Below are 57671 nucleotides of genomic sequence, written 5' to 3' on the forward strand. Positions count from 1 at the left end.
TCAACCTTCAACCCTAAAAAAATGAAAATCACTCATACCGAAATATACCGATTTAGCATACCGATGGAACCTTTTGTTATTGCAACAGGAACCATGCATTTTGCACAAAATGTGTTGATCAGGATTTATACGGATACAGGTATCCATGGCATTGGAGAATGCTCTGCTTTCCCGATGATTGTTGGTGAAACACAGGAAACCTGTATTGCCATGGCTAAAGATTTTGCCGCGATTTTAAAAGGTAAAGACCCTTTAGAGATTCCCGAACGGATGAACGATTTATTGGGTTATGCAGATCATAACAATACCATTAAAAGTGCTTTCGATATGGCTTTGTTTGATATTGCAGCAAAAAATGCAAACTTACCCCTGTATAAATTTCTAGGTGGAACCAAACGCACCATTGAAACTGATATGACCATTGGTATCGACACACCGGAGGGAATGGCCACTACAGCTTTGAAATATAAAAGCCAGGGTTGCCGTATCTTAAAAATTAAGCTAGGTAAAAAAGTGCATGATGATATAGAAAGGGTAAAACACATCCGCGAAGCGGTAGGTGAAGATTTAACCTTACGCCTGGATGCCAATCAGGGTTGGAGTTTCGACGATGCTTTATTTGCATTGGGCGAATTGGAAAAATACAATATTGAGTTCTGCGAACAACCCATGCGCACCTGGTATGATGATAAATTACCGGAGCTGAATGTAAATTCGCCAATTAAATTAATGGCCGATGAAAGCTGCTATAACCACCATGATGGCCGAAAACTGATCAACAGTCAATCTACAACCTATTTAAACATTAAATTTTCAAAATCCGGGGGGATTTTAGAAGCGCAAAAAATACATGAAGAAGCCTTAAAACATGGTGTAAAATGTATGATTGGCAGCATGCTCGAAACCCGGATTGCTTTAAGCGCCAACCTGCATTTTGCCTTGGCCAGCCCTAATATTGAGTTTTTTGACTTAGATACAGCGCTATTGGGGCATTTAGTTGATCCAGTGGTTGGTGGCTTAACTTATAACGGTTATTTTCTTGATGTTCCCGAAGAAATCGGTATAGGCGCCGAAGCAGATGAGTTTTTCTTAGAGAAATGTGAAAGCTGGACGGTTTAGCATAATAGTTTGGAGTTTGGCGTTTGGAGTCGATTAACCGATTAAAAAAATTAAACTCCAAATCAATATCTATTCATTATTTATTAACGACGTACTGAACCTCTTAAACAGATCGCTTATCCTAAAGCTCCCAGCGTATGTACATATCTCCGGCATTTGTTTTTAGGCATTATGCTAGCTTGCTCTAAAAATACGCAGGTTTTACCGAAGTACGCCTGTCAATCCCAAGGGCCAGCGAAATCAAAAAAACAGTTGCAAACCAGTGCAATTAGCACTACCAAACCTCAAACGCAGTGAGTTTTGTGTCACGAGGTACCTGCTAACCCTCACTTACCACAGCCCGACACAAAACAAAGTGCCGCTGTTTTTTTGATGTGCGTCGGCTATGTGCAAAAGGCCCATTGCTGGATTGACGAAGCATTTTTGCATACTTTTGATGCGTCAAAAGTTTGATGCCACGCGGCATAGAGCGAAAAAAATTAGGCTTATCGTTAATAAATAATGACCAGTGAACCAATAACTAATGAACTAACAACCTATCCAACGCCAAACTATCACCATTAAAAGCATTAAAATCGACTACATGGCCGATACCATTAATTTTAGCTTTATCAGAATGCTGCCAAAATTTCCAGCGGCTTTTATCCATCCTTAACTTTGGTTGATAATAATGGGCAATCCACAAAGGATAATCATCAAAATGATCGGCTAAATAATCTTCGTAAAATTTAAGCCCGGTATAAACAATTGGTCTTACTTTGGTTTTCATTTCTACATAATTGAGAAAATCAGAAAGTTCTGCCCTCATTTTTAACGGTGAAACCCCATCTAAAGATTCAATATCCACAACTGGTGGTAAATCACCCTTCTCAATATTTACCACTTGCAAGAAAAATTTGGCCTGCGTTTTACCATCCTTTTTAGGTCTGAAAAAGTGATAGGCACCACAAATAATCCCTGCTTTTGGGGCTTCACGCCAATTGCGTTGAAAATAGGGATCAACCAGCATTAATCCCTCTGTGGCTTTGATAAAGGCAAAACGGATACTCACCTCATCTTCCTTCATTTCCTTTACTTTTTGCCAGTTTATTTTACCCTGATAATAGGAAACATCAATTCCGTGAACCGTATATTTTTTAGGGATCTTAATGTTAAAACTCTCGTAAGTTCTGTAATTAGGGTCTTGCCCCCAGTCTTTAACCCAACGCCAGGTAGCCACAAAACTTCTTAATACATAGCCGTAATAAAATGGAGAGAGCAAAATCAACAATAAACCTGCAATAACCAGTTTAAGCTGAACGGAAAGCACAGCTTTCTTTTTTTTGCCTGTCGTGGGTTTTCTGGTTGCAGGTTTCCTAACGGCAGGTTTTCTGGCAACCGGACTTTTATTTATTGGGGTTCTTTTATCTGCAGGCATGGGTTATTAATGCCGCTAAGTTGAGGAAAATGTATGAAAATAAAAAAGGCGAGTTGCCCCGAATTAGTAAGAACCCTTCGGCGGCGATGGACCTGTACCGATTTTTCATCGGTAGCCGAGGCAAGACTGCACGAAGAGCAAAACCTGCAAAGGCAATGCAATACGAGCGCATTAAGATTGCTTCGTGCCTCGCAATGACGACCGTATTGTAGCGAGCGCCTTAAACCCCTATCCGCCTATCGGCACCTTTCCCCTGAAAGGGAAAGGACTAAAAGAAAATCTCCTTATAACCACCCCCACCCCTCCTAGATTAGGAGGGGAGTTCCCCTCATAGTTTCAAAGGGATCAATATATGGATGCTTTTCTCTACTCCATGCTATCTGCATCATGCTATCCGGCCTAGGAAATGATGGAAGGAGAAAACGTTAAAGCTTTTGCACCTCCTTTCAAATTACCACTATCCAGAGGCAGCACGCCCTCCCCGATTTTTCATCGGGGGCTTGTGCTGGCGACCAATAAAGCTTTGACGAATTTATCCGACATCAGATCCAAGCCTTGATCTTTTGTTTCTTTTCTATCAAGAGAAAAGAAAGAGCCCCTCGGCGGCGGTGAGCCGAGGCAAGACTGGACAAAACCTGCAAAAGCAATGTATTACGCATTAAGATTGCTTCGTGCCTCGCAATGACGACCGTATTATAGCGAGCGCCTTAAACCCCTATCCGCCTATCGGCACCTTTCCCCTGAAAGGGAAAGGACTGAAAACAAATTACTGCACCCTGCAATATGCCCCATGCTATATGCTCCCTGCTATCCGGCCTGGCAGATTTTCGCCGAACATTGTTTCTTTACGCGCTTTGCCAACTCCCTCTCACCACCCAACAACCTTAACCCAAGCACGACTGTCAATCCCAAGGCCGGCTGAATCAAAAAAACAGGTGCAGACCAGCACAACCAGCACTACCAAACCTCAAACGCAGTGAGTTTTGTGTCACTGGGAACCTACTAACTTTCACTAACCACAACCCGACACAAAACAAAGTGCCGCTGTTTTTTTGATGTGCTAGAGCTATGTGCAAAAGGCCCATTGCTGGATTGACGAAGCGCTTTGGCTACTTTGGCGCGACAAAGTACCATGCCCCCGCGGCATAGAGCGGTAAGATAATATTATCCCCTCTTCACTTCATACCACCGCTCCACCCCCTCAACAAACCCCTCAAAAAACTCCTTATAATACCCTTTCGGTACCTGCACCCTAAAATTCACCCTACTAAAAAACCAAACCAGTTTATAATCCATTTCTGCCTCAAGCAAATACCACAAATACGGTTTAACCCTATCGCAAACTAAAAATAGCCCAGGCTTATCGGTATTAAAATGCAGACTTTTCCCTTTCACTTTAAGCTTCAGCTGCAGTTCGTAATAATCACCCTCATCTTTTAACACAAAGCTTAAAACCGGCACCTCCATCGAAAATTCAACCAATTTCATGTCCCGCATTACAGGCTTGCCAGCAACATTGCGCAGGCCATAACTATAGCAATAATGTGTAAACCGCTGCTGCATGAATAATGGCAAAGCCTTGTTCCATAACTTAAAAAGGGCTAACTGGTTAGCCTCATTAATTCTGGTTGTGGTTTCGGCCTGGCTGCCATTTGCGCTAAAGCGTATGGCAGCTAGCTGTTTCATTGCAAAGCAAATGCTATTCAGCTCCTCCTGTTGTGGCGAAAGGCTTATGCCATCCACATCGTGCGGATTTAACACGAAACGTTTAAAAGATTTAACCGTTTTTAGGTAAGCCGTGGCTGCAAAAACATAAGGAATTAAAAAAGGATAATGGTTACTGTGGAAATTCTGCAGATCGGTATTGGCAAAACAATAACCAATGCTAACCGGTGCCAACCGTGCCATGCCGTGTTTATCCAATAGCCTTTCACGCGGTACCACCACACGTTCCGTAACATCCGGCAAATCATCACCAGGTCTAAACAAACCACTAAACTTTTTCTTCAAATTGATCTTAAAACCGCCAGGTTTTTTAACCACATCTACATATTTCGACCGCTTGTTACCCAAAGCAAAACATGCAGGCCAGTAATATTCCTTAAAATCGCAGTAACCACTCCGCATCATGGCGCGCAAAGTAAGGTAAGCGTAACGCCCAAGGTAGGTTTCATCAGTATCAACACTACAGCTCACCAGCAGATGATCGTATTCTATCCCAATATAAACCCTTGCTTCTTCCCCTTCCAATTTAATGTTAACGATTAACAAACCCTTGTCAAAAGAAAGCGATTGTGTAACTGGCAGATCAGGCTTTTTACCTACGCCAAAGTTGTCGTGCAATCCGCCAGCTATCTCATCCAGCACCGCTAACCTTAACATCCTGCTTCCTTTTTCAAAAGGCAACTGATAAAACCGCGAAAGGGGTTTACCAGCAATGGTAATGGATTTGGTTTTCATACTCGTATGTTTTTACGAGTCTTGTTGAGCAGCAAAGTCCCTAAATAATAAATGTGGAACTGCCGACCATGGTTACAATAAAGCTCTGACCCCTTACGCTAACATGGATTTACAGCAGCCCCACATCTATTTCGATGTACAAATATATACATCTACGCATAGATATGGGCATTAATCTGCTGTCTTGCGTTAGCGGGGTCAGAGATGCAACCACAAGACTTTTATTAATACCTAATTACAATACCCTAAATATAAGAACTTATTTCTTTTGTTACAAGATCTTATAACAAAAAATGCATTTTATTTTAGTGTATTTATTGAATGAATGAAGAAAGGGATAGAAAACGTTTACAAAAGTTTGGACAAAACTTAAGGACAATTAGAGAGAAACTAAATTTAAGCCAGGATCAGGTAGTAGCGAATTGTGACTTGACGAAAGGAAACCTAAGTAATATAGAAAATGGAAATAAAGATTTTACGTTTACAACGCTTTTAGAAATAGCAAAAGGATTAGGAATACCCCCAAAAGAATTATTGGATTTTTAGCAATTTTTATATATTTAATAAAATGATTGAGACAAAAGATTTATTTTATATCATAGGAATCTCGTCGACAATTCTTATTGGTTTGATGAACTATTTTATCTCAATTAAAAACCGTAGAAATAGCTTAAGGGAGCATCTATATAAGGAGCAATTCATTTTTTTCAAAGAAATAATGACTGCTATCAATAATCTTAATATAGAAATACAGTCCTTAATAAATGATTCGTCTAAACGTAGTGAAAACGATTTTGATAAACTACTGAAGGATGTTGTAGATATTTATACAATTTTGGAATTTCTCCCTCCTGAAGATGTAAGGGGTAACTGCCATGATCTAATTTTTAAAGCTAACCAATATTATATGTCCTTTTTAACGTCTAAGTTTGAATTGTATAGCAAATCTTACAACACTTACTATGAGGCGTACTCTAGACTGGTAGATAGTATTCAAGAATATGTCGGTACTAAAAACCTGTCAAGAGAAAATATGCTTCTTCACCGCACGGACGACAGGTTACAAAAACTTAGTTCTGAAATTGCGAATAGAATATTCAAGAAATAACTATAAAAGTAAAAGCCCGATCAGTGATGATTGGGCTTTTTATTTAAATTACTTGCTAACAAAGGTATCAATAAATTTCTTTGGTAGTTCTCGATAGCTTCGAATCCTTGCCACATTGAAATGCCTTATGCTTCCATTTCTAAGTAAGCAGTTAGCTTTCAATAATCGTGTTTCTTTCATTGGGTCAATAGTTGTTTTTTCTACAATTAATTCGTTTATGTAAATGATACGTTTAGTGTACTTTTCATTTTTATCGGAATATTGAATTTCAAACCATTTTTTTTCGAAATCAGCTTTTCTTATGTTTTTAAAGAAATCTAAAATCCCTTTGTACTTAAACTCCTTGTGATCTAAACTTTCCTGTATGTCTTTAGCGGCTTCTGAACTTGCTTCACTTATTTTTAGCATTTCCTTTTCAGATGAGAATGTTTTGATTTGCCCTGAAAACTGATCTGTAAATCGATAGATATAAAAATAATGCTTCCAAAGGATATCTTTTATTTTAAGTGGAGTTTTAACAATCTTTTTATCCGTTATTTCTTCCAAATAAATTTTAACTGCGTGAAAATAGTATTTATCAGAGCTAAAATTGAGTAAACTAATATCTACAACTTTTAAAGCATCGAATGAAATATATTCTTCACTATATTTAGAGGTGATATTATTAAGCCACCTTAGTTTGATTAAAATCTTTGATTTTCTGTGGATAGGCTTACCATCCTTTTCATTATATTTTTGAGGTTCGTCGTTATATTTAACGTCAATAACTGAACCTAATGGTGGAAGATAATCCAGCAAGTTATTAGTTTTCATTTTTTGCGTTTCATCATCATCTGACCAAATTTTCTTTTTGCCAAGTTCAAGGTCAACGCTTTTCAAGATCATCATTCTACCTAAAAATTGCTTTTTCAAATCTTCCAAGGTAGTATTTTTATGCTCTTTTGATGAAGGGGCAAGATTGTCATCGATCAATTTAAGCTCTCTCCTTTTAAACCAGTTTGACTCAAAACTTCCATTAATCGTGGAATAATACAGGCACTTGTAAGAATCATTATCCTCATGTTCTCCACTAAGGCTATTATATTTTACTCCATAGTTCTTTTCAATTACAACCATTAGAGGCGGTGTAAAATGGGCATACGTCGTAATAAGGATATTAGAATTAGTTCCGTGGAATGGATGTGCAAGATTTGCAACTATTGAACCAATTGGAATTTTTTCTTCCACTACTTTTTCAGGCGTAGCTATCTCTGGCTCACCTTGATTATTAAACTCCATAAGATTGTTAATTTAGATTATTGGTTATCGAAACAAATATATACATTTGGCCAGCTTATGCAATGGGCTAAAACAGTAGTTTACAATTAGGTAGGATTAAAGAGCTTTTTAGCTTTACTATTAGATTCTAATAGGTCAAGGTTTACAAACATCTGTGTCTTCTTTATGTAAGATTCCAGAGGTGTCAACCAAACAGTTGAGTAATATTTCAGTCAGAGGCTCCAAGCCAATGAACATTGTTATAAAGGTATATAATATATATATCATGCAATATAGAGATTTATTTAATAATTTATCGAAATTACAATGACTCAGTTATTGGGTCCTGATCCGCACTTCGGTGGTATGTAAACATTTAATACTTTATTGATAACCCAAAGCATAAGCTTTTTTAAATTATGAATCGCAAACCAGATTGGCTACAAGGCAAAGGATACCTCCACATTACGCCTTCATTAAGCATTGATGCTAACTGGAAAAAATACTATAACCGAATAACATCGCCACAGTATATTTCTACTTACGCATTTTATCCTCTAATGCATAGAATATTATCCGATAGAAAGTATAAAAAACCTAACCCTAAAAAACATGAAGGAATTAAACGCTCTCATTGCCACAAAATTATAGGGGAAAATAAAGTTGAAAAAAGTGCAAAAAACAGGCCTTTGCACTATGCTAGCCACTTTGATGTTTTGATTTACTCATATTATGCAGATACGCTTGGTAAACTTTACGAGGAAAAGTTGCAAAGTAATGAAGAATTAAATAAGGCTGTATTAGCTTATAGAAGAATTCCAATATCAAAAACTAACCAAAAAGGAAAAAGTAATATTCATTTCGCAAATGAGGTTTTTAGCGAAATAAATAGAAGAGTAGAATCTGAAGGAAGTACATCTGTATTAGCAATTGACTTAAAAAATTTCTTTTCATCACTATCTCACGAAATATTATATGATGCTTGGGCTAAACTACTGAATGTAGAAGAATTACCAACAGATCATCGTAATGTTTTTAAGGCATGTACGAACTTCAGTTATATTCTACATAAAGATTTAAAGCAAAAAAATGGTTTTAGATTTGATGAATCAAAGCTAGCCAAAATCAGAAGAGAAAATGGTTTTAAATCTTTCTTTGAATCTAATGAAGCCTTTAGAAATGAAATCAAAAATGGCAGACTTCCAATTTATAAAAATCCTTTCAGAAAATTCAATGAACAAACAGGTAAAAAAGAAATGATTGGAATCCCTCAAGGGCTTCCCATTAGTGCATTACTTGCAAACCTTTACTTATTAAATTTTGACTCTCATATAATTAAAGAAATTGCGTCAAAATATGGTGCACATTACAGAAGATACTCTGATGATATTTTAATCTTATGCAAACCTTCAGTTGTTGATGAAATAAATTCATATATTAACAATCTTATATCAAGATATAGAATTGAAATAAGCACAGATAAAACTGAACGATTCTTGTTTAAAAAAATGCCTTATAATAAAACAGGCGACGAAAGAATTACTTCTATTAAAATTTTATCAGAAACCGAAAATATAATTGACTGCCCTGTAAATTATTTAGGTTTTGAATTCAGAGGTTACAATACATTAATTAAATCAACCAATCTTGCAAAATATTACCGTAGATTAATCACAATCATAAAAAGAAGAGCTAGAAGAGCATTAAAACTTTCATTTCATAATCCTAACATCCCCAAGGCCGTATATATTAATCAAATAAAAAAACTATACAATTCGCCAATAAAATATGCTGATAAGTTAGAAAACAAACAAGTTTTTAGAAAGAGACATTCATTGATCATTAATGATAGAGGAGATTTTACCTTTGATCACTTTGATGTAGAAGTTAAAAATGCGTCAAATTATATTTCATACCTAAGGAGATGTAAAAAAGAATTTAATTCAAATTCCTTCTCTTTGCAACTCAAAAAGAAAAAGCAAATAATTGGCCAGGCAATAAATAAGCACTTACAAGAAAGATATTAGTTATATCATGACACTGGTAATATATTTAAAAAATCATCAATCAATTTTTAATTCATGCCTTACCCTTAGTTGCTTCAGGCATCCTGAGCATTTACCACAAGCTAAATTTGAAATATGGCAGGAGTGAGCAATAGTGAGCATATCAATAGGAACATTATATTTTGATACCAACTCATGGCTATAATAACTCAATGTAGGGCAATGTACTTTTAAGCCCCCTTCTTGATAAGAAACTGTATCATTGATTAATTTGTAAAACTCTCCTGTTCCGTCTTTGTGAAATTTATCTGATTTTACTGATGCCAAATACAAATCAGTAACGCCATCTTTAATTCCCATCATTGCTGCAAATGTGATTAGCAGCTGATTTCTATATGGCCACCATTCTTCAGATGGCGCAAAGCTTAAATTATCAGCATCAGCTAAAGTTCCACTCCCTAAACTTCTGCAATTAATTTGTATAATCTTGTGTTCAATATTTAATAATTCGCAAATATACTTCGACACATATATTTCTCTTTCAGCAACAGTTTGTCCATAATCAATTGTATAAGCGATGTCTGGCATTAAACCATAAGTCAAACATATTGAGTCAACTCCGCCAGATAATAGGGTTGCTTTTTTTACAAATTCCATATTGTGTGATAAATTGCTGTTGTTAAATTGTTATAAATTGTGACATCACCTGCATTTAGCATTGTTAGTTGAGGTTTATAACAAGTTCTATGATAACCAATTATTTTTTTCCCATTAGCAATTGAATAACCAATTTCTATTAAGGTTCCGGAGTCCAAATTATCTAGGACACAGAATATAATAGCTGACTTATCAATCCCTTCAATATCTTTTTTCGCAATAGTTGCATCATCTCCTAAACCAATATCGTGAAACGGAGAGAAAATTTTGACACCAAATCCAAGAAAAGCATTTCTTATTTTATCAATTAGAATTAACTCTGCTATTGAAAAAAAAGGAGCTGCCAGGTATATACATATATCGGCTAGTTTATTATTAGCGAATTTTTTATAGCTAAATGCCGGGGCAGAAGATGTGTTTATATAAATCTTTTTATCACAATAAAGGGCGGTTGACATAGATGCATAAAGGGCACACTCTTCGAGCTTAAGACCCATTTCCATCCAATAATACCCAAAACTAGATGTGAAGATATCCCCCGAACCAATTTTATTTACATTATCCGTTATAAATGAAGGAATTTGCACTTCATCATTTTCATGATATAGTGTTGCACCATATGGTCCATTCTTAATAATTACCGCTTTAACATTTTCTTCATCAAAAAAGTACCTTTTAATTTCATTTATATCCTCAGAGGAAGCAATTGATCTTGCTTCATTTAAATTTACGATATATATTAATTCATCAGCGGTACCAATATCTTTAAATTTTATTGGCTTTATAGAAGTTTGAGGATCGTAAACAACTTTATTACCCTTTACACTAAAATCTGTTTCCAACATTCCGTAACAAATAATATTCGTACCAGTTAGGTATATTTTATTTGACTTTTTAATATTAAGAATACTTGGAAATATAGTGGGATCATCTAGTGCAAAACTGTATTTAAAGGTTATAAATTCATCATAATCAATACAATCGAAATTAAAATTTTCATAGACCTTTTTATTTTCTGCCAAAAATTTCGAAACTTCCGAACTACCTGTAGTATTAAATTCAACCGCACACTTATTCTCCAATAGAAATTTTACGCATCGAAATCCAGATCCGAAAATTTCCATAGCAACATCGTCATAATCAATTTCTCTATATGTTCCGCCAACAACCGATATCATAACTATCTCCTCCTTATTAATACTCTACAGGCTGGCGATTTGATATCTGATATTTCCGCTTCATATTCGGCTCCACCCTTTATACATTCTATAATATCAGAAGTATTAAGATGCAATATGGCACCAAGGATTTCGCCATCACCATCTTCTAAAACCAATGCATTACTACTTCCTATTTCTACATTAAGAACATTTCCTATCTTATGTTTATCTAATACAGTAATATTGATTGATGAAACGCTTGAAGTGATAACACTGGTTTGACAATCGAAGAATACTCTTTGTGGTGGCATATATCCACCTCCTCCTGATCCGCTCATAATTTGTTGTAGATTAAATTTAACATCTTTATTAATTGGTAAATATTGAATCAGCAAAAAGCACTTATCAATTTAAATGAAACTAGATTAATAGAATGGTGGCCTTTAAGAAAATACAGACCTTTTAAGAATATTGAAAGTCTCGAGCTTGAATTATTAGATATTGTAATATAGACGAATAAGCAGAAGTTTCCAAATTTCTAATATATTAACACTTACACGCGCTTTTCTCAACATATGTTTTATTACCATTACTATTGTAATAAAAACAACCGCCTTTAGAGCCTTGATATAATTTTTGCCCGGATTTGTACGTACCGCATGGCGTGTAAGTCTCGGTATCTGTACCCGCCTCAACTTCATTTTGTTTGCTACATGCAAGTATGCCAATACTTAAAAACAGGATATAATAAAATTTTTTCATGGTGCCAAGATACCTGGCTATAGGAAGTATATTTTACGGTTTCCCTTACCGCCTCAAAAAAAATCAACCTATTCTTTTAGTTGTAAAGAAAAGCCGAAGAAGACTACGCAGAAGCCAAAACCTAAGACCACGCATTGGCTCTATTTATAAGATTGCTCCGTCTCACTCTACCTAGCTTCGCGTCCAATAGCTATCTGATGGCGAATTGACCGCAATTATGGTAATTTAAGATCCTTCGCTGTGCTCAGGATGACAAGTATATTCTTAAAAAATGTCCAAAACATTATGCTAATACCAGATGGGCATTGCTAATTAAGAGTAAGCGTTGGTAATTATTCAAAAATCAGACTACATAAAAGGAAACTCATTCTTCCTCTACCGCCCAGCTTAACTTATTCGCCTGCTCCACTACCTCCTTTTCCACTTTAGGTTGCGCCACAAAATCGACGATCACACCATCCTTTACATGCAGGGCGTGAATAATTTTACATGCATAATAACGCCGGTCGGCAAAGCGGGCAGCACCGGTAAAAAATGAAATGCCCATGGCGAAGATCAACGCTTTATCGCCCTGGTGATTCAGGCCTAAGGTTAAGGTTGTTTTCGGAAAAGGCATGTTATTTAAAGGTATCACCAGGTCATTTACTTCGATAATTTCGTAGCCGCCCTGATCATCCAGTTCGAAATGAAAGCCCATCACCTGCAATCGTGCTTCTGTAGCTTTGGGATGCGGTTTCATGAGGGTTTTGAGTTCGCACTTAGGCAGAATAAGTTTTACTAATCCATCGGGTTCTATGCGCAAATCGGTTTCGCGAAGCCACAACTGTTCCAGGGCTTTGCTGCTGTTAAATTCGAAACCCTTAAGCAAAGTGATGTTACCGTCAATCAATTTTTTATTTCCTGCTTGTTCGGCTGGCATGGTTTTAAAGATTTCGATAAAACGTTTGTTCAGGCGATTGAGGAGATCGCCATAAGCATAAAGTTTAACCAGCGGTGCAAAGGCTTTCCGGATGTAGGCGGCATTTCTGCTGGCTGTGCCAAAATCTCGACTGCTTTTTTTGCTCGCTTCGGTTTGCTGTTTGTGGGCAGCTTTTTGTCTGACAACATCTGTATTTCCGCGTTTGTAAAAAACAAGATCGCCCAGTTGTCCATTAATTTTGATAATTCCATTCTGGCTAGCCATAATTTTAGTATATTAGGTTAAACAAAAGGGATGATCACTCAATTTAATCAATCTGATTTAAAAATCCCAAAAAAAAATATTCCAAACCCCACCTTTACGCCACATTTACCCCACGTTTAAGCCACCTTCCGGCCAGGCTTGCTTATGCCCAACTGTACACCAACTTAACTATAACTTCGGCTTTGCTTCGGTTGAAATGGAGCTACGGTGAAGGTCGGCGTTATCAAAGATCTGCATCGCTTTCGGTTGGCGGGTTAACAATAGCTAAATAAAAGGTGAAGAGAAACATAGCTAAGGGTTACTTTGGTATATAGCTGACTCGGTATTAGGGTATGGAGATTAACTTACAAAACACTGGAATATTAGCCAATCATGGTTTAAGTTTCCCGCCTGCGCGGGATCCGATAACTATCGGATGGCGAACGGCGTATATTTCATAACCACCCCCAGCCCCTCCTTGAAAATAAGGAGGGGAGCTCCCCTCAAAGTTAAAAAACATATCTCTTCAGATCGCTGTCTCTGCGCCATACTATATACTCCCTGCTATCCGGCTTTAGGATATGATGGAATGATCCTTCGGACTCCGCTACCATAGACAGAATCCATTAGCCGGCCGTCATTCCCGCGCAGGCGGGAATCTTAAAGCGCTTGCATTACGATTCCCAATCAAGTTGGGAATGACGATCTCGCTCAGCCTACCAATTTGCAAAAAAGATCTGTTTTTATATTGATTTTATGAAATAATTATCCTTCAGGATGACAAAAAAACCTGGAGGAAAATAAAAGGAGGATGAACTAATCGCGATTGAAAGAACGTGATAAATCCGCTATAATATGCTATCTGCCCCCTGCTATCCGGCCTGGGAAATGATGGAAGGAGATCCTTCGACTCCGCTCAGGATGACAAAAACCCGAAGGAAAATACAAGGAGGATGAATTGATCGCGATTGAAAGAACGCGATAAATCCGTTACCCCCTGCTATCTGCTCCATGCTATCCGGCCTGGCAGATTTCCGCCGGAAAAAGCACGGAAATCTTTGCAGTTCCCCCTCATAACCCCACAACCCAAGGCAGAATCAAAGCGGGAGCGGTGGAATAAGCAAGGGTAAGAGCCTCGATGCTGCCGCAATCAAGATTTTCGTAGCTTTTTACAAGGAAGGATGCAAGCCTTGATTTTTGGTTACCTTTTTATCAAGAAAAAGGTAAGAGCCCCCTCGGCGGCGGTGAGCCGAGGCAAGCCCGAGCTAGGGGGAAAACCTTTAATTGTCATTCTGAACGAAGTGAAGAATCTTTAAATCAAAAGATCCTTCGTACCTCAGGATGACAGAAAATAACAAGGCAAGCCTGAATATTATTTCCTAACCACCCCTGCCCCTCCTAAATCAGGAGGGGAGTTCCGCTCATAGTTTCAGAGGAATAAATCTACGGATGCCTGTCTCTGCACCCTGCTATCCGGCCTGGCAGATTTTCGTAGAAATAAGCATTGAAATTCTTGCACAACCCCACAATACACCGCTGCCCAAGGCAATATAAAGTTCCGATTCTTCATCGGGGCCTCCATATTGCCGCAGTAAGAATTTCGATAGCTTAGTTCAAGAAAGGATGCAAGCCTTGATCTTTTGTTTCTTTTCTATCAAGAGAAAAGAAAGAGCCCTCGGCGGCGGTGAGCCGAGGCAAGACTGAGTGATGGGAAAAACCTTTAATTGTCATTCTGAACGAAGTGAAGAATCTTTAAAAAAAAAGATCCTTCGTACCTCAGGATGACAGAAAACAATAAGGCAAGCCTGGAAAAAGGGCAAAGAATAAATATTATTTTCTAACCACCCCCTGCCCCTCCTAAATTAGGAGGAGAGTGTCCCTCATAGTTTCAGAGGAATAAATCTACGGATGCCTGTCTCTGCTCCTTGCTATCCGGCCTTAGGATATGATGGAAGTAGATCCTTCGACTATCCGGCCTGGCAGATTTTCGTTGTTATAAATATCGATCCATAAAAGAATCGGGTTTACGAGCTCATCAATGCCAATAAAATCTAAAATGCAGATATTGAATTAAAATGATTAAATAATACCTCGCTTTTGATATTTTTACGGCATCTAAATAGACCATGTTCAAACTTATTTTCAACACTTATAAAACATCATTCAGCGGATTAAGCAAGGAAACCTGGCTGTTGAGCATTGTAATGATGTTTAACAGATGTGGAAGCATGGCTGTTCCATTTATGGGCTTGTACATTACCCAAAGTTTACATCGCTCTGAAATGGACGCCGGTTTAATCATTACCTTATTTGGCGTAGGTTCAATTCTGGGTTCTGCAACAGGAGGAAAACTGACCGATATGATTGGTTTTCGGCCGGTACAAATTTTATCATCGATTATCGGCGGACTGTTTTTCATCTTTTTCTCAACCATTACACATTTCTCCACACTTTGCGTTTTGGCAGTTGTCATCAGCTTTTTTTCAGAAGCCTTTAGGCCGGCAAATTTCACGGCGGTGGCCCATTATGCTAAGGAAGGAACCATTACCCGCTCCTATTCGCTCAACAGGCTGGCTGTAAATATCGGTTGGTCGGTCGGGATTAGCTTAGCAGGAATTATTGCTTCAATTAATTATAAGCTTTTGTTTATTGTTGAAGGTGGTGTAAGTATTATTGTTGGCATTTTAATTTTATTGTTTTTGCCACAGGTGAAGGGTTTTATCCAGAAGGCAAAAGAAAATGCCATCAACATGGTTATTATGAAACCCTGGAAAGATGTTTTTTACGTGAAATTTATTTTGCTTACCACTGTTTTTATCACCTGCGCATTCCTGATGTTCAGGGTTGTACCGGTATTTTTTAAAGAGCAATGGCACATCAATGAATTTGCTATTGGCATCATTATCGGCATTAACGGGTCGGTTATCGCCTTGTTTGAGATGATTATGATTAATAAAATAGAAGCCAAAAGATCGCCGATGTTTTTCATTATCATTGGTGCCGTATTATTTTCGATATCATATATCCTGCTGAGTGCTCCGGTTAGCTACCATCTGGTTGCAGCCGTTGTTGTCATTATCATATTCACCGGTGGAGAAATGTTTTCACTACCATTCATTAATACAATTGTAATTAGCAGAAGTAATGAACATAACAGAGGGCTATATGCGGCCGGCTACACTTTAAGTTGGTCGTGTGCCCAGGTTATCGGACCTTTGTTTGGCTTTTTTGTTGCCAAAAATTTTGGTTACAACTGGCTCTGGTTCGGACTGGCTTGTATGCTTTTATTATGTGCCTGGGGGTTTAATACACTTGATAAAAGGCAGGCAAAAACTGTTTTACAAAAAACTGAAGCTCAGCTGGAAATTGAATAAAATCTCCAGCCGAACAGTATTTATCTAACTTTCTGTGCTTTTACACCTTCGTTGGTAATTTTTACGGGTAAAATCATACCTTCTGCATCAAATTTCATTTCATCAATACAGGTAACACGATGATTGCCATCGGTTTCGGTTAAAGGCCTGCGGTGATATATAATATAATAGGCTCCTTTTTTCTCGTTTATAATTACGGAATGATGGCCTGCACCGGTTGCAATTGCAGCATCTTGCTTTAATATTTTACCTACCCTTTTAAACGGACCAAAAGGTGAATCACCAACGGCATAAGCTACTGAATAGTCAGGACCAGTCCAGCCGCCCTCGCTCCACATGAAATAATATTTACCATTTCTGATGAACATATATGGGCCTTCTACATAATTATCGGGAGTTATTTCTTTAAAGATTGTACCATCTTCAAAAGGTAAAAAGCCAGTAAAATCTTTATTTAATTTAGCAATATTACAGTGTTTCCAGCCCCCATAAATTAAATAATACTGACCATCTTTATCTTTAAACACAAACTGATCAATAGGTTGCGCACCGTTATGAAATTTATCTACCAAAGGTTTCCCTAAGTAATCTTTATACGGCCCTTCTGGTTTATCGGCAACGGCTACGCCGATCCCACCCACTTCATTATCGCTCTGGATATCGTTAGCGCCGAAAAACAAATAGTATTTTTTGTCTTTTTGAACAATGGCTGGCGCCCACATGGCTTTGTTTGCCCATTTTACAGCAGCAGTATCTAAAATATGCGGGTGTTTTTTCCATTTCACCAAATCATCAGATGAAAAAGCATCTAAAAATACCTGTTCCTTATATTTTGCCGAATAGGTTGGGTAAACCCAATATTTATTATTGAAAATAGCAGCGTCAGGATCTGCATACCAACCTTGAAAAATTGGATTTCCAGACTGGTTAATCGTTTTAGTATCCTGAGCAAAAGAAGCGAGCCCGCATAAAAGTAAAAGAGATGAGAATAGATATTTCATGGTACCAATTTAGAAAAAAATCTGTGGTAAAAAAATTTAGCGCTAGGTTTAACCGCAAAGTGCACAAAGAAAAGGCGCAAAGTAAGCAGAGCTGAAAGCATATTTATGATATAACAATCCCTAAAATAGTTAACCACCGAGGAAACAGAGACAAGGCACCGAGCACACTAAGTCTGGCCATTATTTTACTGAATTTATAAAGTTCGGTAGCATTTAACCGCTAATTGCGCGAAGAAAAGGCGCAAAGTACGCTGAGTTTCCATATTAAGAATGCTTTTTGGAAAGCAATCGATCCCTCAGGTTTAGCTGGCCAGCATTCTCTTTCGATGAAAGCTTGCCCAGCCATACAAATCCGACAAAGCTAAATTAGCCCGGAATGGAGCGTAGCGAAATGAGGAATATAAGCGATGGCGGAACTACAGCACCTATGAAAAACCTAAACGACATTTCAAAAAAAACCCTGCTTAATAAATTAGGCAGGTCTTCGACTCCACTTCAGACTGACCGTAAAAATTAAATTTATTGAGTTGTTTTAGAAAGCAAAACCTGTAGCAATTCAGTTAAAGCAGCCCTGCCCTTCGTTTCAAATCCTCGGCCTCATGCTTCGACCTGCGGGTTTTTCACTACGGTCAGGTTTAGGTGGTAAGGCTGGTAATATTATTTAAAGTTTATAGCGGATGCAGGAACAGGCTCTAGTTAGAAGAACAGACCGCTGTTAAATAAACCCGACAAAGCTAAATAGCCCGGAATGGAGCGCAGCGAAATGAGGACTATAAGCGATGGCGGGACGAAAGCACCTATGAAAAACAGAACGTTCATTTTCAAAAAATGGCAAAAAAAATCCCTGCTTATAAAAATAGGCAGGGATTGGTCTTCGACTCCGCTCAGACTGACAAATAAGATTACCTATTTACTCAATTCAGCAAAATATTTATGAAATAACGGCAAAGTTTCTATTCCTTTATAATAATTGTAAATATCATATTTCTCATTTGGAGAGTGCAGCGCATCGCTATCTAAACCGAAGCCAAAAAGCACCGATTTGATGCCCAATACATCTTCAAACAAGGCCACGATAGGAATACTGCCACCACCGCGTGTTGGAATAGCTTTTTTACCAAAACTATCTTCAATTGCTTTTTCGGCAGCCTGGTAGGCAATACTATCAGTTGGGGTAACCACTGGTTCGCCACCATGGTGAGGCGTAACTTTTACTTTTACATTTTTAGGTGCAATGCTTTCGAAATGTTTGGTAAAAATCTCGGCAATTTCTTCTGAGCTTTGATGCGGAACCAAACGCATAGAAATTTTTGCATTGGCTTTACTAGGTAAAACAGTTTTTGCACCCTCGCCAATATAACCACTCCAAATTCCGTTTACTTCTAAAGTTGGGCGGGTACCTGTACGCTCCAGGGTCGAATAACCTTTCTCCCCCCAAACTTCTTCGATATCTAAATCCTTTTTGTATTCTGCTTCGTCGTAAGGTGCAGAATTTAAGGCTTTTTTCTCCTCATCTGTTAATTCGAGTACTTTATCGTAAAAAGCAGGGATAGTAATGTGGTTATTTTCGTCGTGTAATGAAGCAATCATTTTACAAAGAATAGTTGCCGGATTGGCCACTGCTCCACCATAAACTCCAGAGTGTAAATCGCGGTTCGGACCAACTACTTCAACTTCCATATAAGCCAAACCACGTAAACCAGTTTCAATTGATGGATGTTCCATACTGATCATCGAAGTATCAGAAATTAAAACTACGTCGGCTTTTAAACGCTCGGTATTTGCATTTACAAAAATACCAAGATTGGCAGACCCTACTTCCTCTTCACCTTCGATCATGAATTTAACGTTACAAGCCAAAGTATTGGTTTGCATCATCAACTCGAAAGCTTTTACGTGCATATAAAATTGTCCTTTATCATCACAGGCACCACGGGCGTAAATTTTGCCGTCGCGTACCGTAGGCTCGAAAGGTGGTGTATGCCAAAGTTCTAAGGGATCAGCAGGCTGAACATCATAATGACCGTATATTAAAACGGTTGGTAAAGAAGCATCTATAATTTTTTCGCCGTACACAATCGGATAACCAGCTGTTGGACAGATCTCAACTTCGTCTGCACCTGCATCCTTTAATTTCTGCGCAACATAATCGGCAGTTTTTAAAACATCGCCTTTGTATTTCGGATCAGCACTAACCGATGGAAAACGCAATAACTCAAACAACTCATCTAAAAAACGTTGTTTGTGCGTTTCTACATAATTTTTAATCTCTTGCATAACAAAATGAATTTGGACAAATATAGGTTTTACCGGATAAAAGGCGCAGTAAACGATTAAATTATCACCTCGTTAAGCATAAAACTTTGCTTATACATGATTTCTGCATTTAATTATTTAAATGCAAAAATCATGGTGTTATCTTAAAACGCAAAAACCGTCTTTTAATAGCTACAAAAAACAGTATAATGTTTGTAAAAAAGAATGGTACGGTATTTTTTATGTTTACTTTTTTGTAAATTGCGCCATTAAACGATGTCCTTAAATCCTGTACGAAAGAATTTTAACAATGAAGTTTAGCGCAAAAGTATTTCTATCTCTGCTGCTGCTTTTCGTTGTCCGCATTTCTTCTTTCGCTCAGGGAACACCTCCCCCAAATCGCGTTAGTTGCCCGGAAGCAGCCCAATATTATTCGAAAGACAGTATAAATATTGTAACTTTTGGAGCCAGCACAGTAGAAGGTGTTAATGGTGTTGGTTTTCAAACCATGCTCCAGAGCAATTTTACAAACTGTTATACAAATAAGACAGTGGATATTACCAATCATGGTATTGGTGGTCAGACTACTTTTCAAGGGTTACTTCGGATTGACAAAGCAATAGCCAATAGAACAGGTTTTATCGTGATTGATATGGGGATTAATGATGCTCTTGCCATAGCTGCTGGCAAGGGAAATGTGGCCGAAACCGTTGCCAATATGCGGGTTTTAATTACGGCGAGTCTTAAACAGAAATTAATCCCGATTTTGTGTACGCTTCAGTTTGTTGATGACAGAAACAATAAAAGTTATATTGCTGTAAATACCAACATCAGGAACCTGAATGCAGCATACAGAAAATTAGCAACAGAGTATAAAATATACATGGCTGATGTTAACGCGGCCATGAGACGCGATTTTTCACTTTACCAGGATGCATTCCATCCAAATGCACGCGGTTACAGGTTAGTGAGCTATGTTATTTTTGACGCTATCAATAAAGCAATTTTCGAAAAACTCCTGAAGTTTACCGTTACTCAAAATTACCCGAATCCTGCTGCCATGCAAACATTTATTGATGTTGTTTTGCCAGAAACAGATAAGATTAATGTGCAGATTTACGATTTAATGGGCCGGTTGGTTAAAACAGTAGTGAACGAATACCTTAATGTAGGAAAACACACTTTAGAAATAAACACCTCTACTTTTGTTCCTGGCATTTATTTCTTCAAAATTTCTTCCGATTCCGGTCAATATAATTCTGCAAAAAAGTTTATTGTAGCGAGGTAACAAAAGCATTAAATATTAGTCAGATATTTGATTAATACGTGTTAACATTTTAATTATGTCCTCCGATACATCTTTCACAAACGAAACGGTTGATCTTGATCATCTTCCGAAGTATGAAGAAATTTCACTAAAACAACCTCATTCCAGTTATTGGAAAATTATCTGTATCAACCTGGTGATTTTTTTTGTGCTACTGGGAATTGGTGCTGGTTCGCTCTTATTGTTTGTTGATGAAATAAGACCAAATGCAGTTTGGATTGTTCCTCTTTATTTCATCCTCGCCGTTATTTTTTTTCTGCTTTTCCGTTTAAGTTTTAAAAAACGTGGTTACGCAGTGCGTACGCACGATGTAATTTATAAGAGTGGAATTATTGCAGAATCTACCACGATTGTTCCTTTAAACAGGATTCAGCATATTGAATTAAACGAAGGTATTTTTTCGCGGATATTTAAATTAGGATCCCTGCAGTTATTTACTGCAGGCGGCCAAAGCGGACATATCAACATTTCGGGTATAGCAATTGAGGAGGCAAAAAACATCAGAGACTTACTTTTGAAAAAATTAGACCTGCTCGAAAACCCAACGACTGAAACAGAAGCATAATGGACAACGATTTTAGCAAACCACAACGCGAATCGGCCTTTGGTATTATTATAATGGGAGCGCATACCATGCTCAAGATTGGCAAGGCGAGTTTTTTCTTATTCGTTATTGCTTTCGTAAAGATGCCGGGCACTTCTTTTGCCTATCTGATATCAGGCATTTCTGCGATAATTGTATTCAGTTTTATATTTGCTTATTTATGGTATTTAAAATTCACGTTCTTCCTGGATAAAGAAAAGCAGGAATTTGTGGTGAATAAAGGCATCTTCAATCGCGATCAGGTCATTATTCAGCTTGATAAAATACAGCAGGTTAACATTAACCAGAATATTCTACAGAAAATTATTGGTGTTTATGGTTTAAAAATCGACACTGCGGGTGCGCATGGAGAAGAAGTAAGTATAAAAGCCATAGATGAAACTGCTGCTTACAACCTTCAGGCGCATCTACTGAACAGAAAGGCTGTGGATGGACTGCAACCGGAAGCGATACATAAAAATGATCTGACTGAAGAAACACCATTTTTAAGGATTAGTGGCTTTACCCTATTTAAAGTTGGTTTAACTTCTAATTACGGACAAAGTTTAGCTTTACTTGCCGCTTTTTTTTACACGGTTATTTATGAAGGCCGGCAATTGCTGGATGCCTTTAAGATCAACAGAGATGAAATTCAGAATACAGTAACTGGAATGCTGACCATTGTTACGGTTTTCATCTTAATTGCATGCCTTTTAATTGTATTGCTGATTATCAATCTGGTTAGAACCTTCTACAAATATTTCGAACTCCAGATCAGTCAGCATAAAGATGCCCTGCTGCTCTCTTCGGGATTAATTGCGAAGAAAAATACTTTGATCAGTCCAAATAAAGTACAGATTACCAAATACAGCCAGAATTACTTCCAGAAAAAGATGAATATGCTGAATATGAGTTTAAGGCAGGCTCATTTTGGTCAAAGTAAAAAAGGACATGAAATGCAGGGAAATACCTTGGAAATACCAGGCTGTAACCCTATTGAGCGTGATGAACTGTTAAAAATGATATTGGCTAAGGCACCACTAAAGGGAAAAACCTTTGTTCCAGACTGGCGTTTTTTAAACCTGCCAATTTTCTTCAAACTGATTTTACCCGTTGCAATCTTTTTGATCCTGGCTTTTAATATCCCGGAGGTGAAACCTTTTATTGGTATCGCAATTGCATACTTCGTTGCAGGTGCGCTCATGATCTATATCAGCTACCGCCGGCACCGGATTTCAGTAAGTGAGGATTTCATCATTAAAACCAGCGGAATTTGGGATATTTCAAATGAAATTGTAGTGCCAAATAAGATTCAGGCGATTACTACTTTTCAATACCCCTGGCACAAAGGAGTGGATGTTGGCCACCTCACTTTACATACCGCTGCAGGTCAGATTCACTTCAAATATGGCAATTATACCGAAATTAAGCAGCTTGTAAATTATTGGTTATACCAGGTAGAGCATAAAAATGAGAATTGGATGTAGCCAAACAGTTGTCCGGCCGCTAAACCGAACAACTGTTATCCTTTAATTAGCTATGATATGCTGCAGCAAAATCTCTGGCAAAATCTTCAAGTTTAATGTTACCTAAAACAGGCCTGTTTTTATAATAATCTACAAAAAGTTTCTTGCTTCTAATCGCATCGCCCATTTCTACATAGTTTTTGGCTATTTCTTCAGGCAAACCTGCGCCTACCATTCCGTTAAATGCGTCTTCATCGCTAAATTCAATCCATGGCAATTCTGGCTTACCCACGGCAGTGCCCAACGCTTTTGCAACATCAGCCGGCGTACTTTCATCATCACTGGCTACGTATTGTATGGTTTTGCCTGTAAAATTGCTTTCCAATACTTCAGCAGCTACTTCAGCAATGTTGCGGGGATGCACCAAAACAAGTTTGGCATCAGCACCGAAATTAGATCCCAGTATGTTGGCATGTTTAACCATATCGACGTTGGCTAAAAAATTGATATAGAAATAACCGGCACGCAAATGTTTTACATCTACCCCATTTAATTCGGAAAAAATATTTTCTACATCATGCAATCCGGCAATAGGGCCAGTTCCATCCGGCAGATCTGCACCTACGCTACTTAAATTCACTACTTTTTTAATTCCCGATTCTTTTATGGCAGCAGCATAATTTTCGCCGATACCTTTAATGTATTCCCTAAATTTTGGTGCTGCAAAATCTGGTGGAACCATCGTATAAATGGCGTCAGCCCCGGTAAATGCATTTGTTAAAAATTTAGTATCGCTCACATTACCAATTAAGGGTATAGCGCCAAGCGATTTAATTTCTTCTGCCCTGTCAGCGTTACTGCTAATCACTTTCACTTCGTGGCCTTTGGCTACCAATATTTCGGCTAGCGGCTTTGTAATATTTCCTGTTGATCCTGTTAATGTTATTTTCATGATTTTTTGTTTTTAAATATTGTATACAAAGCTATATTTGTACTTACTTTTATACAAGTACTTACCCCAAAGTATGTAACTATGACAGCTGTTAAAGAAAGTTCGACCCGTAATTTTAATAAAGGCGTAGCGCTAACCAGCTGCCCTGTTACTTTTGTAATGGAAAAAATTGGTGGTTATTGGAAACCCATCATTATTTTTCATTTAATGAGTGGACCAAAACGTTACAGCGAGTTAAAACGTGCTATACCAGAGATTACAGAGAAAATGCTGATACAACACTTAAAGCAGTTGCAAAATGATGACCTTGTTCATCGGGATGCACAAGCCGTTATTCCGCCCGTAGTTACCTATAGCCTTACAAAATCAGGACAGGATCTGTTTCAGGTATTAGATTCGATGGTAGATTGGGCCGTTAAAAATGGCTCTGTTTAACCTTTATTACAGACAGAATAAGGGTTTGAGTAAAACTTTGGCTCATTTTACCATTTAAGACACATAAGGTACATATAAGCCAATACAGGGTAGATCATGAAGCAAGTTTAGCACGATGGCTTTACGTGTAGTTGATCACTAGGCGATATAATATCTTTTATTGATTGGAAATGAAAGGATGGTTTTTCATTGGAGATTGCGGTCCTGCTGTTCGCTGTAGCCCTCATGCTTCGGGGCTGCCGCTACCATCAGGTTTACGAACAGCGTAAGTGCACAATGCAACCTCAAAAATGAAATACGGATCTAGCTTTTCTAAAAACCAAAAGAAATCATTTTAAATGTGCGGGATAGCCTACAGTATCATAATCCCCTTGATGTTTGCGGCTTGCTTATAAACAGCAATTACCTCATCAGCATTCTGCATGGTCTTTTTTACCGTAATCGAAACATATTTACCGGTTTTTGAGGGTTGCTCAATAAACTCATCATTGGGTAAAATGGCACGTAAATCCTGTATTTTATCTAAACCGCCAGTAATGATAAATTTAAAATTGTAAACACCCGGAAACTTTTCAACGCTTTCCAGTTTCTCTTTTAAATTGGCATAAATATCTGTATTTGTTCCATCTGGGATATCAGTAAGCTCAATATTTTTATTTATTTTTTTCTCTTCCATAAACAAGGCTTATCAAATTCTATACCCAAATAAACAGGGTGCAATTCTGACAGATTAACGTTTATTTTAATTAAAATAGCTTCGTACCCAAATTTAATGGCATGATGGATTCTGACCACGATTAGCTATTAGACCTAAAAAACAACAAGAACAGCTAATAAAACAAGTTCAGAATGACGACCGATGAAATAAGACTATGGGTTTTAAACCTTTAATAGCAGCACAAACTCAATTTAAATAAACCTTGGCGAAGCGGATACCGGCCCGGCGCATAAGGCCTGCAGGCGTATGAGCAAAGCAAAGGGCTACACAACCCAATGAAATAAAGGTTTGGCTTTTCTAAAAAACCAAAGGAGCAGATCTACCATAGCCATATTAGCCCCAATAAAAACAAGGTTCATTTTACCACATAAGATAGATAAGGACATATAAGCCAATACTGCCAGATCCTGGCCACGATTAGCTATTATACCTAAAAAACAATAAGAACAGCTAATAAAACGGGTTCAGAATGAGGGGCGTAAAATAAAGCTGTTGGTTTTAAAACCTCAATAGCAGCACAAACTCAATTTAAATAAACCTTGGCGAAGCGGATACCGGCCTGGTGCTTAAGGCCTGCAGGCGTATAAGCAAAGCAAAGGGCTACACAACCCAGTGAAATAAAGGTTTGGCTTTTCTAAAAAACCAAAGGAGCAGATCTACCATAGCCATATTAGCCCCAATAAAAACAAGGTTCATTTTACCATAAGATAGATAAGGACATATAAGCCAATACTGCCAGATCCTGGCCACGATTAGCTATTAGACCTAAAAAATAACAAGAACAGCTAATAAAACGGGTTCAGAATGACGAACCATAAAATATGACTTTAGGTTTTAAACTAATTACTAACAACTTTGGCAAAAAGCGACAGGAATTGTTATTTTTGAACCTCAAAAAAACAGGAGCCGATTTGGATTATTTAGCAGGATTAAACCCACAACAAAGAGCAGCAGTAGAGAACACTAAAGGACCGGTAATGATTGTTGCAGGTGCAGGTTCGGGCAAAACCAGGGTAATTACCTTTCGTGTAGCCCACCTTATTCAAACCGGTACTGATCCATTTAACATTCTGGTTTTAACCTTTACCAACAAGGCGAGTAAAGATATGCGCGAGCGTATTAGTAAAGTGGTTGGTGCAGAGGCAAAGAACATCTGGATGGGTACTTTTCACTCTGTTTTTGCGAAAATTCTACGGGTAGAGGCCGAGAAAATCGGTTATCCGAGCAACTTTACCATTTACGATACGGATGATAGTAAAAGTGTAATCCGCGCTATTTTGAAAGAAATGCAGCTGGATGATAAATTATATGCAGCGAATTTCGTTTTTAATAGAATTTCATCAGCTAAAAATAATTTAATTTCATGGGGCGAATACCAGGCTAACGATCAGATACAGGCCGAAGATATTCAGAATAAACGCCCATTAATTGGCCAGATTTACGAAACTTATGCTAAACGTTGTTTCAGAGCAGGCGCAATGGATTTTGATGATTTGTTGTTCAAAACCAATATTTTATTAAAAGAACACCCGGATGTTTTAAATAAATACCAGCAGAAATTCAGATACCTGATGGTGGATGAGTACCAGGATACAAACTTTTCGCAGTATACCATTGTGAAAAAATTGGCCGCTGCTTATCAAAACATTTGTGTAGTGGGTGATGATGCACAGAGTATTTATGCGTTCCGTGGAGCAAACATCCAGAATATTTTAAATTTTGAACGCGATTACCCTGATTTAAAGGTTTATAAATTAGAACAGAATTACCGTTCTACCCAAAATATTGTTGATGCTGCAAGCAGTATTATTGCCAACAACAAAAACCAGCTCGAAAAGAATGTATTTTCTGAAAATGCAGAAGGAGATAGAATTAAAGTTTCGCGTGCGTTTACCGATAACGAAGAAGGTAAATTAGTTGCCGAAGCCATTATCCAGGAACGCAGTACAAAAGGATACCAGCACAACGATTTTGCTATCCTATACCGTACAAATGCGCAAAGCAGGGCGATGGAGGAAGGTTTACGTAAACTGAATATTCCTTACCGGATCTATGGCGGTCAGTCTTTTTACCAACGCAAAGAGATTAAAGATTTAATTGCTTATTTCCGTTTAACTTTTAATCCGAAGGATGAAGAGGCTATAAAACGTGTAATCAATTACCCTAAACGTGGTATTGGCGACACTTCTATTGATAAAATTATTGTTGCGGCAGATCAGCATGGAAAAACCATGTGGGATGTAATTTCTAATGCACACGAATATGTAGACGGGCGTTTAGCCAATCAACTGAACGATTTTTCCATGATGGTGCAAAGCTTCCAGGCAGAAGCGAAAAAGCTGGATGCTTATGATACCGCTTTGTTTATTGCTCAACATGCAGGTATTTTAAAAGAATTATACACTGATGATAGTGTGGAAGGACGTGCGAGATACGAAAACATTCAGGAATTATTAAATGGTATTAAGGAATTTGCAGAACGAGAAGACATTGAAGAAAAAGGCCTTGATATTTTTATGCAGGATGTTGCCCTTTTAACCAATGATGATAAAGATGGTGATAAAAATAAGGATACCGTTTCTTTAATGACGATCCACTCAGCCAAAGGATTGGAGTTTAAAAACGTGTTTATTGTTGGATTGGAAGAAAATCTGTTTCCATCACAAATGTCGTTAACCAACCGCACTGATTTAGAGGAAGAGCGCCGTTTATTTTATGTAGCCATTACCCGTGCCGAGATAAAACTAACCATAACCTATGCTACGTCACGTTACCGTTGGGGTACATTAACCAACTGCGAACCAAGTCGTTTCATTAACGAAATTAGTCCGAAGTTTTTAGAGTTGGATGTTAAACCAGCCAAATCAACCAGTTTTGATGGCAATTTTGATGATGACCGCAAATCATGGACTTCACAACCCCGCGATTTCATTAGCAAACCTAAACCAGCGGCTGGTGCAACTACTTCTGCACCACCTGTCCGCCCGAAAACAACATCGCTATTGGCAAAGGCACACGTGCCAACACCTGGTTTTACACCTTCACAACCACACGAGTTTCAAGGCGGTATGGAAGTGGAGCACGAAAAATTCGGTTTCGGAAAAATTATCAGCTTAGAAGGAACCTTACCAGATGTTAAGGCAACAGTGTTTTTCCAGGGCTTAGGCAATAAACAGTTGCTGCTTAAATTTGCAAAACTGATGATTGTGAAGTAAACGCAGAGGCACGAAAATCAAAGGAGATTCGTCATCCTGAACTTATTTCAGGATCTTTAATAGATGCTGAATCAAGTTCAGCATGACGAGTGCTAATGAAAATTATGTCTAACTCAGGGCTCTCTGCACTTTTATTTCTGCGCTCTTTGCGGTTAAAAACACCATGGATAAAAAGTTGAAAAACCACGAAATTATCCTTAATATTGGATTGGGTTCTCCCGATTACAAACCATGCAACTTACCAGGTTAGAAATTAAAGGTTTTAAGAGCTTTGGCGATAAAGTGACCATCAATTTTAATGAGGGTGTTACCGCTATCGTTGGCCCGAATGGTTGCGGAAAATCTAATGTAATTGATGCCATGCGCTGGGTTTTGGGCGAACAGAGCACTAAAGCCTTGCGATCGGAAAAGATGGAGAACATCATTTTCAACGGAACAAAAAACCGTAAACAGGCACAGCTCGCTGAGGTTTCCTTAAGTTTTGATAATACAAAAAATATCCTTCCTACCGCTTATTCACAGGTTACCGTAACCCGTAAACTCTACAGAAATGGCGACAGTGAATACCGCCTGAACGATGTTCAATGCAGGTTAAAAGATATTACCGACCTTTTTCTGGATACCGGAATCGGCTCTGATAGTTATTCCATTATCGAGCTGAAAATGGTTGATGAAATTATCACCAATAAAGAGCATAGTCGTCGTTCCTTATTTGAAGAAGCATCAGGAATCTCGAAATACAAATTACGCAAAAAGCAGACTTTCAGCAAATTAAAAGACACAGAAGCCGATTTAGAGCGCGTTGAAGATTTACTTTTCGAGATCGAAAAAAACCTTAAAACCTTAGAAAATCAGGCGCGCAAAGCTGAGCGTTATTATAAGTTAAAAGAGCAATACCGCGAACTGAGTATTCAGTTGGCTACACATCGTATTGCCTTCTTCCGTACCGACTTGAATGCTTTAGAAACACAGGAGCAAAGTCAGCAGGTGAACCGTGCAGAACTCAGTACCAAAATAGACACCGGTGAAGCCGAACTGCAAAAACTTAAACTAGGCAGTATTAATCAGGAAAAGAACCTTTCTGTACAACAAAAGGCTACAAACGAGTTTGTTTCTAAAATCCGCGCTTACGAAAGTGAGAAAAAAGTAAAGAACGAGCAGATGCGCTTTTTACAGGAAAAAGAAACACGCTTATCTGGCGAGCTGGAAAAAGATAAAAACCAGGTTAACCACATTAAATACAACATTAAACGTTTAAATGAAGAAGTTTTAACAGAAACCGAGGTTTTTAACCGACTGGAATCTGATTTAAAGCAGCTAAAATCTACGCTTGATACTTTACGCGAGCAACAACAGACCGAGAAAAACAGGACTGACAACCTGATCAAATCTGTTAACGACCTGCAAAACCAGGTATACCAGTCGCAAAAAGAAATTGATATCCTGAATATTCAGAAAGATGCCCTGGTACAGGAAACCAACCGGAATGTTGATGATACCGAAACCAAAACCTTAGAATTAAAGGCTTTCGATCATGCATTAGCCGAACTTGATATCCAGGTAAGGGAAAAGCAGGCCAATATTAAAAACCTGACAGAAGCCGAAGAACTTTTAAAAGAAAAACTGGCTGCTTCCGAAATCAACCTGAGTTCGAACAAGGAAAAACTTACGGCCGAAAACCGTAAAAAAGATGCCAAACAGAACGAATATAACCTGACCAAATCGCTGGTTGACAGTTTAGAGGGTTTCCCGGAATCGATCCGTTTCTTAAAGAAAAACAATGCTTTTGCCAAAAGTGCCCTGCTCCTTTCTGATATTTTATTCTGTAATGAAGATTACCGTATCGCGATAGAAAATTACCTCGAACCGGTAATGAACCACTATGTTGTTGATCAGTATGCAGATGCCGTGCAGGCCATTAATCTTTTAACCGATGCCAGCCGTGGAAGGGCGAATTTCTTTATTTTAGAAAATGTTCCCGATAAAAACCCGGTTATTAGCGCTCATGAAGGCCTCATTTCCGCTTTATCGGTAATCGAAGTCGACAAAAAATACCAGGCACTCTGCAACCTGCTTTTACAAAATGTATATATCGCAATAGCCGAGCAGGAAAATTTATTTAAAGCCACACCAACCGAGAGTTTAACCATTTTGGCCAAAAATGGAAAATATGCTCAAACGAGATTCACTTTGGCAGGTGGATCTGTAGGACTGTTTGAAGGTAAAAGGATTGGTCGTGCGAAGAATTTAGAAAATCTAGCCAAAGAAATTAAAGCTTCAGAATCACTGATTAATCAGTATAATGCAGGTATAAAAGCCGAAACAGACAATATATTTAACCTGAAAGAGGCTTCAAAAATTAATCAGATTAACGCTTTACAACAGGAAATGAACCGTTTAAACAACGAACACATTTCTGTGCAGACCCGCCGCGATCAATATCAGGAGTTTATCACCACCAGCGAAAACCGCAAAACGGATATCGCGCAAAAGATCGTATCTATAGAAAAAGCCTTGTCGGAGAAGTTACCCGCATTGGTTCAACTGCAAAAAGACCAGCAAGAAGCACATCGTAATTTACAAGAACAACAACTTAATTATCAAGAAATTGCCGATCAGGTAAATGAAAGTGCGGGTAAGTACAACCAGGATAATATCCGTTTCCACCAACAACAAAATAAGTTATCGGGTTTAGAAAAAGATTTAGATTACCGTTTTGTACAGGAAGAAGCTTTAAATAAGCGCATTGCCCAAAACGACAAAGAATTACAGGAAACCCTAATCCAAATTACGGCAACGTTACAGCATACCGATCTGAACGATGATACGCTTCTGGAGATGTATCAACAACGGGAAGAGATGGAAAAAGGCCTTGCTGAAGCCGAGCAGGCATATTTTTCAAGCAAAGGAAGCATTAACGAGGTAGAAAACGACCTGACGAACATCCGCAAAAACCGCGAAGAAACTGATTTCTTATTAACTGAAATCAAGGATAAGAAGAATGCGTTAAAAATAGATCTGAATGCATTAAAAGAACGTTTAGCTGTCGAATTCAATATCGACATTAACGACCTTTTAGAAACCGAGACTGAAATTGAAGTGCTGGAAAGCGAATTCGAACTGCGCCAGAAAGTAGAAAAAATGAAGCGTCAGTTGGATGAGTTTGGGGCCATCAACTCCATGGCCATGGAAGCTTTTAAAGAAATGGAAGAGCGTTACACCTTTATCCAGAATCAGAAAAAAGACCTCAACGCCGCCAAAGCCGATCTTTTACAAACCATAAAAGAAATCGATGATACGGCTAAAGATAAATTTATGCAGGCTTTTACTCAGGCGCGCGAACATTTTATCGTAGTTTTCCGCTCTTTATTTAACGAAGAAGATAGCTGCGACCTGATTTTATCAGATATCAACAATCCTTTAGAGGCCGATATTGATATTATTGCCCGTCCGAAAGGAAAAAGACCTTTATCGATCAATCAACTATCAGGTGGAGAAAAAACATTAACGGCTACTGCCCTATTATTTTCACTTTACCTGTTAAAACCTGCGCCTTTCTGTATTTTCGACGAGGTTGATGCGCCATTGGATGATACCAACATCGATAAATTCAATAATATTATCCGCAAATTCTCCGATCAATCTCAGTTTATCATCGTATCACATAACAAACGCACCATTGCCAGCACTGATATCATTTATGGGGTAACTATGGTAGAGCAGGGCGTTTCGAGGGTGGTTGCCGTAGATTTAAGAGAAGTGGCGGCCTAGTTCAACTTTTCCGTCATTGCGAGGAGATACGACGAAGCAATCTTCTATTTACATTTTTTCCCGATTCGAAAATGAAAGCAACAGCCTTTGGCAGCCTTCAGCCCTGCTGTACACTGTAGCCTCGCGAAAAGCTCGGGCTGCCGTTCCCATCAGGTTTAAAAACGCAATACAGTAAAGCAAACAGCGTTTGAATAGCGTAACGAAAAATGTATATTTGTTAATAACAATAAAAGATATGTTAGCTACAGTTAAAGGATATTATGAAAAAGGAAAAATAACGCTGAAAGAAAAAGCGCCTGTACAGACCAAAACGGAAGTTATAGTTACTTTTTTAACAGAAGATAAGCCATTTCTTGCTAAAAGGATTCCTGGTGCGTTTAAAGGTAAAATATCAATCCCTGAAGATTTTAACGAACCTTTAGATGATTTTAAGGAATACATGTAATGGCATCTAATCATTATCTTTTAGATACCCATTGCCTAATATGGTTTCAGGAAAATAATCCAAAGATCCCTAAAAAGATATTAGATATTCTTCAAAATACAGAAAACGTTGTTTATTTCAGTCAAATTAGTTTGTTTGAAATCTCAATAAAACAGTCCCTCGGCAAACTTCCTAACTTCAGTGTATCTGTAGAAGATATTCATAATCAAGCGCTATTAGATGGCTTCACTTTTTTAGTCATAGAAAATTCTGCAATTTTCAATTATTATAGCATTCCATTGTTGAATGAACACAGAGATCCATTCGATCGGCTATTAATTTCTTCAGCTATACAACAAGATGCTACTTTATTATCTGCTGATGAAAAATTCAAGCTTTATCCAAATATTTTAAAATTGCTTTGGCAGTAATTCATTATAATCATGAAAACCCTATATATCCTTCCTTTAGCGATGATGCTAAGCTGCTGTTCATCAGTAAAAAACAAAAACAATACTGCTTCAGGTAAGTTGGATACTCAATTGTTAAAAGACGTTGAAGTATTATCTTCCGATGCTTATCAAGGTAGAAAAACCGGAACAAGAGGGGCCGAAATGGCCAGGGCATACATTATAGAAAGGTTTCAGAAACTGGGTTTAAAATCTTACCCACAGCATGTAAACTACGCACAGGAATTTACCTTTAATGGAAGATCTGGCGCAAAAGTGAATGGAACAAATCTAATCGGCTACATTCCGGGCAAAGGAACTAATGTAATTGTAGTTTCGGCACATTACGACCATTTAGGGGTAATTAAAGATGAAGTTTATAATGGTGCTGATGACAATGCATCAGGAACTGCAGGCTTATTAAAAATTGCAGCATATTTCGCTAAGAACAAGCCGAATAATACGATCATTTTCGCAGCTTTCGATGCGGAAGAAATGGGTTTACAGGGTGCAAAAGCATTTGTAGGTAATCCACCAGTGCCTGTTAATACTATCGCTGTTGATTTAAACATGGATATGATCAGTCATAGTGATAAAGGTGAGCTCTATGTATGTGGAACTTTCAAATATCCTGATTTAAAGAAATATGTAGATACGACTAAAACCAATATCAGATTACTTTTCGGCCACGACGATCCTAAACAAGGTCATGACGACTGGACCAATCAGAGCGACCAGGGTGCATTTAATGCTAAAAATATTCCGTTCTTATATTTTGGCGTGGAAGATCACAAAGATTACCATAAAGCTACAGATGAATATTCTACCATCACCAAACCATTTTTCAGTAATGCAGCAAGTGCTGTGCTGGATGTGGTAAAAAGTATCGACACACAAACTGGCTTACAACAATTGTTAAAGGATAAAATGATCATGATGGACAACCCAAGAAAGTTGGAAAAATTTTAATGAATTGATTGATATAGATCTAAACCTGCCCTATCCGGCAGGTTTTTTTATGCCTTTACATTTCAACAATAAATTATTCATCTGAATATCAGTAAATTAAACAAAAAACTATAAAAATAGTTTGCAAACTATTTTTATAGTAGTAACTTCAATTAACCAAACTACAAAAATAGTTGCTATGATAAAAGAACTCACAAAAGCAGAAGAACAGGTAATGCTCATTCTTTGGGAAATGGGCGAAGCCCTGGTAAAAGATGTTATCGATAAAATGAACGAACCCAAGCCCGCTTACAACACGGTATCTACAGTAATAAGGGTTTTGGAAGGGAAAAGTTTTGTTGATCATAAGGCCATCGGCAATACGCACATCTACTTCCCTATTATTAAAGAAACTGATTATAAAAAGTTTGCAATAGATAAAGTGATGAACAATTACTTTGAAAACTCTTATGAGAGTCTGGTTTCTTTTCTGGTGAAAGAAAAAAGTATGAGTAACGAAGAACTCAATGAAATTATTCAATTGGCAGAGAAACTTAAAAAAGACAAATGATGAGCTGGTTATATTATTTACTCGAAGCAAATCTATACCTTATCCTATTTTATGGATTTTATAGATTATTCCTCCACAAGGAAACCTTTTACGGATTAAACAGGTATTATCTGATTTTCAGCTCGATACTCGCTTTTATACTTCCATTTTTTCAGCTGGGATTGTTAAAAAAGGAAATGGTTTTCAACTCTACAGGATATCCCCAGATCGAAGAACCTAAATCATTTTTAAATCTGGAAAATATTCTTTTATTGTTATATCTGGCGATTTCAACAGTTTTAATCCTAAAAGTTTTTTGGGGACTAAGGCACATTGCAAAATTAATGCGAAATGCCCATAAGAATAAAGAAAATGGTATCACACTTATTGAAATCCAAAATTCAAAAATAGCATTTTCATTCTTTAATCTACTCTTTATTGATCCAGAGATGAATCAAAAGGCTACCGTGTTAAAGCACGAAATGGTTCATATTAAGCAGAAGCATAGTTTTGATATTCTATTATTCGAATTGGTACAGATCTCCAGCTGGTTCAATCCAATCATATATTTTATCAGGAATGACATCAGGCTCATTCACGAATATCTTGCTGATGACGCTACCACCAGGACAGATATTGCCAAATACGAATACGCATTATTTCTGATCCAAAATTCTTATGGAAACCAGGAAGTTACGCTTAGCAACCATTTTTTCACTTCATCATTACTAAAAAACAGAATAAGTATGTTAAACCAAAAAAAATCTGCAAAATGGGCCAGGCTCAAATTGTTATTTATCTTTCCGTTAACCGGATTTATGTTATGCCTCTCTACAATGGCATTTACAAAAGATTATGCTACCATCCAATTTGGACAAAAAAAGGAAAGCTTAACCATCGTTTTTCAGGATACGACCAAGAAAAAAGCTGACAAGAAGAGGTTACCACCTCTGCCGCCTAAAGAACCAAATCAATCAAAATCCAAAAAAGTTAAAGAAATAACGATTAATGAAGTTCCTATTGCTGCAGATCATAAAAAAGAAGCAAGAAGATTACCACCACCACCGCCAGTTGAACCAGGTGCTTTAAAATCAAAAAAGTCTGGTGCTCCAAAAGTTGATCAGATTCGTTTCGCTCCACCTATTGTAAAAAAAGATAAAAAGAACTTACCAGTACCACCGCCGCCACCGCCAGTTGAACCAAAAACTAAAAAAAGTGGTGGTAAATAGTAACAGGTAATATTTTAAGTACAGGATAACTACTGTGGCACATAAACCACGAATTTAGTCTCAAAAAAATCTTCCTCAAAATAAGCTGAAAGTGGATATAACTCTGCTTTCAGTTTTGATTCTTTGATCTCTTCAGCTAAATCGCCACCTTTTAAATACAAAATCCCATTTGGAATGGCATTTAAGGAGTCTTTTTTAAATTTGCCCTGTATCCATGGATAAAATTCGCCTAAGCGGGTAACCGCTCTCGATACGACAAAGTTAAATTTCTCTTTAATCTGCTCGGCTCTTAAATGATCAGCTCTTAAATTCTCCAAGCCTAATGCCGATGCTACTTCTTTAACCACTTTAATCTTTTTTCCGATAGAATCTACAAGATAGAATTGCGTTTCGGGAAACAAAATCGCCAATGGGATGCCCGGAAAACCACCACCTGTACCTACATCTAAAACTGATTCTCCAGTTTTAAAATTGCATACTTTAGCTATCCCCAACGAGTGCAATACGTGGCGCTCATATAATTCTTCAATATCTTTTCTCGAAATTACATTGATTTGCGAATTCCAAAAGCTATATAATTCGAACAGTTGCGAAAATTGGGCAATCTGTTTTTCGCTTAAATCAGGGAAATATTTTAAAACGATATCGGGCTTTACATCAAGCATATTGTAATTACTAAAGGATTATTGAATTATTTCCAGTTTACTTTTTTCTTGCCAAATAAGGCTAAAAATCCGTTCAGGGTTAAAAACAGAAACAAAAGTATATCTAAAATCGGGAACCACCAACGCAAATCGCTATAGTTTAAGCGTTTCAGCAATTTTGGATAAATAAAACACCTGATGATGATGCTTAATCCGAGGATTCCTAAAGCGATGTATTGCGCCTCGCGACTAAAAAACATACATGCGACAAAGAAAGCATAGAATAAAAACTGGAAAACAATCTGCAGGCTTAAAATAAACTTATGTTTTGATTTATAGAACTTTCCCGCACCAAAATGACGTTTTTTTTGTCTCAGATAGCCTTGCCAGGTATTATTAGGTTCACTCCAAACATGACTATCGCGGTGTAAACGGATTTCTGTATTGTATTTATTGGCATGTGCATTTACAAACAAATCATCATCTCCAGATGGGATATGCATGTGTGCTGCAAAGCCTTTATTTTTGAAAAAAAGCGATTTTTTATACGCCATATTGCGTCCAACGCCCATATAAGGCATACCTTTTAAGGCGAAAGACAAGTAATTTACTGCAGTAAAAAAGGTTTCAAACCTGATCAGTGCATTTAAAAGACTTCTTTTTTTCATGTAAGGAGAATAGCCCAAAACGATTTCTGTATTTTCGTCAGCAGGCTGCTGCATATCCATTAACCAATTTTCGGAAGCTGGAGTGCAATCTGCATCAGTAAAAACTAACCAATCATGTTTAGCGGCCTTTATTCCCATGGTTACCGCAAATTTTTTGCCTGCTATAAATTTATCGTTATCTAAAATCTTAACTACTTTCAGGTTACGGTGTTTCTTCTCTAATTCTTCTAAAAACTCTTCTGTGCCGTCCCAGGAGCGATCATTAACCACCACAATTTCGAACTCCGGATAGTTTTGACTTAATAATACAGGCAGATACCGCTCTAAATTCACAATTTCATTTCTGGCACAAACAATTACACTTAGCGGTTTTTGAGCCGACGAGGGAACCTCTTCGATACTTACATTAGCCAATTTTAAATGAACAAAAAGTACATAGTAAAGCTGCACCAAAAGGCAAAAAGCCAATATCGAGAGCAGAATAATTTCAATCAGGGTTAATATCACAATGTTAAAATAAACAGGCGCAAATTTCTCATTTTTAATCTGTAAATCACTTTTATGTGGATAAAAAATTAAACAAAAATATGCCCTCAATTTTTGCTATTTTTGGCAGATTTTCGACGAGAAAAAACACATATAAACCGCCTGCCATCAAAATAGCAATTCGTTTAATAAAACGGAATTTGATGGCGGTAAACTCCACTTAATAATTGGAGAAAAATAAATAGAAACAGATGAAATTTAGTTTACAGGCTAACGATCCACTATCTAAAGCCAGAGCCGGAACAGTAACAACTGCTCATGGCGAAATACAAACCCCTATTTTTATGCCTGTGGGCACTGCCGGAACGGTAAAAGCCGTTCATCAGCGCGAACTTAAAGATGATATCGACGCAAAAATCATTCTGGGTAATACTTACCACCTTTATTTAAGACCAGGTTTAGAAATCCTGGAACAAGCTGGTGGATTACACAAATTTATTGGCTGGGACCGTCCGATTTTAACAGATAGTGGAGGCTACCAGGTATATTCTTTAAGTAAAGTTCGTAAAATTAAGGAGGAAGGCGTTACTTTCCACTCCCATATTGATGGATCGAAACACCTTTTTACTCCTGAATATGCGATGGATATTCAGCGAACCATAGGTGCCGATATTATTATGGCCTTTGATGAGTGTACGCCATACCCTTGCGACTATACTTATGCAGCGCAATCAATTAAAATGACACACCGTTGGTTAAAACGCTGTTGCGAACGTTTTGATACAACAGAACCTAAATATGGTTTTGACCAAACGTTATTCCCCATTGTACAGGGTTCGGTATATAAAGATTTACGTATTAAATCGGCAGAATTTATTGCCAGCATGAACCGTGAAGGCAATGCCATTGGTGGTTTATCTGTTGGTGAACCTGCTGAAGAGATGTATGCCATGACAGAAGTGGTATGCGATATATTACCGGTAGAAAAACCGCGTTATTTAATGGGCGTAGGTACACCGATCAATATCTTGGAGAATATTGCCTTAGGTGTGGATATGTTTGATTGCGTGATGCCAACCAGAAATGCCAGAAACGGTATGCTTTTTACCAGAAACGGAATCATTAACATCAGGAACAAAAAATGGGAGAATGATTTCTCTCCACTGGATGCCGAAAGCGATCTTCATGCTGATTTAGTAACCAGTAAAGCATATTTAAGACATTTAGTACATAGTAAGGAAATGCTTGGCGCTCAAATTGCTACCTTGCATAATCTGCATTTCTATCTTTGGCTGGTAAAACAGGCCAGGGAAAAGATCATTGCTGGTGAATTTTACGAGTGGAAAAACAAAATGGTTAAAGTATTAGGCAATAAGCTATAAAATGAGTCTGTTAAAAGGAAGGATAAAAATCATCGATCAGTATATTATCGGGAAATACCTGGGTACATTTATTTATACCCTGGCCATTTTTGTGATCATTATTGTCGTGTTCGACCTGTCGGAAAAGATGGATGATTTTATGAAAAGCGGCTTGAGTTTTTGGGGAATCCTTTCCAAATATTACGCAGGATCTATTCCTTTTTATGTGAATATGCTTTCACCCCTGATCAATTTTATTGCAGTGATTTTCTTTACCGCAAAAATGGCCGATCAGACTGAAATTGTACCAATTTTGAGTGGTGGGGTGAGTTTTAACCGCTTTTTATTTCCTTACCTGGTTTCGGCTACGATTATTTTCTCGGCCAACTTACTTTCAAATCTATACATCCTTCCTTATACCAATACTTTAAAAAATAGTTTCGAGAATACGTACGTAAAACGTAATGATCCTTCTACAAAATCAAACATCCATATGAAACTGGATGACAAAACCTATATCTATATTGATAATTTCGACAACAAAACCAATTCAGGATACCGGTTTTCTCTGGATAATTTTAGTGGAGATGTGCTGACCAAAAAGATTGTTGCAGAAAATATAAAATGGGATTCGCTTAAACGCAAATGGCAGTTAAGTAACTACTCCATCCGGAAGATTGACGGCCTGAAAGAAACCATGATTTATGGCAACGGAAAACTTAAGGATACCATCCTGGATATGCGTCCTGATGATTTTTCAGCATATGACAATGTGGTACAAAATTTAACCACGAAGGAACTTTCTGATAAGATCAGGAAAGAAAAGATCCGCGGAACAGGCGTAATGAACGACCTTCAGTTTGAAAAATACAAACGTTACTTACACCCGCTTTCTGCTTTCGTACTAACGCTGATTGGCGTGGCACTATCGTCGCGCAAAGTACGCGGAGGGGTCGGTGTATCATTAGGTATCGGAATCTTCATTAGCTTCGCTTATATCGTATTTAATCAGTTCACACAGATGTTTTCGACTAAAGGTGGATTACCTCCATTTGCTGCTGTTATTATGCCTACATTATTCTTTGGCTTATTAGGTTTTTACCTGTTAAGAAAAGCACCAAAATAGCAATGGAAGCCACTAAAAAGAATTTACTCATTCTTCATCTTACTGTATTTGTTTGGGGCTTTACAGGCGTGCTCGGCAAGTTAATTTCTATTGATGCAGTACCCATGGTTTGGTACCGGGTATTGATTGCAGCAGCTACACTTTTTGCCTGGTTTTTAATCACCAAAAAGAATATTAAAATAACCAAAAAGCAGTTTATTCAATTCTTTCTAACCGGCGGAATTGTAGCTATCCACTGGATATTTTTCTTTCATGCCATTAAGGTTTCTACGGTTTCGGTAACCTTGGTATGCCTCTCTTCCTTTACTTTATTTACAGCAATTTTAGAGCCGCTGATCAAAAAACAACCAATACAAATAGGCGATATTCTGATCGGTTTATTAATCATTCTGGGCATATATATGATCTTTAAATTCGAAGGCCAGTATACCTTAGGAATTATTTTTGGTTTATTAGCAGCAGTGGCATCCAGTCTTTTTTCAACTATAAATTCTACTTTGGTACAAAAAAGCGAACCTTCTATTATCAGTTTTTACGAACTTGTAGGCGCGCTTTTCTGGATCACCTTGTACCGTTTATATGATGGAACACTGCTGCACACAGCATTCAATTTAAGCACTAAAAACTGGTTCTATCTTATTCTTCTTGGTACGCTCTGCACATCTGTTGCTTATGTTGCGGGTGTTGCTGTTATGCGTACATTATCGGCTTTTAGGGTAGCCTTAATTACAAACCTCGAACCTGTTTACGGCATTGTTTTGGCCTTCATTTTCTTTCAGAATAAAGAACAGATGACTGGTGGTTTTTATATCGGAGCAACGATTATTCTAGGCTCGATATTCTTATATCCGATCTACAAAAAGAGAAAGAACAAGCTGTAGAAAGCAAGTTCATATACCGCAATATTTTCGCATAATGAAATAGCTGTCCTATCGATCAAATCGCTATAGCATGAAGCGTAGCGAAATAGAAATCCTCTGACTAGATAGTTGTACATCTCGACTGTAGCGCAGCGAAATGGAGAGATCTATCCAGCCGAATTTGCTTCATTAAGGCATTCAGAAACTCAACTAATCTATACTCCATTACCATAACAGAATCCAATAGAATCGTCGTCATCTCGACTGTAGCGCAGCGAAATGGAGAGATCTATTTAGACAGATTTCTCGACTTCGTTGCACTCCGCTCGAAATGACGATAACCCTAAGGAATTTTTATTTATAGACTCGTTGCTGCATATAAATTACCTGGAAATAGATTCATTTTAATCGCTTTATCAACTTCGTTACATGCCATTCGAAATGACGATATCATGCAATATCTAGTACCACCTTACTTTATCCCCTATATACTCAAGTCTTCACATCACAATTACATAAGCGAAGCTAAAAACATTAAATGCAAGCTAAAATAAATTGGATCTTTTTTACTAATCCACCAATGTAGGTTTGAATTTTTTGCTAATAAACTAGAGGCAACTAACAGAAAATAGAGCAACTCCTAAGACTAAATAAGCACCCTCATACAAACGATTATGCAGCATTTTACTTGTATATAAAAAATCGAAATAAAACCATATGCTAACGCGTGTAAGACAGCAGAATTTAAAATCCAAAAACAATATCAAAATCAACAGATAAGCATAATAAAACCTCAACAATACCGACCAATAATAGACTAGTAAAAACAACAAATATTCAAACAAAAAGCACATCGAAAAAATACCTGTTTAAGATTAAAAACAGCACAGAACAAGAGTTGCAAAATAGCTTAGAAATACCTAAAAAAAGTAGAATAAAATACAACACAAAAAGTATTTAAAAAGCATAATTAATTAAGATTGAAATCCCATAAAAACTTCTTCAAAAATCATTAGCTATACTAATATAAAATCGGACTAAAAAATAGCAAAAATCCAATTTACATTTTCTAATAAAAAGGGATCAAAATCATAGAATCCCGCAAACTAAATACACCTAGTTAAAGCAAATACCCGAATGCTAAGGTCTTTAATCAGCATCATAGAAAACTGCCCATTTTCGACTGAAAAATTGAGGTTTTAAAAACATAATAATTAGAAAACATATCGAAAAATAGACCTCATCATGTACTCAAGTTTAGCATAAATAGCTTAAAAATCCCTAAAATTGACCAATTCCCAGTCCTAAAAAAATAACACAAAAACCAATCAAAAAGCGCCATTAAACAACAAATAAAGCAGTTTTAGCTTAAAAATAATTTTTTCAAAAAAAGAGATCCAAAAGCCATTCACCTGAGAATATCGCAAGGAAATCGAATTATCCAGTGAAAAAACCGGAGTTTTAAGGCTTAAAAACATTAAAAAGATATACAAATCGGGGTGCCTCAAGTAAAATTCAGACAAAAATTTCAGTGTTAAAACCTTGGTTCAAGCCATAATAAACTGAGTTTTTAAATGCTAAACTACAACATCCGGAACCACCTGGATTTGGAAATAGCAATTTATGAGAGTTAAATCCAGCCCTAATGATAAAAAAATCAGTCTGAATTACGCGACAAAAATTAAAGACATTTTGTCATAAAAATATTATTACCCCTATAAAACCGAATTTTAAATCGACATCAATTTATACATTAGAAAGTATAAATTCTTAGAGTTTACGGCTCTAAAAATCTAATTTTAGACTGCGAATAAATCAATTTTACGATAGGGATTATTCTCCACTTAAGCAAATAAACCGGGCAATTCTTAACTCCTATAAATCATCAGGAAGGATGCTAAAATCCACAAGACTCAGGCTCAATTTTCGGGACAGAAACCTCATTCTAAAATTCATACTAAAATTTAGAAAGCCGCAAAAATTTTCAAGGAAAATCGATTAATAAGTGTAAATTAAATCAATAAATTACTATTGATAAAAAATGTGATGAAGTGGTTAAATCTGAAGTAAAATCAGGTTAAAAAACACAATAAAATCAACATTTAATGATTTTATATAAATTTCATTAAAGTTTATAAATCAGTATTTTATGATAATTAATATAAATTAATAATTTATATTTAAGAATACCTTTAAAATTTATAAAACTAAATATTTTAGCAAAGATTTTAGATGAATTTAAAAAAAGCAAACAAAAAACTAATTATCAAGTATTTAAGTGCAATTACTTTAAGTTTTATTTCATCATCAGTTTTTGGGCAAATTTTCAGCACAGCACAAAACCCACTTAGTGTAAAATGGAACTACATTTCATCAGGAGGCTTTAAAATCATCTATCCTGAAGAACTGGAGAAAGAAGCCCAAAGAATGGCCAACACCCTACCCTATATCTACACCAAGATTGGTTTGGGTTTGAGGCAACAAAAAACCACTATCCCACTCCTATTACAGAACCGCGGAACGGTTGCAAACGGCTTTGTTCAGCTGGGCCCGAAGAAGTCTGAATTTTATGCTACACCGCCTCAATTTTTCGACAGTCAGGATTGGCTAAACAACCTCGCTGTACATGAGCTTAGACACATTGCACAGTTTGACAAATTGACAGAAACACAGACTCACCCCTTTCCGGAGCTGGTTTACTTTGCCTACTTTGGTGCAGGAATACCCACCTGGTTTTTCGAAGGCGATGCGGTGGTTAACGAAACGGCGCTGACCTTTTCAGGCAGGGGCCGCCAGCCAAACTGGATCATGCCTTACCGGGCTTCAATTTTGGAAGGCAAAAAACTCAGCTACAGCAAAGCCTATTTTGGTTCGAACAAAGACGTAACACCAGGCTACTACCAAACCGGATATTTGATGGTAGCAGACATGAAAGAAAAATACGGTCAGTTCATTTCCGACAGTTTACTTGGCGACATTAGAAAAAGACCAGTGAGGCCTTACCCCTTTTCAAAAAGCTTAAAAAAATACACGGGTGAAAATACGCGACAATATTTTATAGCTACCCAAAATAAGCTTGCCGAAAAATGGAAAATACAGGAAGAAAAATCAGCTTCAGAAAACTATGAAAGTTTAAATAAAAAAACATTGTTGGCTACGAATTATTTCTTACCCGTTAGGATCAACAAAAACCAGATTTTAGCACTTAAAGAAAGTAAGACGGATGCCCGTTATTTTGTGATTGTTAACGAAGATAAAACGGAGCAAAAATTATTCGGAATTGGTTATCAGGAACAGCCCTGGTTCAGCTTAAAAAACGACCTGCTGGTTTGGGATGAAATCCGTTACGATCCGCGATACAAACAGCGCAGTTATAGCGTAATCTGTTCATATAATTTAAAGACAAAAAAATTCAATAAGTTAAGCAGCAAAAGCAGGCTCTTCTCCCCTAGCCTTTCTGAAAACGGAAAGAAAATTATTGCAGCCAAAGTTGAACTCAATAACCAATTCAACCTGGTAGAGATCGATGCCGCTTCAGGAAAAATTTTAAAGACTTATCCAAATCCAGATAATGAAATACTGCAGACACCAGCTTTCGATAAAACCGGAAATAAGATTGCTTATATCAGCGTAACGGAAAAAGGAAAAAGCTTGTGGCTGATGGATGGAGATAAAAAATCGCAATTGATTTCTAACAGCAGACAACAGCTAAGCCGACCGATTTTTATTAACGATAAAATTGTTTTCAATGCACACTTCAATGGCATCGATAATATTTACGCGATTGATCCCACTTCGAAAAAAATTACGGCATTAAGCGCATCTAAGTACGGCGCCTTTAATCCTACCGAAACCAGTGATGGAAAAATCATTTTTAACGATTACAAAATCAACGGTTATGAAATTGCTGAAACTACCATTATAGAAAAACCTGTAGGCGAAAATAACTTTGTAGATTTTTCGGCCGCAGCAGAAAAGCAGGAAAATATCGGGAATGTTTTCGACAAAATACCGGATAGCACTTACCAATCTAAACGTTACCACCAAGCTTTAAATCTTTTCAGCATCCACAGCATTATTCCGGTAATTGACAACGAATATGTTTTTGGTTTAGAACTGCAATCGAACAACCTGCTTAACACTATGGACTTTTATTCGGGTGCAAAATACCACCGCGATTTAAAACGTTTCGAATACACAGCTGAAATTAGCTATAAAGCGCTCTATCCGGTGTTTAGTGTATTATACAGCAACCGCCCGAAAAGAACGTTCTACAGAGCTAAAAATGCGATACAACAAGGCGATTGGAGAGAGAACTATATCAAGCTTAACGCATCGCTTCCTTTATCGTTCAACGCACGTAATGAGAACTATGCTTTTACACTAAATGCGGCGACCAGTTTTACGCAAAGATACATGCCGGAAAACATGCCAACCGGTTTTATACAGGAGCTTAAATTTCCGATGGAATACAACTTTACTTTCAACCATAGTGTGCGCACTACTGAAAGAGATATTGCACCCAAGTGGGCGCAAGTGTTCAGGGTAACTTATGATCACCAACCTTTCGACAAAAATTTAGGTGGAGAAATTTTAGCGCTCGAAAGTTTTCTATATTTCCCGGGGCTTGCTAAAAACCATTCCTTCCTGGCGAGTTTCAATTACCAGAAAGCAAGCGGGGTAAACCAGTATGCAACAGAGATTGCAACCGTGTATGGATACAACAACATTTTAGCAAAAAGCAAACTACAGAACAGCTTACTTTTCAACTACCGCTTTCCATTTGCCTTTCCCGATTGGGAGTTGGGTTCCCTGGCTTACGTGAGGAATTTTAGGGCAGGTTTATTTTGCCATTATGAGAACATCGGTAAGGGCACCACATTTAACGATCCGAAAACTTATGGGGTAGAATTGAACACGAGCGTAAACATTTTACGCTATCAACCTGTTGTAGATTTAGGGGCGAGATTGGTTTTTGTTAACCAGATTTACAATCAAAATCCGATATTAGAGTTTTCATTTAATTATAGCTTCTAAAAACATGAGCGCAAAAACAATCTCCATTATTATTTTAACCGCATTGCTGACCATATTCTTGATGGTAAATACCGAAGCTGTAGATTTCAATTTTCTGGTTACCACGGTTCCGGTATCTAAACTTTTGGTTATCGGTGTTTGCATTATCATTGGTTTTATTATCGGCTTTGTAGTGGGCCGACCAAGAAAAACAGTAAGTAGCTATGATGATGAGATCGAGAGGAATCAACCTACAATAGAAAAGAAAAATACCTTAAGCGACGAGGACAGAGATTACATTAGTTAGAGCCAGGATTAAATAGGATTATTCGATTCCAGGATTATGGCGCTTCAGAATTTCAGCACCATAGTGTTTCATTATTATTGTATTTTAAGATTATATAGTTTATCTTAGTTCACAAGAGAATCCCTATTTCTTATATAAAATTTTATTTATTATGATGAAATATGGTGATTTAACAGGCCGCATTATTGGCTGTGCAATGAAAGTTCATTCGTTTCTAGGATCAGGTTTTCAAGAAAAGATATATCAAAAAGCCTTGGGTATTGAAATGCGGATAGAAAAATTATCTTATAAGGAAGAAATGACGATGAATATTTTTTATCGTGATATTAAAATTGGGTATAGAAGGGTAGATTTTTTTGTTGAAAATACGATTATGTTAGAACTAAAAGCTATATCAGAATTAAATGATGCACATCTTGCACAAGCGATTAACTATCTTGAAGCATATAAACTTCCCGTAGGATTATTGATCAATTTTGGAAGCAGGAGCCTAACTTTTAAAAGAGTTTATAATACGAAGCACCCAGATAACAAGAGCTAGGATTGGTATGATTTAAAGATGATAAGATTCAAGTGTAAACAAAGGGATGAAATTAGCCAGGATTAATGTGATTCAAGGGCGAAAGGATTTTAAATACCGATAAAAACATCTACGAAAATTAATCCTGAGATCCTATCATCTTAAAAATCCTGGCAAGGATAGCGAGATTAAATGCTGATAAAAAATATGTCACGAACCCTGATCTTGAAATCCCATCATCTTAAAAATCCTAGCTAAGCGCTGTCATGATTTCCCCATACAATAACCCACTTCCCCCGCCATAGTGCTGGATAATTTCTAATGCTGGTTTAAGCCCGGTTAGTTTTGCTCTCAATGCTTTTTCACATATTGCATCAATGCCGTTTCCCAGCAGCACCAAATCTATTTCATGTGTTTGGCAAATCTCGATAGCTTCATCATCCGTGCATACACAGATCCCTTTCCACTCTGGCCTGGCATTCAGCAGGCGGTTCATTACCGTCGTAATTTCAGTATCTCTTCCGATATAAAGTATGGTAGTTTGCATAGTTTTTTACATAAAGAAACCTCGCAGGGTTTTGAACCCTGCGAGGTTTGGTTAAATTATTTTAGTTCAATTCCATCGGAACATCCATCAATAAAACCTCTGCATCTGCAGTATTGGCTTTAAAACTGATGCTATCGGTATCCCAAACGCCTAATCCATCTCTTTTGCTCAGCACTTGTCCGTTTATGGTTACTTCTCCATTGATGATGAAAGCATACACACCATTACCTGCTTTTTTGATTTTGTATTCAGTTTCAAATCCGGCATCGAATTTACCTAATGAGAACCAGGCATCCTGATGTATCCAGACACCGGCATCATCCGCGTTTGGAGATAAAATCTGTTGAAAATTATTGTGCCTCGCCGCAACATCCAATGTCTGCTGATCGTAACGTGGTGTAACGTTTTTCTTGTTAGGGAACAACCAGATCTGCAATAAATTTAATTGCTCGTTTGCATTAGCGTTAAACTCGCTATGGCTCACACCAGTTCCGGCACTCATTACCTGGATTTCTCCGTTTTTAATTGTGGCCGAATTACCCATACTATCTTTGTGTGCAATTGCACCAGCCAATGGAATGGTAATAATTTCCATGTTATCATGTGGGTGAGCGCCAAAGCCCATTCCACCATCAATACTGTCATCATTTAAAACCCTTAAAACTCCGAAGTGCATCCTTTCCGGATTGTAGTAATTAGCAAAACTGAATGAATGGTGTGCATCTAACCAACCATGATTAGCATGACCGCGGGTGTTTTCTTTGTGCAAAATAAACTGTGACATAAATTTCCTTTCTTATTTATGATACAAAGTTAATACTGTAAGGCTTGCTGTGCATTGATGTAGGGTAAGAAGTGAGGGCGGGGAGCGTTGGGCGGAGAGCGCCAAGCGTTTGATAAGAAAGGATTAACTTTCGCCAGCACAGCATCGCTGCTTAATTCCCTCAACGCATGTAAAACTATCCAATTTGCCTTTTTATTGTTCTGTGCCAGAATATTGCTTGCAGTTTGGATGACCTGCCCATACACGAATGTATTACGCTTGCCAATCTGCCTTAGCGCCCAGTTAATGGCTTTTTGACAAAATTCCGGGTATTGTTAGTCTCATTTTAAATAATTGGAAGAAATTTAACCTATTTCAAGTGAAAAGAATTATTACTTAAATTTTTCATTAAGGATGCTATCCATTAAAACGATATTCTTTTGAGGATCATTTTTGTACAATTTGAAATCGCCCTGCATCACTTTATATTCCTTTGTTTTAGCATAATTTTTCTGCTGAATGCTATCAATTTTTGCCCCCTCGGCCCTACTAAAAATAAGCATTTGCATGTTAAATGTTTGCTTAACCTCCGTTTTCTTGCCAGACATCGCTTCCATTGAGACTCCTTTAGAATAATCGATTTGTATACGCCTGTCTTTGGCAGACCACTCGTAAAAAACATCTACAGTAGTTTGTGGCCTAAAAGTTGGCCTACCAAATTGTTTCTCTAACTGCTTAACAAACTCGTTGTAAACCGTATCAGATTTAAGTTCTGCATCGGCTAAAATCGCTACAGTTTTATTATTGTGCGTTAAAAAAGCGATTCTATTAAAGTATATATCCTGATAATAGGCAATACTGTCTATAATCTTACTGTAATACGCTTTACCGTAAAAGGAATCTTTGCCATTCCAGGCATCTAACTTATAAGCAACCGGATAGTCGAAAGGCATTGAATAGCCTTTTTTAAGGTAATCCGGATTACTATTTACATTTGAGTCTATTTTGGATTTTAAAAATTCAATTAGTTTTTCTTTGAAATCAACTTTTTCCAGATTCAACCCTGCTTTTTCCTTAAGGGCTGAAGCATTTTTATCACTTTGACTGCAAGAAAATAAAACTGTACTTAATAATAGTAGAAAAAAGCTTTTCATAAAGTTATTTCAAATTAAAATATCCAGTTAATACACAAACCATGAACAAATATTTATGATTTTTTCCGTCAAAAAACTTTAAGCTAAAGCTTGCTCAATATCCGCTAAAATATCGTTGATATGCTCTAAACCTATTGATAAACGGATTGAACCTTGTTCAATCCCAACTTCATTACGTTGCTCTTCGGTAAGTTTGCTGTGTGTACTCGTAGCCGGGTGTGTTGCAATAGAACGGGTATCGGCCAAATTTGCAGAGATAGAGAACATTTGCAAACCATCTATAAATTTACGTGCTGCATCTATACCACCTTCAACCACAATGGTTACAATGCCACCACCTTGTTTCATTTGCTTTTTGGCAATATCGTATTGAGGGTGCGATGGCAAAAACGGATATTTTACCAGTTTAACTTTCGGATGTTTTTCTAAATATTCAGCAACCTTTAAAGCGTTTTCGCAATGACGATCCATACGGATGGCTAAGGTCTCTAAACTCTTAGATAAAATCCATGCGTTAAAAGGCGATAAAGCAGGTCCGCTGTGACGTGCAAAAGCAATTACATCTGCAATTAAAGCTTTGGGACCTAAAATTACACCACCCAAAACACGCCCTTGCCCGTCAATATATTTAGTAGCTGAGTGGATTGAAATGTGTGCACCATATTTAATTGGCTGTTGTAGATATGGTGTAGCGAAGCAATTATCTACAACAAGTAATATGTTATGTTTTTTAGCCAAACTGCCCAAAAATTCAAGATCGATAATATCAATACCAGGATTAGATGGGGTTTCTACAAAAATCATTTTAGTATTTGGCTTAATTAAAGCCTCCCAATCCTGTGGTTTATCTAAATCGGCATAATCGAAAGTTACACCCCAGTTAGAAAAAACATTGGTTAATAATTGGTGCGTAGAACCAAAAACCGAACGGCTTGATACCAGGTGGTCGCCATTTTTCAAAAATGCCCCAAATGTGGTAAAAATCGCAGCCATGCCTGTTGCTGTAGCAAAACCATCTTCGGCACCTTCTAAAAGGCACATTTTCTCGATGAACTCGGATGTATTTGGATTTGAATAACGACTGTATACATTTCCCTCCTTTTCATTCGCAAACAAAGCACGCATTTCTTCTGCATCTTCAAACTTATAACTCGAAGTAAGGTAAATTGGTGATGAATGCTCTTTGTGTAAACTGCGTTCGGTTTGCGTGCGTATAGCTATGGTTTCAAAATTTTCGGATTTCATTTTTAAGTATCAAGATTTGAGTGTCAAAAGATGGGTATCAAGATTTGAGTATTAAGTATCAGGATGTAATGTGAGAATAAAGTCGTCATCATAAATTTAAGATTTGCTTCTCGATACTTGCTACTTATTACTTGTTACTTTATACTTCTCTTTTGTTTATTTTATAAGTAAAATTAATAGTTGCTGAACGGCCCAAAATATTCGATACCGAGCAATATTTATCGAAGGTCATTTGTAGTGCACGTTCTACCTTTTGAGTGCTTAAATCGCCAAATAAATCAAAGTGAATATCGATTATATCAAAAATCGGCGGCATTTCTTCCTCTTTTCTAGTGGCGTTTATAGCGATTTTAATATCATCAAGTGGTTCCTTTTGCTTGGTTAGCACATTTACCATATCAATGCCACTACAGCCGCCTAATCCAATCAGTAACATCTCCATCGGTCTGAAACCTTTTCCCTCGCCTCCAATGGCAGCTTTTGCATCCAACTCTACAGTAAAACCGCTCTCGTTTTCTGCTTCAAAATTAAATTTACCGCTCTTGCGGATCAGATTTATGTTCATATTATTAGTATCGAGATGTCAGATTTGAGATATTAGATATGAGACATTTCAAATGCCTTAAACCTTCTATCTTCCAACCTTCTACCTTAATTTAAATTTATTATTTAATACCTAACATTTTGCTATTCGAAAACCATGCGCCATGCGCTCAGCTTAAATACCATAAAATACTAAGTTATTTTTTTCCAGTTCGGACAATTTAACCGGATGGTCGAAAATTGCAAAAACCGACGAACCGCTACCACTCATTAAAGCGAATGTTGCGCCTGCATCGTATAAACTGGTTTTTATTTGACGAATTTGGGGATACTTTGCGAAGACCGATGGTTCGAAATCGTTGATAACCTTATTTTTCCATGTTGTTGGACACAAATGTATAATTTCTTTTAACGATTGCAAAGGTTTTTGCGGTTTTACATGCGCATAAGCATCGGCCGTACTTACATGCACGGGCGGTTTTACCAAAACTTTAAACCAGGCTGACAAATCTACTTCGCACTTTTCAAATTCGTCTCCTTTATTAAAGGCATAAACAGGTTTGTTCTCAATAAAAAAAGCACAGTCTGCCCCTAGCTGACGGGCGTAACCTTCCATTTTATCAACAGACATCCCCAAACTGAATTTCTCATTTAATAATTTGATCAGGAAAGCACAATCTGCTGACCCACCGCCCAAGCCCGCTCCCACAGGAATATTTTTCAGCAAATTAATCTGCTGTGCAGGGATATCAAAATCCTTTTTTACCAATTGGTATGCCTTAAAACACAGGTTATCATTAGGATCACCGGGAATATCGATGCCATGAATTTTGCAAGAAGTTACCTCTGCATCGGTAATCTCGACCGAATCTTTAATATTGATCGGGTAAAAAACGGTTTCAAGGTTGTGGTAACCATCAGATCGTTTTTCGGTGATATTTAAGCCTAGGTTTATTTTTGCGTTGGGAAAAGATAGCATTTTAGTTCTGAGTCGTGAGTCTTAAGTCCTGAGTCCATGGTGCCGAAACCAGCAACCGTCTCATGTTGCAAACATACAAATTTTATGTAGGTCCCGGCTTCACGCCGGAACTACACAACGGAATTACACCCAACCGATGTTAACAATTAAACAATAAAATGATTTACAACACCTGATAAATTTTAGATATTTGTAAATTATCAAAACAGTATGAAACAATATTTAGATTTAATGCAGCATGTGCTGAATCATGGCGCTCAAAAGCACGACCGTACCGGTACTGGAACAATAAGTGTTTTTGGTTACCAGATGCGTTTTAACCTTCAAGAAGGTTTTCCAATGGTTACAACAAAAAAGCTGCACTTAAAATCTATTATTCACGAGCTGATCTGGTTTTTAACCGGCGATACAAACATTAAATACCTGAAAGATAATGGTGTACGTATCTGGGACGAATGGGCAGATGAAAACGGCAACCTCGGACCGGTTTACGGTTCGCAATGGAGAAGCTGGCCAACACCAGACGGACAGCATATTGATCAGATTACCAATATGATCAACACGATCAAAAACAATCCCGATTCGCGCAGGATTATTGTTTCAGCATGGAATGTTGCCGAAATCGAAAATATGGCCTTACCCCCTTGTCATGCCTTTTTTCAGTTTTATATTGCTGATGGAAAATTAAGCTGTCAGCTGTACCAGCGCAGTGCCGACATTTTCCTGGGTGTTCCTTTCAACATTGCATCTTACGCATTACTAACTATGATGGTGGCACAGGTTTGCGGTTTACAAGCCGGAGATTTTATCCACACCCTTGGCGATGCCCATCTATACAATAACCATATCGAACAGGCCAACCTGCAATTAAGTCGCGAACCGAAACCACTTCCAACCATGAAAATCAATCCAGAGGTAAAAAGCATTTTTGATTTTAAATTTGAAGATTTTACATTGGAGAACTACGAAGCGCATCCACATATTAAAGGTATAGTGGCGGTGTAACATTTGTTCAATGGTCATTAGCCATTGGTTCATTTGTTTGGATTCAGATTGAATGCCCTATTTTAAAAAATCATTCCTTTAATTTACTTAATCAAGAGAAATCATGAATTATAAATTAGAGGATTTAGAAGTATATAATTTGTCTGAGGTAATTTCAGATAAAATCTGGGATATTGTTATGGGATGGGATATTTCGCTAAAGATACCATCGGTAAACAATTATGCAGAGCAGCAGATTCTATTAGTGCAAATATTGCAGAAGGATATGGGAGGTATCATTTCAAAGAGAACAAAAAATTTTGTTATTATAGCCGCGGTTCGATTCTAGAAGTAAAATCATTTCTCAGAAAGGCTAAAAACAGAAAATTAATAGCTGAAGATTGTTATTCAGAACTTTATACCGAATTGCAAACAATCCATTTAAAGCTGAATACTTACATAAAATATATTGGAAAAAACTTAAACAAGTTTTAACTTGTTGACGGATGCTGAGATCATACTTAGAAATTATGCTTAATCCACTTTGCAGACACTAATAAACAAATGACTAATGACTAATGAACTAGAAAGCCCTTCACTTTCAATAGCCGTAGCCGTAGGCGAGAACCTCGCAATTGGCAAAAACAACCAGCTTTTATGGCACATGCCAGCCGATTTAAAGTTTTTTAAACAAACGACTTCTGGCCATACGGTTATAATGGGCCGTAAAACGTACGATTCTGTAGGCAGACCATTACCGAACCGCAGGAATATTGTAATTACAAGAGATACTGAATTAAAAATTGAAGGCGTTGAAGTGGTAAATAGCTTAGATGAAGCTTTAGCAATTACCAAAACCGAAGATAAGCCCGTATTCATTGTGGGCGGTGCCGAAATTTACAGACAAGCATTGCCTAAAACACAAACACTTTATTTAACAACTATTCACCATAATTTTGATGCGGATACTTTTTTCCCGGAAGTAGACCGGAAAGAATGGAAAGTGATTAGCAGCGAAACACACAAAGCAGACGAAAAGAATAAATACGATTATACTTTTGAGGTTTTAGAGCGGATTTAGTTCAAATTAACCGCAAAGAACACTGAGAACTTCGCAAAGAATGCAAAGCATCTTATTTACAAGTTATACTATGCGAATAGAACCTCTACCCCTGCCATCTAAACCCGATGGCAGTGAGCATGAAGCGCAGCGTAATAAAACGGACAGCGGGACTATCAGAACTAAAGAAACGCAGGTATTGCTTTTCAATAAAAGATCTATCATGTGTCTTTGTTTCTAATAACCCATGTATGAAAAGATGCTTTGTGCCTCAACATGACAGCAGAAAAAAGATTAAAACAGTAACGGGATGGAACCAAGCCTAAAAGCTTCTGCAATTGCTTTCCGATCAATTTCAATATAAATTCAATCCCCTAAAATGAATTCTGCCTGATGAATCTCCAATGATTATTGCCACATAAAAATTAATGTTAATAAATTATCAATTAAGGGGTTCTATAATTTAAAAATTTAATTAGATTTGCCGACTTGTTAAAAAACAGCGAAAGACAAATTATTTTAAACAAACAATGCAAGGAAAAGGTTTTATTAAGTTTATAGCGATAGTATTGGCTATCGTTTGTGCGTACGCACTTTCTTTTACTTTGGTAGCATCCAAGGTAGAAAAAGACGCAAAAAACGCTGCGAAGGGTGATTTAGCCAAAGAAAAGGCTTACTTAGATTCGATGAGTACCGTAAAAGTTTATCCATTAGTTGGATTTACTTATCAAGAGGTAAAAGCGAAAGAGATTAATTTGGGTCTGGATTTAAAAGGCGGAATGAACGTAACGATGGAAATATCGTTGGCGGAGTTGGTAAAATCATTAGCGGGTAACCCTACTGATGCGAACTTCAACAAAGCAGTTCAGAATGCACAGATTCAATTAAATGCCGGTGGTAAAGATTACATCAAAATTTTTGTTGATGAATTCGAAAAGTTAAGCCCGGGAGTAAAACTTGCAGATTATTTTTCTAATCAGGATAACGCATCTCAGTTAAAACCTAGTGCAAGCAATAGCGATGTTGAATCTTTCTTAGAAAAAGAAGCAACCAGTGCTATTGATCGTTCATTTACAGTTTTACGTTCACGTATTGATGGTTTCGGAGTAGTTAGTCCGAACATGCAAAAACAAGAAGGTAGCAACCGTATCTTAATCGAAATGCCAGGTGTACAAGATAAAGAGCGTATTGCTAAACTTTTACAGGGTTCTGCCGAATTACAATTCTGGCAAGTTTACCAGGTACAAGAAGTTGCACCATTATTAGAAAACATTAATAAAATTTTAGCGGCAACATTAAAAACTGATGCACCAGCTGCTAAAGATACAACGGCTGCTCCGGCTGCTGGTGGTAAATTAGCTGGCTTAGAAAAAGCTGCTGCTAAAGACACCACCGCTAAAGGTGGCAAGCTTGCTGGCTTAGGTAAAAAAGATTCGAGTGCAGTTAAAGCCGAATTGATGAAATCTAACCCATTGTATGCTGTTCTTAACTTACCGATTTATCAAGGCGAAAACGGACAACAACAATTAATGCCTGGTGCTGTTGTTGGTATGTCGTTACAAAAAGATACTGCTAAAGTTAATGCTTATTTAAAACTTCCTGAAGTTGCTGCATCTATTCCATCTACGATGAAATTTATGTGGAGTGTTAAACCTAGAGAAGGTTCGAAAATTTTCGAATTATATGCAATCAAAGTGGTTAGTGCCGATGGTAAACCAGATTTAGGTGGTGAGGCAATCAGCGATTCGCGTGCAGATTTTGACCAAAAGGGTAAACCAGAGGTAACCATGTACATGACCAGCGAAGGTTCTGCTAAATGGAAAAAAATTACTGCTGAAGCGGCTGCTGATCCAAACAATAAAAAATCTATTGCAATTGTATTGGATAACCAGGTTTATTCTGCTCCTACTGTTCAGAATGAAATTGCTGGTGGTGTTTCCTCAATCACGGGTAACTTTACCCAGGCAGATACTAAAGATTTATCCAACATCTTAAAAGCTGGTAAATTGCCTGCTCCTGCGCGTATTGCAGGTAGCTACGTAGTTGGTCCTACTTTAGGTGCACAAGCTATTCACGATGGTTTAATCTCATTCGTAATTGCCTTTATCGTAATCTTAATCTTCATGGCGTTGTATTATCACCGTGCAGGTTGGGTTGCTAACTTTGCATTGTTAATCAACTTATTCTTCATCATTGGTATCCTGGTATCACTTGGTGCAGTATTAACATTACCTGGTATTGCTGGTATCGTATTAACCATTGGTTTATCGGTAGATGCAAACATCCTTATCTTTGAGCGTGTACGTGAAGAGCTTGCGCATGGCAAGAACACCGCTACGGCAATTAAAGAAGGTTTTAAACATGCAATGCCGTCGATTATCGACTCAAACGTTACCTTATTTATTTTAGGTGCTATCCTTTACGTTTTCGGTAGCGGTCCGGTTCAAGGTTTCGCAACTACTTTATGTATTGGTATCCTTTCATCATTATTTGCAGCTGTAGCCATTTCGAGAGTAGTTTTCGAATCGTTATTAAACCGCAAAATCGATGTAAGTTTCGATAATAGCCTAACCCGTAATGCATTTAAAAACTTAGCATTCAACTTTGTTGGCCGTCGTAAAATCTATTATATTATCTCTACCATCATTATTATTGCTGGTATTGGTATGTATTTCAAAAATGGCGGCTTAAACTTAGGTGTAGATTTTAAAGGGGGAAGAACTTATTTGGTTCACTTCGATAAATCAGTTAACACTGAAGATTTAAAAGCTAAGTTAAATCCGGTTTTCGGTAACGAAACGCCAGAGGTTAAAACTGCAGGCGAAGATAGTCAGGTAAAAATCACCACTACTTTCCACATCGAAGATCAGGACATTAAAACTGATAAAGTTGTAGAAGATGCTTTAAACAAAGGTTTAGCCGGTTCTAAATACGAAATTGTAAGTTCACAAAAGGTAACGCCGATTATTGCAAGCGATATCGTAAACGGTGCTTTCTATGCCGTATTGATCTCATGTTTATTCATGTTTATCTACATCGTAGTACGATTCAAAAAATGGCAGTATGGTTTAGGTGCTGTAATCGCCTTGTTCCATGATGTGTTAATGGTATTATCTTTCTACACTATTTTAGATGGTATTATGCCATTCTCACTAGAAATTGGTCAGGATTTCATCGCAGCAATTTTAACGGTAATGGGTTACACCATGACAGAGACAGTTGTTGTATTCGACCGTATCCGTGAGAAATTAAAAGAATCGGGTAAAGAAGATTTACATGGCGAAGAGCGTAACAACTTAATCAACTTCGCGTTGAACAGTACATTAAGTCGTACCATCTTAACCTCATTAACCGTATTCTTCGTATTATTGGTAATCTTCATTTTCGGTGGCGATAGCATACGTGGGTTTATCTTCGCATTATTGATAGGCCGTATCATTGGTACATACTCATCATTATGTATCTCTACTCCTATCGTAATCGATTTGGGTAGCTCAGCTGAGAAAAAATAAGAGATTAAAATCTTAAAATATATAAGCGCTTCGATTTATCGGGGCGCTTTTTTTATGCCAAACCTCGTAGGTTTTAAAAACCTGCGAGGT

At 37.4% G+C, this 57671-nt stretch carries 45 protein-coding genes and 1 pseudogene; 26 read left to right on the forward strand and 20 right to left on the reverse strand.

Going from position 1 to position 57671, the window contains the following annotated elements; genetic code table 11:
- The first annotated feature begins 21 nt into the window (after positions 1–21).
- Entirely contained in the window at positions 22–1119 is a 1098-nt protein-coding gene (locus tag KYH19_RS12310) for a mandelate racemase/muconate lactonizing enzyme family protein (RefSeq protein WP_193420021.1), read from the forward strand.
- Positions 1120–1639: 520 nt separating this feature from the next.
- Here the strand turns inward: KYH19_RS12310 and KYH19_RS12315 are convergent.
- Together KYH19_RS12315 and KYH19_RS12320 are read right to left on the reverse strand one after the other, a co-directional pair.
- Positions 1640–2536: a glycoside hydrolase family 25 protein gene (locus KYH19_RS12315; protein ID WP_219075327.1), complete on the reverse strand. Its 897-nt coding sequence runs from the start codon at positions 2534–2536 to the stop codon at positions 1640–1642.
- A 1164-nt stretch (positions 2537–3700) separates the two neighbouring features.
- On the reverse strand, positions 3701–4996 hold the full coding sequence (locus KYH19_RS12320) for a hypothetical protein (RefSeq protein ID WP_219075328.1): 1296 nt from the start codon (positions 4994–4996) through the stop codon (positions 3701–3703).
- A gap of 321 nt (positions 4997–5317) precedes the next feature.
- On the opposite strand from KYH19_RS12320, the gene KYH19_RS12325 reads away from it, so the two are divergent.
- Positions 5318–5542, forward strand: coding sequence for a helix-turn-helix domain-containing protein (locus tag KYH19_RS12325; protein ID WP_147229655.1), 225 nt, complete (start codon positions 5318–5320; stop codon positions 5540–5542).
- Positions 5543–6152: 610 nt separating this feature from the next.
- Here KYH19_RS12325 and KYH19_RS12330 read toward each other — a convergent pair.
- Positions 6153–7382: a hypothetical protein gene (locus KYH19_RS12330; protein ID WP_219075329.1), complete on the reverse strand. Its 1230-nt coding sequence runs from the start codon at positions 7380–7382 to the stop codon at positions 6153–6155.
- A gap of 398 nt (positions 7383–7780) precedes the next feature.
- Here KYH19_RS12330 and KYH19_RS12335 point away from each other — a divergent pair, with 398 nt between their 5' ends.
- Positions 7781–9388, forward strand: a complete 1608-nt coding sequence (locus KYH19_RS12335; RefSeq protein WP_219075330.1) for a reverse transcriptase domain-containing protein — start codon at positions 7781–7783, stop codon at positions 9386–9388.
- Positions 9389–9424: 36 nt separating this feature from the next.
- Here KYH19_RS12335 and KYH19_RS12340 read toward each other — a convergent pair whose 3' ends face one another.
- From KYH19_RS12340 to KYH19_RS12355, 4 genes are all read right to left on the reverse strand, one after another.
- Positions 9425–10024, reverse strand: a complete 600-nt coding sequence (locus tag KYH19_RS12340) for a 7-cyano-7-deazaguanine synthase (RefSeq protein WP_219075331.1) — start codon at positions 10022–10024, stop codon at positions 9425–9427.
- Complete coding sequence (locus KYH19_RS12345) at positions 10012–11202, reverse strand: PfkB family carbohydrate kinase (protein ID WP_219075332.1); 1191 nt, start codon at positions 11200–11202, stop codon at positions 10012–10014. Before KYH19_RS12345 ends, KYH19_RS12340 begins: the two co-directional genes overlap by 13 nt.
- Positions 11203–11204: 2 nt before the next feature.
- Entirely contained in the window at positions 11205–11579 is a 375-nt protein-coding gene (locus tag KYH19_RS12350; RefSeq protein ID WP_219075333.1) for a hypothetical protein, read from the reverse strand.
- Between the two features lie 731 nt (positions 11580–12310).
- The gene (locus KYH19_RS12355) at positions 12311–13129 is read right to left on the reverse strand and encodes a hypothetical protein (protein WP_219075334.1); all 819 of its coding nucleotides are present in this window, start codon (positions 13127–13129) and stop codon (positions 12311–12313) included.
- Positions 13130–15234: 2105 nt separating this feature from the next.
- On the opposite strand from KYH19_RS12355, the gene KYH19_RS12360 reads away from it, so the two are divergent.
- The gene (locus KYH19_RS12360) at positions 15235–16482 is read left to right on the forward strand and encodes an MFS transporter (protein WP_219075335.1); all 1248 of its coding nucleotides are present in this window, start codon (positions 15235–15237) and stop codon (positions 16480–16482) included.
- Positions 16483–16502: 20 nt separating this feature from the next.
- On the opposite strand, the gene KYH19_RS12365 is transcribed toward KYH19_RS12360, so the two are convergent.
- Together KYH19_RS12365 and KYH19_RS12370 are read right to left on the reverse strand one after the other, a co-directional pair.
- The gene (locus tag KYH19_RS12365) at positions 16503–17483 is read right to left on the reverse strand and encodes a glycoside hydrolase family 43 protein (RefSeq protein ID WP_219075336.1); all 981 of its coding nucleotides are present in this window, start codon (positions 17481–17483) and stop codon (positions 16503–16505) included.
- Between the two features lie 906 nt (positions 17484–18389).
- On the reverse strand, positions 18390–19760 hold the full coding sequence (locus KYH19_RS12370) for a dipeptidase (RefSeq protein ID WP_219075337.1): 1371 nt from the start codon (positions 19758–19760) through the stop codon (positions 18390–18392).
- A 289-nt stretch (positions 19761–20049) separates the two neighbouring features.
- Here KYH19_RS12370 and KYH19_RS12375 point away from each other — a divergent pair, with 289 nt between their 5' ends.
- From KYH19_RS12375 to KYH19_RS12385, 3 genes are read left to right on the forward strand one after another with little or no spacing between them, the layout of a single operon-like run.
- Positions 20050–21027: an SGNH/GDSL hydrolase family protein gene (locus KYH19_RS12375; protein ID WP_219075338.1), complete on the forward strand. Its 978-nt coding sequence runs from the start codon at positions 20050–20052 to the stop codon at positions 21025–21027.
- 55 nt (positions 21028–21082) lie between these two features.
- Positions 21083–21631 carry a PH domain-containing protein gene (locus KYH19_RS12380; protein WP_219075339.1) on the forward strand — a complete coding sequence of 183 codons (549 nt, stop codon included), beginning with the start codon at positions 21083–21085 and terminating at the stop codon, positions 21629–21631.
- A complete protein-coding gene (locus KYH19_RS12385) occupies positions 21631–23136 on the forward strand; it encodes a PH domain-containing protein (RefSeq protein ID WP_219075340.1) in 1506 nt (501 codons plus the stop codon). Before KYH19_RS12380 ends, KYH19_RS12385 begins: the two co-directional genes overlap by 1 nt.
- Before the next feature lie 46 nt (positions 23137–23182).
- Here KYH19_RS12385 and KYH19_RS12390 read toward each other — a convergent pair whose 3' ends face one another.
- On the reverse strand, positions 23183–24067 hold the full coding sequence (locus KYH19_RS12390; RefSeq protein ID WP_132404278.1) for an NmrA family NAD(P)-binding protein: 885 nt from the start codon (positions 24065–24067) through the stop codon (positions 23183–23185).
- A gap of 81 nt (positions 24068–24148) precedes the next feature.
- Here KYH19_RS12390 and KYH19_RS12395 point away from each other — a divergent pair, with 81 nt between their 5' ends.
- A complete protein-coding gene (locus KYH19_RS12395; protein WP_219075341.1) occupies positions 24149–24502 on the forward strand; it encodes a helix-turn-helix domain-containing protein in 354 nt (117 codons plus the stop codon).
- Positions 24503–24854: 352 nt separating this feature from the next.
- Here the strand turns inward: KYH19_RS12395 and KYH19_RS12400 are convergent, their stop codons facing one another.
- Positions 24855–25178 carry a DUF493 family protein gene (locus KYH19_RS12400; protein ID WP_219075342.1) on the reverse strand — a complete coding sequence of 108 codons (324 nt, stop codon included), beginning with the start codon at positions 25176–25178 and terminating at the stop codon, positions 24855–24857.
- 953 nt (positions 25179–26131) lie between these two features.
- On the opposite strand from KYH19_RS12400, the gene KYH19_RS12405 reads away from it, so the two are divergent.
- The 7 genes from KYH19_RS12405 (at position 26132) to KYH19_RS12435 (ending at position 35806) form a co-directional block, all read left to right on the forward strand.
- Positions 26132–28435 carry an ATP-dependent helicase gene (locus tag KYH19_RS12405; RefSeq protein WP_219078928.1) on the forward strand — a complete coding sequence of 768 codons (2304 nt, stop codon included), beginning with the start codon at positions 26132–26134 and terminating at the stop codon, positions 28433–28435.
- Between the two features lie 231 nt (positions 28436–28666).
- Positions 28667–32206: a chromosome segregation protein SMC gene (gene smc / locus KYH19_RS12410; protein ID WP_219075343.1), complete on the forward strand. Its 3540-nt coding sequence runs from the start codon at positions 28667–28669 to the stop codon at positions 32204–32206.
- Between the two features lie 235 nt (positions 32207–32441).
- Entirely contained in the window at positions 32442–32651 is a 210-nt protein-coding gene (locus tag KYH19_RS12415; RefSeq protein ID WP_219075344.1) for a DUF2281 domain-containing protein, read from the forward strand.
- Positions 32651–33061: a type II toxin-antitoxin system VapC family toxin gene (locus KYH19_RS12420; RefSeq protein WP_219075345.1), complete on the forward strand. Its 411-nt coding sequence runs from the start codon at positions 32651–32653 to the stop codon at positions 33059–33061. Before KYH19_RS12415 ends, KYH19_RS12420 begins: the two co-directional genes overlap by 1 nt.
- 12 nt (positions 33062–33073) lie before the next feature.
- Positions 33074–34048 (forward strand): M28 family peptidase, encoded by a 975-nt coding sequence (locus KYH19_RS12425; RefSeq protein WP_219075346.1) that lies wholly within the window; start codon positions 33074–33076, stop codon positions 34046–34048.
- A 178-nt stretch (positions 34049–34226) separates the two neighbouring features.
- The gene (locus KYH19_RS12430) at positions 34227–34598 is read left to right on the forward strand and encodes a BlaI/MecI/CopY family transcriptional regulator (protein ID WP_219075347.1); all 372 of its coding nucleotides are present in this window, start codon (positions 34227–34229) and stop codon (positions 34596–34598) included.
- The gene (locus tag KYH19_RS12435; RefSeq protein WP_219075348.1) at positions 34595–35806 is read left to right on the forward strand and encodes a M56 family metallopeptidase; all 1212 of its coding nucleotides are present in this window, start codon (positions 34595–34597) and stop codon (positions 35804–35806) included. Before KYH19_RS12430 ends, KYH19_RS12435 begins: the two co-directional genes overlap by 4 nt.
- 29 nt (positions 35807–35835) lie before the next feature.
- Here KYH19_RS12435 and rsmG read toward each other — a convergent pair whose 3' ends face one another.
- A complete protein-coding gene (gene rsmG / locus KYH19_RS12440; RefSeq protein WP_219075349.1) occupies positions 35836–36471 on the reverse strand; it encodes a 16S rRNA (guanine(527)-N(7))-methyltransferase RsmG in 636 nt (211 codons plus the stop codon).
- Between the two features lie 26 nt (positions 36472–36497).
- A complete protein-coding gene (locus tag KYH19_RS12445; protein ID WP_370630230.1) occupies positions 36498–37715 on the reverse strand; it encodes a glycosyltransferase in 1218 nt (405 codons plus the stop codon).
- A 140-nt stretch (positions 37716–37855) separates the two neighbouring features.
- Here KYH19_RS12445 and tgt point away from each other — a divergent pair, with 140 nt between their 5' ends.
- The 6 genes from tgt to KYH19_RS12475 all read left to right on the forward strand — a co-directional run bounded on the left by tgt (position 37856) and on the right by KYH19_RS12475 (position 46815).
- Entirely contained in the window at positions 37856–38986 is a 1131-nt protein-coding gene (gene tgt / locus KYH19_RS12450) for a tRNA guanosine(34) transglycosylase Tgt (protein ID WP_219075350.1), read from the forward strand.
- 1 nt (position 38987) lies between these two features.
- Positions 38988–40091, forward strand: coding sequence for an LptF/LptG family permease (locus KYH19_RS12455; protein ID WP_121286730.1), 1104 nt, complete (start codon positions 38988–38990; stop codon positions 40089–40091).
- Between the two features lie 2 nt (positions 40092–40093).
- Complete coding sequence (locus KYH19_RS12460; RefSeq protein WP_219075351.1) at positions 40094–40972, forward strand: DMT family transporter; 879 nt, start codon at positions 40094–40096, stop codon at positions 40970–40972.
- A 2211-nt stretch (positions 40973–43183) separates the two neighbouring features.
- Complete coding sequence (locus tag KYH19_RS12465; protein ID WP_219075352.1) at positions 43184–45988, forward strand: hypothetical protein; 2805 nt, start codon at positions 43184–43186, stop codon at positions 45986–45988.
- A gap of 4 nt (positions 45989–45992) precedes the next feature.
- Entirely contained in the window at positions 45993–46274 is a 282-nt protein-coding gene (locus tag KYH19_RS12470) for a lipopolysaccharide assembly protein LapA domain-containing protein (RefSeq protein ID WP_219075353.1), read from the forward strand.
- A 151-nt stretch (positions 46275–46425) separates the two neighbouring features.
- The gene (locus KYH19_RS12475) at positions 46426–46815 is read left to right on the forward strand and encodes a GxxExxY protein (protein WP_219075354.1); all 390 of its coding nucleotides are present in this window, start codon (positions 46426–46428) and stop codon (positions 46813–46815) included.
- Between the two features lie 229 nt (positions 46816–47044).
- Here KYH19_RS12475 and KYH19_RS12480 read toward each other — a convergent pair whose 3' ends face one another.
- The 7 genes and pseudogenes from KYH19_RS12480 to ispE all read right to left on the reverse strand — a co-directional run bounded on the left by KYH19_RS12480 (position 47045) and on the right by ispE (position 52025).
- Positions 47045–47341, reverse strand: a complete 297-nt coding sequence (locus KYH19_RS12480) for a hypothetical protein (RefSeq protein WP_219075355.1) — start codon at positions 47339–47341, stop codon at positions 47045–47047.
- A 61-nt stretch (positions 47342–47402) separates the two neighbouring features.
- Positions 47403–48125: a pirin family protein gene (locus KYH19_RS12485; RefSeq protein ID WP_219075356.1), complete on the reverse strand. Its 723-nt coding sequence runs from the start codon at positions 48123–48125 to the stop codon at positions 47403–47405.
- A 29-nt stretch (positions 48126–48154) separates the two neighbouring features.
- Positions 48155–48418, reverse strand: a pseudogene (locus tag KYH19_RS24375) (hypothetical protein); the annotation flags it as partial.
- A gap of 78 nt (positions 48419–48496) precedes the next feature.
- Positions 48497–49258 carry a hypothetical protein gene (locus KYH19_RS12495; RefSeq protein WP_219075357.1) on the reverse strand — a complete coding sequence of 254 codons (762 nt, stop codon included), beginning with the start codon at positions 49256–49258 and terminating at the stop codon, positions 48497–48499.
- 78 nt (positions 49259–49336) lie between these two features.
- Positions 49337–50503, reverse strand: a complete 1167-nt coding sequence (locus tag KYH19_RS12500) for a PLP-dependent aspartate aminotransferase family protein (protein ID WP_219075358.1) — start codon at positions 50501–50503, stop codon at positions 49337–49339.
- Positions 50504–50642: 139 nt separating this feature from the next.
- Positions 50643–51068 (reverse strand): OsmC family protein, encoded by a 426-nt coding sequence (locus KYH19_RS12505; RefSeq protein ID WP_219075359.1) that lies wholly within the window; start codon positions 51066–51068, stop codon positions 50643–50645.
- Positions 51069–51221: 153 nt separating this feature from the next.
- Positions 51222–52025, reverse strand: a complete 804-nt coding sequence (gene ispE / locus KYH19_RS12510; protein WP_219075360.1) for a 4-(cytidine 5'-diphospho)-2-C-methyl-D-erythritol kinase — start codon at positions 52023–52025, stop codon at positions 51222–51224.
- 210 nt (positions 52026–52235) lie between these two features.
- On the opposite strand from ispE, the gene KYH19_RS12515 reads away from it, so the two are divergent.
- The 5 genes from KYH19_RS12515 to secDF all read left to right on the forward strand — a co-directional run bounded on the left by KYH19_RS12515 (position 52236) and on the right by secDF (position 57581).
- Positions 52236–53030 (forward strand): thymidylate synthase, encoded by a 795-nt coding sequence (locus KYH19_RS12515; RefSeq protein ID WP_219075361.1) that lies wholly within the window; start codon positions 52236–52238, stop codon positions 53028–53030.
- A gap of 103 nt (positions 53031–53133) precedes the next feature.
- Positions 53134–53358, forward strand: a complete 225-nt coding sequence (locus tag KYH19_RS24215; RefSeq protein ID WP_255562413.1) for a hypothetical protein — start codon at positions 53134–53136, stop codon at positions 53356–53358.
- Complete coding sequence (locus tag KYH19_RS24380) at positions 53283–53504, forward strand: four helix bundle protein (protein WP_370630318.1); 222 nt, start codon at positions 53283–53285, stop codon at positions 53502–53504. The genes KYH19_RS24215 and KYH19_RS24380 overlap by 76 nt, the downstream gene beginning before the upstream one ends.
- 76 nt (positions 53505–53580) lie before the next feature.
- Positions 53581–54090, forward strand: a complete 510-nt coding sequence (locus KYH19_RS12525) for a dihydrofolate reductase (RefSeq protein ID WP_219075363.1) — start codon at positions 53581–53583, stop codon at positions 54088–54090.
- Between the two features lie 509 nt (positions 54091–54599).
- Positions 54600–57581 (forward strand): protein translocase subunit SecDF, encoded by a 2982-nt coding sequence (gene secDF, locus KYH19_RS12530; protein WP_132403871.1) that lies wholly within the window; start codon positions 54600–54602, stop codon positions 57579–57581.
- The last annotated feature ends 90 nt before the right edge of the window (positions 57582–57671 follow it).

The organism is Pedobacter sp. D749, from assembly GCF_019317285.1.
Classification (GTDB): domain Bacteria; phylum Bacteroidota; class Bacteroidia; order Sphingobacteriales; family Sphingobacteriaceae; genus Pedobacter.

Bases quoted from the DNA above. Each gene is read 5' to 3' on its own strand.
- KYH19_RS12310 (WP_193420021.1), top strand. From the start codon at position 22: ATGAAAATCACTCATACCGAAATATACCGATTTAGCATACCGATGGAA.
- KYH19_RS12315 (WP_219075327.1), bottom strand. From the start codon at position 2,536: ATGCCTGCAGATAAAAGAACCCCAATAAATAAAAGTCCGGTTGCCAGA.
- KYH19_RS12320 (WP_219075328.1), bottom strand. From the start codon at position 4,996: ATGAAAACCAAATCCATTACCATTGCTGGTAAACCCCTTTCGCGGTTT.
- KYH19_RS12325 (WP_147229655.1), top strand. From the start codon at position 5,318: ATGAATGAAGAAAGGGATAGAAAACGTTTACAAAAGTTTGGACAAAAC.
- KYH19_RS12330 (WP_219075329.1), bottom strand. From the start codon at position 7,382: ATGGAGTTTAATAATCAAGGTGAGCCAGAGATAGCTACGCCTGAAAAA.
- KYH19_RS12335 (WP_219075330.1), top strand. From the start codon at position 7,781: ATGAATCGCAAACCAGATTGGCTACAAGGCAAAGGATACCTCCACATT.
- KYH19_RS12340 (WP_219075331.1), bottom strand. From the start codon at position 10,024: ATGGAATTTGTAAAAAAAGCAACCCTATTATCTGGCGGAGTTGACTCA.
- KYH19_RS12345 (WP_219075332.1), bottom strand. From the start codon at position 11,202: ATGATATCGGTTGTTGGCGGAACATATAGAGAAATTGATTATGACGAT.
- KYH19_RS12355 (WP_219075334.1), bottom strand. From the start codon at position 13,129: ATGGCTAGCCAGAATGGAATTATCAAAATTAATGGACAACTGGGCGAT.
- KYH19_RS12360 (WP_219075335.1), top strand. From the start codon at position 15,235: ATGTTCAAACTTATTTTCAACACTTATAAAACATCATTCAGCGGATTA.
- KYH19_RS12365 (WP_219075336.1), bottom strand. From the start codon at position 17,483: ATGAAATATCTATTCTCATCTCTTTTACTTTTATGCGGGCTCGCTTCT.
- KYH19_RS12370 (WP_219075337.1), bottom strand. From the start codon at position 19,760: ATGCAAGAGATTAAAAATTATGTAGAAACGCACAAACAACGTTTTTTA.
- KYH19_RS12375 (WP_219075338.1), top strand. From the start codon at position 20,050: ATGAAGTTTAGCGCAAAAGTATTTCTATCTCTGCTGCTGCTTTTCGTT.
- KYH19_RS12380 (WP_219075339.1), top strand. From the start codon at position 21,083: ATGTCCTCCGATACATCTTTCACAAACGAAACGGTTGATCTTGATCAT.
- KYH19_RS12385 (WP_219075340.1), top strand. From the start codon at position 21,631: ATGGACAACGATTTTAGCAAACCACAACGCGAATCGGCCTTTGGTATT.
- KYH19_RS12390 (WP_132404278.1), bottom strand. From the start codon at position 24,067: ATGAAAATAACATTAACAGGATCAACAGGAAATATTACAAAGCCGCTA.
- KYH19_RS12395 (WP_219075341.1), top strand. From the start codon at position 24,149: ATGACAGCTGTTAAAGAAAGTTCGACCCGTAATTTTAATAAAGGCGTA.
- KYH19_RS12400 (WP_219075342.1), bottom strand. From the start codon at position 25,178: ATGGAAGAGAAAAAAATAAATAAAAATATTGAGCTTACTGATATCCCA.
- smc (WP_219075343.1), top strand. From the start codon at position 28,667: ATGCAACTTACCAGGTTAGAAATTAAAGGTTTTAAGAGCTTTGGCGAT.
- KYH19_RS12415 (WP_219075344.1), top strand. From the start codon at position 32,442: ATGTTAGCTACAGTTAAAGGATATTATGAAAAAGGAAAAATAACGCTG.
- KYH19_RS12420 (WP_219075345.1), top strand. From the start codon at position 32,651: ATGGCATCTAATCATTATCTTTTAGATACCCATTGCCTAATATGGTTT.
- KYH19_RS12425 (WP_219075346.1), top strand. From the start codon at position 33,074: ATGAAAACCCTATATATCCTTCCTTTAGCGATGATGCTAAGCTGCTGT.
- KYH19_RS12430 (WP_219075347.1), top strand. From the start codon at position 34,227: ATGATAAAAGAACTCACAAAAGCAGAAGAACAGGTAATGCTCATTCTT.
- KYH19_RS12435 (WP_219075348.1), top strand. From the start codon at position 34,595: ATGATGAGCTGGTTATATTATTTACTCGAAGCAAATCTATACCTTATC.
- rsmG (WP_219075349.1), bottom strand. From the start codon at position 36,471: ATGCTTGATGTAAAGCCCGATATCGTTTTAAAATATTTCCCTGATTTA.
- tgt (WP_219075350.1), top strand. From the start codon at position 37,856: ATGAAATTTAGTTTACAGGCTAACGATCCACTATCTAAAGCCAGAGCC.
- KYH19_RS12455 (WP_121286730.1), top strand. From the start codon at position 38,988: ATGAGTCTGTTAAAAGGAAGGATAAAAATCATCGATCAGTATATTATC.
- KYH19_RS12460 (WP_219075351.1), top strand. From the start codon at position 40,094: ATGGAAGCCACTAAAAAGAATTTACTCATTCTTCATCTTACTGTATTT.
- KYH19_RS12465 (WP_219075352.1), top strand. From the start codon at position 43,184: ATGAATTTAAAAAAAGCAAACAAAAAACTAATTATCAAGTATTTAAGT.
- KYH19_RS12470 (WP_219075353.1), top strand. From the start codon at position 45,993: ATGAGCGCAAAAACAATCTCCATTATTATTTTAACCGCATTGCTGACC.
- KYH19_RS12475 (WP_219075354.1), top strand. From the start codon at position 46,426: ATGATGAAATATGGTGATTTAACAGGCCGCATTATTGGCTGTGCAATG.
- KYH19_RS12480 (WP_219075355.1), bottom strand. From the start codon at position 47,341: ATGCAAACTACCATACTTTATATCGGAAGAGATACTGAAATTACGACG.
- KYH19_RS12485 (WP_219075356.1), bottom strand. From the start codon at position 48,125: ATGTCACAGTTTATTTTGCACAAAGAAAACACCCGCGGTCATGCTAAT.
- KYH19_RS12495 (WP_219075357.1), bottom strand. From the start codon at position 49,258: ATGAAAAGCTTTTTTCTACTATTATTAAGTACAGTTTTATTTTCTTGC.
- KYH19_RS12500 (WP_219075358.1), bottom strand. From the start codon at position 50,503: ATGAAATCCGAAAATTTTGAAACCATAGCTATACGCACGCAAACCGAA.
- KYH19_RS12505 (WP_219075359.1), bottom strand. From the start codon at position 51,068: ATGAACATAAATCTGATCCGCAAGAGCGGTAAATTTAATTTTGAAGCA.
- ispE (WP_219075360.1), bottom strand. From the start codon at position 52,025: ATGCTATCTTTTCCCAACGCAAAAATAAACCTAGGCTTAAATATCACC.
- KYH19_RS12515 (WP_219075361.1), top strand. From the start codon at position 52,236: ATGAAACAATATTTAGATTTAATGCAGCATGTGCTGAATCATGGCGCT.
- KYH19_RS24215 (WP_255562413.1), top strand. From the start codon at position 53,134: ATGAATTATAAATTAGAGGATTTAGAAGTATATAATTTGTCTGAGGTA.
- KYH19_RS12525 (WP_219075363.1), top strand. From the start codon at position 53,581: ATGACTAATGAACTAGAAAGCCCTTCACTTTCAATAGCCGTAGCCGTA.
- secDF (WP_132403871.1), top strand. From the start codon at position 54,600: ATGCAAGGAAAAGGTTTTATTAAGTTTATAGCGATAGTATTGGCTATC.